Here is a 57,671-nt window from a genome sequence, read left to right as displayed (position 1 = left end):
TTATTAAAAGCAGATCGTCAATAGTCAATTAAATGTGGTGCGAAGCCTGATAATTTTCAAGGCAGCCTCAACATTATCCTCAGCTTCCGATGCCAGCCAGTTCACATCCGGCCACTTTCTCAACCAGGTCAACTGCCGTTTGGCCAGTTGCCGGGTCGCGGCCACGCCTTTTGCCACCATTTCATCGTAATCGCAACCGCCTGCCAGGTATTCCCAGGCCTGGCGGTAACCAACACAGCGCATGGATGGAAGCTCGGGAGTCAGGTCCCCTCTTGCCATCAGGCCCCGGACCTCGTCCAGAAAGCCCTGATCCAGCATCTTCAGGAACCGGAGACGTATTCTTTCATGGAGCACACGCCGCTCGCCTGGAGCGATCGCAAGCTGGGTAACAGTATACGGCAGCGCGCCCGGCTCGTCTGCCTGCCACTGGGTGAAATACGGGTAATCCTCGATACCTTCACGTTTTTCATTTCCAGCGCCGGCAGACGCCTGCCAGATCTCGGAGATCGGCCGGCCGGTGAGGCGGATCACCTCCAGCGCCCGCAGCAGCCGCTGCCGGTTGTTGGGGTGAATCAGCTCAGCCGCCTTCGGGTCCAGCGCCGCCAGATCCCCGTGCAGGGCAGCCCAGCCCCGCTGTAACGCCTCATCCTCCAGGGCCTGGCGAACCGCCGGATCGGCGGACGGCAGATTGGACATGCCATGGAGTAACGCCTTGAAGTACATCATAGTGCCGCCAACCAGAAGCGGAATACGACCTTTAGCGGTAATGGCCTGCATTTCGGCCAGGGCATCACGTCGGAAGTCGGCAGCGGAATAGGCCTCGGCCGGGTCACAGATATCGATCAGCCGGTGGGGCGCCTGCTCCAGCTCCTCGGCCGTGGGCTTGGCTGTCCCGATGTCCATACCACGGTAGATCATTGCCGAATCGACGCTGATGAGCTCGCAAGGCAGCTTTTGGGTCAGTTCGATGGCCAGATCGGTCTTGCCGGACGCGGTGGGTCCCATCAACAGGATCGCTGGTGGCGCAGCGCTGGTATCCGTCATAGTATCAACGCCCCCGCAGGAAGAGCTTGTCTAGCTCGGAGAGTGTCATCAGCGCCCAGGTCGGGCGACCATGGTTGCACTGGCCGCTACGTTCGGTGGCCTCCATGTCCCGCAGCAGCGCATTCATCTCCGGAATGGTGAGCTGGCGGTTGGCCCTCACCGAGCCGTGGCAGGCCATGGTGCCCAGCAGCTCGTGGGTCATCGCCTCCACCCGTTCGCTCTGGCCATGCTCAATCAGATCCGCCAGCACATCGCGCACCAGCTGTTCGGCATCCGCTCCCCGCAACAGCGCCGGAATCTGACGCACCGCAATGGTCTCCGGACCGATACGCTCCACCAGCAGCCCCAGCTTCTGGAGGTCGTCGCCATGGCTCTCCGCCAGCCCGGCCTCTTTCTGGCTTACCGCCAGTGACAGCGGCACCAGCAACGGCTGACTTTTCAGGTCCTGGGCGTCGAGCGCCAGCTTCATGCGTTCATAGGTGATGCGCTCGTGGGCCGCGTGCATGTCGACCACGACCATGCCCTGATGAGACTGTGCCAGGATGTAGATGCCGTGCAGCTGGGCAACGGCGTAACCCAGCGGGGGCTCCTCGCCTTCGCCCTGGGGCGGTGTGGGCGACGCCTGCAGGTGGCCGGGTACGGGCTGGGATGATTCTGCCTGTGTCACGCCGCCACCATCGTTCAGGGACTGGTAGAACGCCATCTGGTCCCGCGCCTCCCAGGTCGTTCCGCCCGACTCCGCAGGGCGTCCCTGGGCCGGCTGGGCAAACAGCGAACTGGTAGGCACGGTCGGTGCGGCATTGGCGGTCGCTGCGGCATGGATGGTCGCGGCACCGCCACTGCCGGGTTCGGCTTGCGGCTGCGGCGCGGCCGGCATCGACTGGGCCACGGCGCCGCGAAAGTGATCGTCCGGGCGCACGTCCGCCAGCGCCTTGTGCAGGGTTCGGAAGATGAAATCGTGGACCAGGCGACCGTCGCGGAACCGCACCTCGTGCTTGGTGGGATGGACGTTGACATCAACACTGGCCGGGTCGACCTCCAGATACAGCACGAAAGCGGGATGGCGGTTGTTGTAGAGCACATCGCGGTAGGCCTGGCGCACCGCGTGGGCCACCAGCCGGTCCCGGATCACCCGGCTGTTGACGAAAAAGTACTGCAGGTCAGCCTGGCTGCGGGAGAACGTTGGCAACGCCACCCAGCCCCAGAGTCTGAGACCGGTGGCTTCGGCATCGATCACCACCGCATTGTCAATGAACTTCTGACCACACAGGGCACCAATACGGCGCTCCCGGTCAAGCTGACTTTGCGCCGGACGCAGGCTCTGCACCACCTTCTGGTTGTGACGCAGGCTGAAGCCGGTATCAAACCGGCCCAGGGCCTGGCGACGGAGACACTCTTCCAGATGGTTGAACTCGGTCTTCTCGGTGCGCAGGAACTTGCGCCGTGCCGGGGTGTTGAAGAACAGATCACGCACTTCCACGGTGGTGCCCACCGGATGCGCCGCTGGTGAGATCCGCGCATCCATGTCCCGGCCTTCCACCTCCACCCGGGCGGCGGCGTCCTGCTCCGGCGTCCGCGAGGTCAGCGACAGCCGCGACACTGAACTGATACTGGCCAGGGCTTCGCCCCGGAAACCGAGGGAACCCACCGCCTCGAGATCGTCCAGGCTGGCAATCTTGCTGGTGGCGTGACGGCTGAGCGCCAGCGGCAGATCGGCCTCGGGAATACCGCCGCCATTGTCACGGACCCGAATCAGCTTGACGCCCCCCTGCTCGACATCCACGTCGATCGTGCCCGCACCGGCATCCAGGGCATTCTCAACCAGCTCCTTCAATACGGAAGCCGGCCGCTCGACCACCTCACCGGCGGCGATCTGGTTGGCCAGTCGGGGGGATAACAGCTTGATCGAAGACATCGGGGGCGCACTCTCCTGGCACGGCAAGGGTGACGGCAAGCAGACGGACTGACCAACAGGCCAGGGCTGCCTGCCCGGAAGATGGATGGCTCAACAACAACCATCAGAGTGCTGCGATGATAGCAGAAGGGCGGCAACCGACTCATCCGTGGTCACCACACTCTGCAAAGTTCCTCAGGATGCGGGAATGCGGATGGTCTGGCCGACCACCACCCGGTCATTGCTCAGACCGTTGTGACGCATCAGTTCACCAACGGTGGTCTGGTTGTCCCGGGCCACGGCCGACAGGGTATCACCGCGACGAATCCGGTAACTGCCACCCTCGTTGCCCTGACGCTTCTCCCAGGCCACCAGCGTGCCCGGCGGCGGGGTATGCTCAAAATAGTTGCGGATACCGCCCAGCACCGCCCGCGCCAGACGGTCGCGGTAACTGGAGCTGCCCAGGTTACGCTCCTCGTCCGGGTTGGAGATAAAGCCGGCCTCCACCAGAATCGAAGGGATATCCGGTGACTTCAGCACCACAAACGCCGCCTGCTCCACGCTCTGCTTGTGCAGGCGGGTGACATCATCCAGCTCCCGCAACACATAGTCGCCCACGCCGATGCTGGCATTGATGCTCGCCGTCATCGACAGGTCCAGCAGCACTCCGGCGAGGGTATCGTCCTTGCCATCCAGGGACACTCCACCAGAGCCGCCAATCAGGTCAGAACGATTTTCCGAACGCGCCAGCCAACGCGCGGTTTCACTGGTGGCGCCGCGCTGGGACAGGGCGAAAACCGACGCCCCGCGGGGTTGCGGCGTGCGGAAGGCATCGGCGTGCACCGACACAAACAGGTCTGCGTTGTGGCGTCGGGCCAGCAGGGTCCGGCTGCGCAGGTCGATGTAGTAGTCGCCGGTGCGGGTCAGGCGGGCGGTATACCCGGGCTGGGCCTCTATCATCTCCGCCAGTTTGCGGGCCAGGCGCAACACCACATCTTTCTCCCGGGTTCCACGGGGACCGATCGCACCCGGGTCCTCACCACCATGCCCCGCATCCACCACCACAATGATGTCACGCTTGCCGGAGGGGTCGTCGCTGAGTGTTGGCTGGGGCGGAGTCTGGCCACGGCCGGCGGACTCTCCCACCAGGTCGAGCACCAGCCGGTGCCCATACTGCTGATTGGGCTCCAGCACGAAACTGCGGGGCCGCACGGATTCCTTGAGATCCAGCACCACCCGCAGGTCCGAACCATTGCGGGGGGCACTGCGAATCCTCTGAATCGGGCTGCCGGACAGATCCAGCTCCGAAAGGCTGGTTTTCAGCTCGGCATCGCTGATGTCGATCACTACCCGGGCCGGGCCCGAGAGGGTAAAGATGTTGTGCTGCACCTGGGCCCCGGTATCCAGCACCAGCCGGGTGTGATCCGGTGCCGGCCACAGCCGTGCGCCTTCCACCTGGGTCGCGGCCTGGGCCATCGCCGCGGCAGTCAACAGGCAGATTGTCAGCGCCCCTCGCAATGCGCCCAACAGCACGGCCTTCCCCTGTGTTCTGATTCGCTTCTGCATCGGACAGTTCCTCAGTCTCCAGGTCGCCCCCGACCCTGCAGTTCACTGATGATGTACTCACCCCGCTCGGTGCCGGCCCTAAGGTGGGCCAGGCGCCCGGTACCGGAGGTCGACAGCTCGATTTCCAGGTCTGGCTCCGGCAGGATGCCCTGCCCCCGTTCCGGCCATTCGATCAGACAGATATCCTCGCCGAGAAAGTAATCCCGAATACCCATGTACTCGAGCTCTTCCGGATCGCCCAGGCGATAGAGGTCAAAATGGTAGGCCACCGGCTTTAGCTGTTCATAGGGCTCCACCAGCGTGTAGGTCGGACTCTTGACCGATCCGCCATGCCCCATCCCCCGTAACAGCCCCCGGCTGAGCGTGGTCTTGCCCATGCCCAGGTTACCTTCCAGGAACACGGTCAAGCCGTGACCACTGGCCAGGATTGCAGCCGCCAGATCACGGCCAAGCCGCTCGGTTTCGCCTTCGTCTGCCAGCTCGCGCCGGTAGGGCGAACTATCGCTTACTTCAGTCATTCAAGCATTCCGCTGTTAGGGCCTGCCGGTGCCACGACGCCTTCGGCCGTGCCCAGCAGTTCCGGTAACCGGTCAATCACATCCATCGGCAACAACCCCATAAAGCCGCGCTGCCGCGACGCCCGATCCGCCGCCGCCAGGTGCAGGGCTGCGGCCATCTCCGCCGACGCCCGGGGGTCGCCGGTCTGGGCCAGAAGCGCGGCGATGATACCGGACAGCACATCGCCCATTCCACCGGTGGCCAGGCCAGGGTTGCTGCCGTCAATCACCGTGGGCAGACCTTCGTCGCCAACAACGACGGTACCTGCGCCCTTGAGCAGCACGGTGCCGCCGAAAGTCTGCTGCAGACTCACTGCCGCCGCCAGTCGGTCCGCCTCCACCTCCGGCACAGACACTCCCAGCAGTCGCGCGGCTTCGCCGGGATGGGGCGTCAGCACATGGTTGCCGGCCCTGACCGGCACCCGGGTCGCCATCAGGTTAAGGGCGTCGGCATCGAGAATCTGCGGCACCTCACTGACCAGTACCTGCTGCAGCATCTGCTGCCCCCAACTGCCCTGCCCCAGCCCCGGGCCACACACCACCGCGGTGGCTCGTGCCAGCAACGGCGGCAGTTCAGAGCCATGGATCACACCCTGAACCATCAGCGACGGACACCGCGTCAACGCCGGAGCCACATGCTCAGGTCGCGTCGCCAAAGTGACCAGGCCGGCACCGGAACGGGCGGCCGCTTCTGCCGCCAACAGCGCTGCACCACCGAAACCGCGATCTCCGGCCACCACCAGCAGGTGGCCAAAGCGGCCTTTGTGAGCCGTCGCCGGTCGCCGCGGCAAGCTGACCGCCAGACTTTGCCAGTTCCGCCGCCAGGCCTGCGGCGCCTGTCCGCTCTGGGGTAGCAGCGCCTCAATATCAAGATCGTCAAATACCACACGGCCGGTATAGGCCGGCCCCTGAGCGGTGAACAGCCCGGCCTTGAGGCCAATAAAAGTGACGGTGAGGTCGGCCTTCACCGCTTCACCCGCCACCTGGCCGGTGGTCGCATCCAGGCCGGAAGGCAAGTCCACCGCCAACACCGGCGCAGCAATCGCATTGCAACGTGCAATCAGGTCAGCGAAATCGCCCCGCGGCGCGCCTCGCACGCCGGTACCAAGCATGGCGTCCACAATCAGGCCGGCACCGTCAAACAGATGGTCAGCCACGGTCGGCTCCAGATCCTGCCAGCGCTGTACCGGAACACCATCGCTCTCGGCCTTCTGCCAGGCCCGCCGGGCATCGCCCTGCAACCGCTGCGGATCAGCGACCGCCACGCAGACCACCGACCAGCCGTGGCGCACGGCACTGGCGGCAACCAGGTAACCATCGCCACCGTTATTGCCGGCGCCACACAGCACCAGCAATGATCCCGGCTCCGGCCAGACCTTGACCAGATGGCGGAAGGTAGCCGCGGCGGCGCGCTGCATCAGTTCGAAGCCGTCGACGTGACCACCCTCGATCACATAACGGTCAATTTCCCTCACCGCATCGGCGGAATAGAGGGTTTCTGGTAAGCTGTGGCTACCAGCATCATTCATCGCCGCAACCCCGGTAAAGAATCCAGTTTAAGTTAACAGGCCAGATGTCTGTAAAGAATAGCAAAACAGATAGAAAGGTCATAACTTAATCAATTTCAATTTGGTTAGATCCGCCTCCCCAGCCAACACCATGACTGACACCCTCGAGTCCCTGCCGGACCTTATCCGCCAATGGGCCCAGGAACTGGGCTTCGCCGACGTCGGTATCACCCTGCCCGATACCGGCCCTCACGGTGACCACCTGAAGCAGTGGCTGGCCGAGGGCCTGCACGGTGAAATGGCCTACATGGCCGATCATGGCGACAAACGCTACACCCCGGATTCCCTGATACCGGGCACCCTGCGGGTTATCTCCCTGCGCATGGACTACCTCAGCGCACCGGACAGCCCGAAAGATGTCCTCGCCAACCCGGAGAAAGCCTACATTTCCCGCTACACCCTGGGGCGGGACTACCACAAGCTGATCCGCAAACGCCTGGCCACCCTGGCCAAGCGGATCGACGAGGCCGTGGCCGGTTACGACTACCGGGCATTCGTCGACAGCGCCCCGGTTCTGGAAAGAGCGCTGGCGCAGCGGGCGGGCCTGGGGTGGCAAGGCAAGAACACCATGATCCTCAGCCGCAAGGCCGGGTCGTTCTTCTTTCTGGGAGAGATCTTCACCAGCGCCCCTCTGCCGGTGGACGAGCCGTACGACAAGGAACACTGCGGCCGCTGTCGCGCCTGTCTCGACAAGTGCCCGACCGATGCCTTCCCCAGCCCCTATCGCCTCGATGCCCGACGCTGCATCAGCTACCTCACTATTGAGCTCAAAGGCAGCATTCCCGAGGAGCTTCGACCACTGATGGGCAACCGGGTCTTCGGTTGCGACGACTGTCAGCTGGTGTGTCCGTGGAACCGGTTCAGCAAGGTCAGTGACGAGGACGACTTCCATCCCCGCCATCAGCTCGACAATACCGAACTGGCGGAGCTGTTTCTGTGGACCGAGGCGGAATTTCTCAAACGGACGGAAGGGTCGGCCATTCGCCGCACCGGCTATGAGGGCTGGCTGCGGAACCTGGCGGTCGGTCTGGGCAATGCCCCCTCAACCATTCCGGTTGTGGAGGCACTGAAGCAACGGGCGCATTTCCCGTCGGCGCTGGTGCAGGAGCATGTGCACTGGGCGCTGGCACGGCACGGCATCAATCCGGCCACCATTTCCGCGCCGACGCCCTGACTCAGGGCTCCATGCGGAAGAACTGCTCGCGGTAGTGCTGAAGTTCGGCGATGGAGTCGCGAATGTCGTCCAGAGCCAGATGGGAGCCTTTCTTGCGCACACCGGCCAGTACGTCAGGTCGCCAACGCCGCGCAAGTTCCTTGACGGTGCTGACGTCCAGGTTGCGGTAGTGGAAGAACCCCTCCAGTGCGGGCATGTACTTCACCAGGAAGCGACGATCCTGACCAATGCTGTTGCCGCACAACGGTGACTGGCCAGCCTCCAGATGCTGACGCAGGAACGCCAGGGTCTGCTGCTCGGCCTCCGCTTCCGATGTCTGACTGTCGCGAACCCGCTGGGTCAGGCCGTTCTCACCGTGGGTGCGGGTGCACCATTCGTCCATCGCATCCAGCACAGCATCGGGCTGATGGATGGCAATAACCGGGCCTTCAGCGAGGATGTTGAGATTGGCATCGGTGACAATAGTCGCGATTTCGATAATGCGTTCCTGCTCCGGATCGAGTCCGGTCATTTCCAGATCAATCCAAACCAGGCGATCGGCAGCGGCCATGGGGCGTCTCCAGTGGTCGATAGAGTGAGCGCCCGGCCAGACAGACGGGCGACGATTCGCGTATGATGTTACACCAATCCGCCCCCGACACTGGAATCCGACAGTCCCTTTTACGGCATAACTTCTTCATGGCTAAACGTCGACTCAACAAGCAACAGCAGTGGCGCATCCAGAAAATACAGTCTGAGCGGTCCGAGCGGGCCAAGCGCAAAGAGCGCAACATCGACCGCCAGCTCGATTCCGGCGAACTCGGCAGCGAGCAGGCCGGCCTGGTGATGGCCCACTATGGCCAGCAACTGGACATCGAGGCTCTGGAGGGCGAACGCAAGGGCGAGCTTTTCCGCTGCTTCGTGCGCGCCAACATCGACAGCCTGGTCACCGGTGACCGGGTGGTGTGGCGCCCCGGCGCCGACCAGAGCGGGGTGATCGTGGCCCGCGGCGAACGCCAGTCATTGCTGCAACGGCCCGACAAATACGGCCAGTTGAAGCCGGTGGCCGCCAACATCGACCACATCATCCTGGTGATCGCGCCACAGCCGGAACCCCATGACAATCTGATCGACCGTTACCTGGTTGCCGCGGAACTGACCGACATTCCGGCGGTGATCCTGCTGAACAAGGAAGACCTGATTGACGACCACAACCGTGACCACATCGAGCAGCTGCTGGCCCGCTATCAGCGCCTCGGTTACCGGGTAGAACGGACTTGCGCCCACGCCGGAGACGGCGCTCCGGCCCCCCAGGTCACCGAGCTGGTGACCCGGCGCACCAGCGTGTTCGTGGGTCAGTCCGGGGTCGGCAAATCGTCACTGATCCAGACCCTGTTGCCTGAGGAAGATATCCGCGTGGGCGCGGTTTCGCAGAGCACCGGCAAGGGCGTGCACACCACCACCACCGCAAAGCTGTTCCACCTGGACTGTGGCGGTGATCTGATCGACTCGCCGGGCATTCGCGAGTTCGGCCTGTGGCACATGTCGCCGGACGATATCGAGCAGGGGTTTCGGGAAATCCGCGAGGTGATTGGCCTGTGCCGGTTCCGCAACTGCCGTCATAAGGGCGACCCCGGCTGCGCCATCGACGAAGCGGCACGGGACGGCCGCATCAGCCCCGAGCGGCTGCACAGCTTCCACCGCATTCTGCAGGACATGGAAGAACAGGGAGGCTGAGCCGCCCCTGTTCTCCGCCATCTACCAGCTCAGTTCCTCGGCATCCGGTTCCGGCTTGGGCTGGAACCAGTCACCGCTTTCCAGCTTGTCCTGCGCCTGCTGACGCTCTGCCGCACTGGGTTCGGTCAGATCAATCAGGGGCTGACCGCCGGCGTTGTCGCGGATGTCTTTCTGGGCTTTCTTGTTGAGCACAATGATGGAGATGCGGCGATTCACCGGCGCTTTCGGGTTGCTCTGGTCAAACAGCACGGAATCACTCAACCCCACGACGCGGGCAATCTGATCAGACCCGACACCACCGGCCACCAACGCACGGCGGGCAGTATTGGCCCGCTCCGCCGACAGCTCCCAGTTGGTGTAACCGGGCCGGCCGCTGAATGGCGTGGCATCGGTATGGCCGGTGATACTGAGCTTGTTGGCCACCGCCCCCAAGGGCTTGGCGAGTTCGAACAGAATGTCCTGGGAATAGTACTTGAGCTGGGCCCGGCCGCTGTCGAACATCGGGCGCTGGGAACGGTCGACGATCTGGATCCGCAGCCCCTCATCGGTGATGTCGATCAGCAGCTGGTCCTTGAATTCCTGCAGCGTTTCACTCTGCTCGATCTGCTCCTGCAGATCCTGGAACAGCTGCTCCATCTGGCGTTGCTCCAGGGTATCCGCCAGCTCTTCGATGGTCTCATCCTCAATCACGATCTGCTGATCCGCGATGTCGGCCTGACTGGACTCCACCACCGAGGCGCTGCCCTCCAGGTCCACCGGATTGGGGGAGCCGCCCTCGGTGAAACCGACCGGATCACGGAAGTAACCCTCAACCGCCTCGATCTGCTCCGGCGTGGCGGTAGCCGTCAGCCAAAGCACCAGGAAGAACGCCATCATGGCGGTAGCGAAGTCGGCAAAGGCTACCTTCCAGGACCCCCCGTGATGGCCCCCGGACACCTTCTTCACCCGTTTGACGATGATCGGTCTTTCTTCCAAAACTGCACCTGCTGATCGTTAGACTGCACCGACACCAGGCCGGCGGCATTACCCGGGCCGGTCGCGCTACTTCGACCGGACGTGGTCGTTGAGCTCCTGGAACCCGGGTCGCTTGTGGGTCGGCAGGGCCTTGCGGCCGAACTCAATCGCCATCTGCGGCGCCTGACCAGACACCGTCGCCACCACCGAGGCCTTGACGCATTCGTAGGCCTTCACTTCGTACTTCACCGCATGCTCCAGGGCAATGGAGGTCGGCCCCACAAAGCCGTAGCCCATCCAGATCCCCAGGAAGGTCCCCACCAGCGCGGCTGCGACGCTGAGACCGATGCGTTCCGGACCTTCGGAGAGGAAGTTCATGGTGATCACGATACCCAGCACCGCCGCCACGATCCCCAGGCCAGGGAGCGCATCCGCAATCTTGTTGACGGCATGGGCCGGCTCTTCCAGCTCGTGCTGGCGGCTGTCGATCTCGTTGTCCATCATGCCTTCCAGCTCGTGAGGCGCCATATTGCCTGCAGAGATAATGCGCAGGTAATCGGTCACGAACGCCATCAGCTCCTTGGATTTGAGTACGGCGGGATAACGGCTGAAGATGGCACTGGAGTCCGGGTTGTCGATATCTTCTTCAATCGACATCACCCCCTGCTTGCGGGATTTGTCGAAGATGTCGTAGAGCATGCTGAGCAGGTCAAGGTAAAACGCTTTGTTGTAGGGCGAGCCGGTGATCAGCCGCATCACACCAACGAACACCTGCTTGATGATATTGACCGGGTTGGCAATGACAAAGGAACCAAACGCCGCCCCGAAAATGATCAGGACTTCCGTAGGCTGCCAAAGTACCGGCAGTTTACCGCCGTGGAGTACGTAGCCCCCGAGGACACAGGCCACGACGATGATTGAACCAAGGATTAATGCCATAGACTCTACCAACACCTTTATTACTGAATACCTGGATCGGAAACGCCGATCCCAATGGCAGCCGCTCCAATCATAGCAAGGGCATTCGCAAACGGCGAAAATAACAAACATTTTTCCCGGACTGTCCGCCGATGCGGAGTCTTTGCTAGAATCTGCCGCTGCCCTGGCACGAGTAGCGATTCATGTTCGACAAGTTATTTGTTTTAAGTCAATACCTTACTCCTCAACTGGCGGTCTCCCGACTGGCCGGAAAACTGGCGGACCATGACCGCTCCCCAGAGATCAAGAACCGCGTCATTCGCTGGTTCATCCAGCGCTACGGTGTCGACATGAGCGAGGCCCTGGAGCAGGACCCGAGCGCCTACGCCAGCTTCAACGAGTTCTTCACCCGCGAACTTCAGCCCGGCGCCCGTCCGGTGGTTGCCGACCAGCAGGTGATGACCAGCCCGGTGGACGGCGCTATCAGCCAGCTGGGCCGCATCGACGGCAATCGGGTGTTCCAGGCCAAGGGCCAGCACTTCAGCCTGCTGGAGCTGCTTGGCGGCGACAGCGAGCGCGCTGCTCCTTTCGCCGGGGGCGAGTTTGCCACCATTTATCTGGCTCCGAAGGACTACCACCGGGTCCACATGCCACTGGCCGGTACCTTGCGGGAGATGGTCCACATTCCCGGCAAGCTGTTTTCAGTGAATCCAGTCACTGCCGCCAACGTGCCCAACCTGTTCGCCCGTAATGAGCGGGTGGTCGCCATGTTCGATACCGAGTTCGGTCCGTTGGCCATGGTTCTGGTGGGCGCGATGATTGTTGGCAGCGTGGAAACCACCTGGGCCGGTGTGGTGGCCCCGGGCACGCCATCGGTCACCACCAGCCGCTACACCCAGCAGGACCCGATCCGCTTCGCCAAGGGCGACGAGATGGGCCGTTTCCGTCTGGGCTCAACGGTGGTGATGGTGATGCCGAAGGGTGCGGTGAGCTGGCAGCCGGAACTGGCCGCCGGAGATGTGGTTCGCATGGGACAGGCGTTCGGCAGCAAGGCCTGAACCGTCAATACCTAAGCTCGTTCAAGAGGGAATGCCACGACATCGTCGATGGCATCCCGCCCCTGCTTGAGCATCAGCAGCCGGTCCAGCCCCAGCGCCACGCCGGCGCAGTCCGGAAGGCCTGCGGACAACGCCGCCAGCAATTCTTCATCCACCGGCATGGCCGGTTTCCCCTGCGCCAGACGGGCGCGGTTATCAGCCTCAAAACGGGCACGCTGCTCGTCCGCATCGGTCAGCTCCCAGTAACCGTTGCACAGTTCCAGCCCGCCAATGTAGAGCTCAAAGCGGTGCGCCACCGCAACGCCGTCGACCTGTGAGATCCGCGCCAGCGCTGCCTGGCTGGCCGGGTACTGATGGATAAAGGTAGGCGATTCCTCCGCCAGCGCCACCTCTACCTGATGACTCATCACCAGTTCAAGCAGGGTGTCCCGATCCAGCGAAGCTGCCAGCGATTCCCCCACCCAGGCACCACAACGCTGCACCAGCACCTCATCAGCCACGGTAAACGGATCAATCCCGGCATGGCGCTGCATGGCATCCCGATAACTCAACACCCCGGGACGGGAACACCCCAGCCAGCCACACACCAGGTCGGCCACCTCCGCCATCAGCTGCTGATCGGTGAACCCGGGGCGATACCACTCCAGCAACGAAAACTCGGGGTTGTGACGATGGCCTCGCTCGCCGCTACGGAAGGCGCGGAAGACCTGAAAGATGGAACCACTGCCGGCCGCCAGCAGCCGTTTCATGTGGTATTCGGGGGACGTCTGCAGCCACCCCTGGTCACAGGAGTCGCCGGCAATCGGCGCAAACCGGGCGGCAATGCTGTCGAGGTTGAGATCGGTCACGCCGTGGCGACCGAGCACCGGGGTTTCCACCTCGAGGACACCCCGGCGAGCAAAGAAGTCCCGCAGGTAGGCCAGTTGAAGAGCCCGGGCCTGCAGGTCCGCCAACGAGGCGGTGGGTTGCCAGCGTTCGTTGGCGGTCATGGCAGGAAACTTAGCTGCTCTTTACGCGGTTGACGTACTCGCCGGTACGGGTATCCACCTTCAGCACTTCGCCAATGGTGATGAACAGCGGAACGTTAACCACGGCGCCGGTGGACAGGGTTGCCGGCTTGGAGCCGCCCTGGGCGGTGTCACCTTTCATACCGGGGTCGGTTTCAACGACTTCCAGCTCAACAAAGTTGGGCGGGGTCACCGACAGCGGGGCACCGTTATACAGGGTCACGGTGTAAATATCCTGTTCCTTCAGCCACTTCAGGGCATCAGCAACCGCTTTCTCATCCGCAGGATGCTGCTCGAAGGAACCGTCTGTGGCCATGAAGTGCCAGAACTCACCGTCGGTGTACAGGTACTCCATGTCCTGCTCAACGACGTCGGCGGCCTCCAGACTCTCACCGGACTTGAACGTACGCTCCCAGACCCGGTTGTTGTTGAGGTTCCGCAGTTTGACCCGGTTGAACGCCTGGCCCTTGCCCGGCTTGACGAATTCGTTGTCCAGGATCACACAGGGGTCGCCATCCAATAATACTTTGAGACCACTGCGAAATTCGTTGGTAGAATAGGAAGCCATGTTAATATCACCTGAAACTGATGTGTCGACTGAAACTCATGCATCGGCTGGCATATCTGAACAAGATGTATCGCCCGAAACGATGCTGTTGGGAATCGAAAGCTCGCTATGATACAGCGAACCCCCGTCCGTATAGAAGCCCGCCAACAAGATAACGATTCCGACCGCTGGCAACAGATCCTGGCAAACTCCATTACCACCCCGGAAGCGCTGCTGGGCGAACTGGGTCTGGATGCCGGACATTGGCTCAAGGGCGCCACCGCCGGTCACCGCCTGTTTCCGATCCGGGTACCGCACCCCTACCTGCAACGAATTCAGCCGGGCAATGCCGACGACCCGCTGCTGCGCCAGGTACTGCCGCTGGGCGCGGAAGCGGAAACCCGCCCCGGCTACCTGCTCGACCCGCTGGAGGAAGATCAGGCGACCGCCGGCACCGGGCTGATCCGCAAGTACCGCAGCCGGGCCCTGCTGATGGTTACCGGCCAGTGCGCCATCAACTGCCGTTACTGTTTCCGCCGCCACTTCCCCTACGACGACCATCGACTTGGACCGGCGGATCGCGAGCGCGCCATTGCTACGCTCGCCGACTCGCCGGAAATCAATGAGGTGATCTTCAGCGGGGGAGATCCGCTGGCGGTCAACGACCGACTCCTGGCCCGCTGGGTCCGCGATCTGGCCGAGATCCCACACCTGCGGCGCATCCGCATTCACAGCCGGCTACCGGTGGTGATTCCACAACGGGTGACCGAGGAACTGCTGGGCTGGCTCAGCGCCACCCGACTGCAGCCCGTGATGGTACTTCACATCAACCATGGCAATGAGATTGACGCGGCCACTCGCGACGCCCTGGCCAGACTGCGACAGGCCGGCGTCACCCTGCTGAACCAGAGCGTGATGCTGCGGGGCGTGAATGACGACGCAGACACCCTCGCAGAGCTCAGCGAAGCGCTGTTCGACGCGGGCGTGCTGCCCTACTACCTGCACGCCTTCGACCCGGTGCTCGGCGCCCACCATTTTGACGTGGATGATGATCAGGCCCGGGCCCTGGCACGCCAGCTGCTGGAGCGACTGCCTGGATTCCTGGTGCCAAGGCTGGTTCGGGAGGTGCCGGGACGAACCGCCAAAACGCCACTGAACCTGGACGCCGAATAAACCGCAGGTCCTTGCCGGCCACAATTGTCAATTTTTGTAAACCGGTGATTTGCTGGCTTTTCGTTCTGGCTCTGCTATTTTAGAGTGCAGAATAACCACAAATAACGAACTGTAATTCCGGCGTTTTTTCTGCTTACGATCTGACCAGCAATACGCCGCCAGTACATGGATAGTTCGGCGTCAACCCTACGGCATGAGCACTCGGACGAATGACCCTGAGACCTGACCTGACAGTCCCCGAGCAGAAGATCGCAAGCCTGTCTTTCTGCGATGCGTCCCCGAAAGCCTTCAAGGGGTGGGTAGCCAACTTGCCCATGGCCAATGTCGGCGAGTCATCGCGCCAGCTCTATCACGCCATTATCGAGCTGAACCAGCTGTTCGTGTCGCCTCAGGTGCGCCTGCAGTTACTGGAGCTGTTGCGCCCGAAGATTCGTTTCGTATGCGGCGAGCTGGCCCGGCATTATCTCGGCCACGCCGTATCACTGCCTGAAAAGCAGCGCAAGATTGCCAACCTGAACCAGGCCCTTCAACTGCACCTGGCCAATGGTTACAAGCTGTGCATTCTGGAATTCACATCCGATAACAGCACCTTCGAGAAAGCCAAGAAGGCCGTTGCCCTGTGCTGCCATCGGGCCATCTCCGAATTGGCCGCAACCGTAGTGCGAGCACACCAGCTTTATTGCCCCAGCCCGGCACGCAGCTGGCTCGAATGCCACCGCATCTTCCGTTTTGCCTCGCGCAACAAGATCGCCGAAGCGGCCATCGAGGACGACACCCTGCAGCATCGCCGCAGCAGCTCCGTGGCAGACAGCTACAAGCGCCTGTTGCTGCTCGGCTGCGCCCGCCCCAACCAGTTACGCCAGAACGAACTGACCCAGACCTACGATCTGTTCGAGAACTGGACCGAACTGGCCCTGTGCACCACCGATCAGGGCAGCGACAGCCTGTTTGTGGTGAACATGGAACAGGACAGTTCGCCGATTTACCGCAGCCTTGCGCCGAACACCGGTTCCGGTGACCTGCTGGGCTTTGATACCCGCAAGCTGTCTGAGAGCATTGCCGAGTACCTGTATCAGCATCTGGAACTGCACAACCGGGACTACGAACCCGAGTTCCGGCTCCCCCAGGGCATCAGCGATACGCTGCTGACCCACCTGAGCCAGGCCCTTGGCATTCTCACCAAACGCAGCTTCAACCGCATCGCCAGCGAGGGCTCGCTTGAACTCTGTGTTGGCTTGACGGCAGCACATTACTACATTGCCGGCGAGAAGAACTTCACCCAGTTTGTGGCCGGCAACGAGCAGGATGTTGATGACGACGAGAACGTCTTCATGAGCTCGTCGCGCCGCAAGAACGACGCCTGGTCCGGGGCGTTTGATGCCGGCCCCAATGAAGAACGGCTGTACTCCGCCGACACCCCCATCAACTTCCGCAGCAGCAGCGGCTCGGTCACCAGCAATCCCCAGCAGGACGCCAAACGGCCTCCCTGCCACAAGGCGGCCCTGGTCAACACCAGCCCCGGCGGTTATTGCGTGTCCTGGGGGGCCAACATTCCGCCTTCCATGCAGGCCGGGGAAATCCTTGGGGTACGGGAACAGACCAGCCAGCCTTGGAGTGTCGCCATCGTGCGCTGGATTCGACAGGTCCGAAACCAGGGCACCCAGATGGGCATTGAGCTGCTGGCACCCAGCGCCTCGCCCTGCGGCGTCAAACTGATCCAGAAGGTGGGCACCAGCAGTGAGTACCTACGCGGCCTGATGCTGCCGGAAATCAGCGTGATCAATCAGCCCGCGACGCTGATCACCCCCAGACTGCCGTTCCAGACCGGCAGCCGTATCCATCTGATCCACGATGGCCGGGAGGACCAGGGCCAGTTATCCAAACGGGTCGCCGCCACCGGCAGTGTCAGCCAGTTCGAACTCAAGCTCCAGCGCAGCACGACACCCGGTCCGTCCCGGCAAAGCCGTCCTGACGGCACCAGCGAAGACGAGTTCAACTCCCTGTGGCCATCGCTGTAGGCGTTCAGGGCCTGCTGCCTGCAACCGAATTGCAAGATGCGGACAAGCAGCCGACCAAGCCCTATCCGGGCATCGTCAAGGGTTGTTATTAAAGGGCATCCCCTTCATCATTCGGCTTATGTTAAGGTACCCAGGCACCTGGCCCGGCGCTGTGATCGCGAGACATCGCGACCATACCGACGGCGCTCTGCTCGCAACTCGCCCGGCAGGAAGCGGCCAGGCTTCGCCCGAATCACCGACACGCTTTCCTGCACCGTAACCGCGCCCAGTCGCGGGTACAGGGTATCGGCCACACTATACGGACACATCGAGACGCCAACAGCATGCAGAAAAAGAATTCCACGGTTCACCTGCTCATCCTTGATCCTTCCCAGAACGATGCCGAATCGCTGGTCAGCCTGCTCCGTAACGCCGGACGGGCAACCCGGGCCCATCGCATCACCTCTGAGGAAGACCTCGAGGAGGCGCTGAAATCCGGAACCTGGGATCTGTTGCTGGCCCGGGATGTGGACCAGGAGTTTACCGCCGAAGATGCCCTGAACCTGGTCCGCCGCATGGACAAGGATGTGCCCTTCATCCTGCTGACGTCTGACTTCAACCGGGAACGCTCGGTCCAGTTCCTCAAGGGCGGCGCCATGGATGTGGTCCCGGCGGACTGTAATGACCTGATGCTGCTGGCAGTGAAGCGCGAACTGGCAGCGCTGGACGAGCGCCGCCGTCGTCGTTCGCTGGAAGCACACCTGCGGGAAGCCGAGCAACGCTGCCAGCTGCTGCTGGAGAGCTCCAAGGACGCCATCGCCTACATCAACGATGGCATGCACATCTACGCCAACCAGTCGTACATGGAGTTCCTCGGTTACGACGACCTGGACGAGCTGATGTGCGTTCCCATCCTCGATACCCTGACGCCGGCAAGCCAGACCGAATACAAGGGCTTCATGAAGCAGTTCGCCGAAACCCGGCAGGACGGCATGACCCTCAACTGCGTCGCGCGCCGGAGCGACGACCACGAGCTCAACGTCACCATGTCGGTATCCTCCGCCACCTACGACAGCGAGCCCTGCACCCAGATTGTTATCCAGCCGGAACACAGCGACGCAGAGCTGGAAGAAAAGCTCCGCCAGATCAGCAGCCAGGATCTGCTCACCGGACTTTATAACCGCCAGCACTTCATGGATGAACTTGCCAATGCAATCGGTGAACAGACGCCAAACGGCGCCCTCGCCTATGTCTCACTGGACAACTTCACCGCCAACAAGAGCCTGGTGGGTATTGCCGGTGCCGATCTGCTGCTGAGTGATGTCGCTGACCTGGTGCGGGAACACGTTGGCGAAGACCAGTTGCTGGCGCGCCTGAGCGACGACGCCTTCGGCATCCTCGATCGCAGCTGTGACGAAAAGTCGATGATGGAAAGCTGCGAGCAATTGCGCAAGAAAATCGAAGACTACCTGTTTGAAGTCAACGGCCGCACCATCCAGATGACGGCCAGCATCGGTGTTGCAGCGATCACCGAGAACGCGCCCAAGGCAAACGATCTTCTGGGCCGTGGACTGGCGGCGTCGGCGGACGTGCGCAAACTGGAAGGCCATGAGAGCGGCAATGGCGTGGTGGCCTACAACCCGGCGGCGGAAGGCAAGGGTGAAATCACCGCGGCGGACGAAATTCAGAAAGCCCTGGATGAAGATCGCTTCCGGTTGCTGTTCCAGCCCATCATCAACCTCCGTGGCGAGGGTGAGGAGCACTACGAAGCCACCGTGCGGATGATTGACACTGAAGGCAACGACGTCTCCCCCTACGACATCCTGCCACCGGCTGGCCCGTCAGAGATGGCGGTCAAAATTGACCGTTGGGTGATCCTGCAGACCGTGAAACAGCTGGCGACGCACCGCACCCGCGGCCACGACACCCGGTTGTTCCTGAACGTCAGTGCCGAAACCCTGGTGGACAAGACCTTCAGTGCCTGGCTCAGCGTCGCCCTCAAGGCGGTTCGGCTGCCTGGCGATGCGCTGATTTTCCAGATGCGCGAGGGCGACACCACCAATCACATGAAACAGGCCAAGGAGTTCGTACGCTCACTGCACGAGCTGCACTGCAAGATCTCCCTGAGCCAGTTTGGCGGCGCTATCAACCCTTTCAACACCCTCAAGCACGTTGACGTGGATTACGTGAAGATTGACGGTTCGTTCACCGAAGAACTGCAGAAGAACGACGAGGCCAAGGAACAGCTCAAGGAAATGGTCCAGAGCCTGCAGAACGCCGGCAAGCTGACCATCATCCCGATGGTGGAAAATGCCACCGTGCTGGCCACCCTCTGGCAGGCCGGCGTCAACTACATCCAGGGCTACTACGTGCAGGCCCCGGTACCACAGATGAACTACGATTTCGGCGAGTAAGCCGGAGCGGTTCGAACAAAAAGGGCGCCGATTCGCGGGCGCCCTTTTTTTTGTCCTGCCGGTTCAGTGGTTCTCACTCTCCCGGAACCCGATCAGATACAGGATCGCATCCAGGCCCAGGGTCGAGATCGCATGGCGGGCGGATTCCTTGACCAGCGGCTTGGCACGGAATGCCACCCCCAGCCCGGCCTGACTCAGCATTGGCAGGTCGTTGGCACCATCCCCCACCGCGATCACCTGCTCGCGGGAAATGTGTTCCTTGTCGGCAATCTCCAGCAGCAACTCGGCCTTGCGCTTGCCATCAACGATCTGGCCAGACACCTCGCCAGTAACCTTGCCATCCACAATCTCCAGCTCGTTGGCATAGACATAGTCGATGCCCAGCTTTTGCTGCAGGTGACGGGCAAAGTAGGTGAAACCGCCCGACAGGATCGCTGTGCGATAGCCCAGGGACTTCAGCCTGGAAATCAGGTGTTCGGCGCCCTCGGTCAGTTTCAGGCGAGCGGCAATGCGCTCCAGCACCGACTCGTCCAGCCCCTTCAGCAGTGCCAGCCTCTCGGCAAAGCTCTGACTGAAATCCAGCTCGCCCTGCATGGCTCTCTCGGTGATCTCGGCGACCTGATCGCCAACGCCGGCCTCCAACGCCAGCTCATCAATCACCTCCGCCTCAATCAGCGTGGAGTCCATGTCAAACACCACCAGCCGACGGTTACGGCGGAAGATGGAGTCTTCCTGGAAGGCGATATCGACATTCATCTCAGCGGCGATGTGGAGGAAATCCCCCCGCAGCTGCTGAAGATCCGAGGGCGTGCCGCGCACCGAGAACTCGACACAGGCGATGCGGTTCTCCGTCGGGTCCAGCGACGGTCGCGCCGACAGACGGCTGATGTTGTCGATGTTGAGACCATGGCGCGCGGTGATCGCCGATACCTTGGCAATCTGTTCCGCCTTGATGTCCCGGGACAGCAGGGTGACGATGTAGCAGGCCCGGTTCCGGCCAGCAGCCCACTGCTGGTACTCCTCCACCGTGATCGGCGCGAAACGCACCTGCAGATCCAGGGCGTGAAGGCGGAACATCAGATCGCGAATCACCGGCGGCGCATTGGCCTCGTCCGGTATCTCCGCCAGGATGCCCCAGGTCAGATGGTCGTGGATGACCGCCTGGCCAATGTCGAGGATTCGGACATCGTACTGCCCCATGATGCCGGTGATCTCCGACGTCAGCCCGGGCTTGTCGCGCCCGGACACGTTAATCAGTACCAGTTCACTCACGGTCGCCCAACTCCTGTTGTTTCGCGGCTCGGATCACCTCAATACCATCTACCCGCTGCAGTCCGCGGGGCAGCTTGTGGCCGCGGCGCCCGCGCTCACCCAGGTAATGCTCCAGATCCGCAAACTGGAGCCCCATCTTGCGCTTGCCGGCACGGATCTCCAGTTGATCCGCCTCGCCGAACACCGCCAGCGCCACGACAAACTCTTCCCGGTTCTGAACCCTGGCCGAGGGGATACTGATGATCTTGTTGCCCTTACCCTTGGCCAGCTCCGGCAGCTCACTCAATGGGAACACCAGCATGCGCCCCTCATTGGAGATCGCCGCCAGGTACTGCGGGTCTTCGGTCACCGGTACGCAGACCGGCTGCATGATGCGAGCCCCCTTGGGCACCGTCACCACCGCCTTGCCATTGCGGTTCTTGCTGATCATGTCTCCGAGGGATGTGACAAAACCGTAGCCGGCGTCGGTCACCAGCAGCACCTTCTGCTCACTCTCCCCCATCAGCAGGCCGGCGTAGGTGGCACCGGAGATGGGGTTGATCCGACCGGTCAGGGGCTCACCCTGGCCCCGCGCCGATGGCAGACTGTGAGCCATCAGGGAATAGGCACGCCCGGTGGAATCAAGGAAGATCGCCTGCTGGTTGTTCCGCCCTTTCGCGGCCAGGGCAAAGCGGTCCCCGGACTTGTAGCTGAGCCCTTCCGGCTCGATATCGTGGCCCTTGGCGGCACGCACCCAGCCCTTTTCTGACAGCACAACCGTCACCGGGTCGTTGGAGACCAGGTCGGTTTCGCTGAAGGCCCGGGCCTCTTCGCGCTCGACAATGGGCGAACGACGGTCATCGCCGTACTTCTCGGCATCGGCTTCCAGCTCGCCCTTGATCAGATCCCGCAACCGCGACTCGGAGCCGAGGATGGCCTGCAGCTCGTCCCGTTCAGCGGCCAGCTCATCCTGCTCGCCGCGGATCTTCATTTCTTCCAGCTTGGCGAGGTGACGCAGTTTCAGCTCCAGGATGGCCTCGGCCTGGATATCGGTCAGACCAAACCGTTCCATCAGCACCGCTTTGGGCTTGTCTTCGGTGCGGATGATCTCGATGACCTCATCGATATTGAGGTAGGCAATCAACAGGCCGGCGAGTATGTGCAGTCGAGCCTGCACCTTGTCCAGACGGTGGTTGAGGCGGCGGCGAACGGTGGTCCGGCGATAGTCCAGCCACTCGGTCAGCAGCGTGCGCAGATCCTTGACGCCGGGGCGACCATCGTTGCCGATGACATTGACGTTGACCCGGTAGGTCTTCTCCAGATCGGTGCTGGCGAACAGGTGGGCCATCAGCCCTTCCAGATCAACCCGGTTGGAGCGGGGCACAATCACCAGACGGGTTGGGTTTTCATGATCCGACTCATCCCGTAGGTCCGCCACCATCGGCAGCTTTTTGGCCTGCATCTGCTGGGCAATCTGCTCCAGCACCTTGTTGCCGGAGACCTGGTGCGGCAGATCGGTGATCACCACTTCGCCACCTTCGTTGATCCAGCGAGCCCGCATACGCAGGGAACCACGACCGGTTTGGTACATCTGCAGCAGATCGCGGCGAGGGGTTATCACCTCAGCGCGGGTGGGAAAATCCGGCCCTTTGATGTGTTCACAGAGCTGTTCCACCGTCGCCTCAGGACTGTCCAGCAACCGGATACAGGCGGCCGTCACTTCCCGGGCGTTATGGGGTGGAATGTCCGTGGCCATCCCCACTGCAATGCCTGTGGTGCCATTAAGCAGTACATGAGGCAGCCGGGCCGGTAGGGTGGCGGGCTCCTCCATGGTGCCATCAAAGTTGGGCACCCAATCCACTGTGCCCTGCCCCAACTCTCCCAGCAGCACGTCCGAGAACGCGGTCAGCCGGGATTCGGTATAACGCATGGCGGCAAACGACTTGGGATCGTCCGGCGAGCCCCAGTTGCCCTGGCCGTCCACCAGCGGGTAGCGGTAGGAGAACGGCTGGGCCATCAGCACCATGGCCTCATAACAGGCGCTGTCGCCGTGAGGATGGAACTTACCCAGCACATCGCCCACGGTACGGGCAGACTTCTTGTACTTGGCCGTGGATTTCAGCCCCAGTTCCGACATGGCGTAGACGATGCGCCGCTGGACTGGCTTCAGGCCGTCACCGACATTGGGCAGCGCCCGGTCGAGAATGACGTACATGGAATAGTCGAGGTAAGCCTTCTCGGTGTATTCCTTGAGAGAGACCCGCTCGAATCCCTCATCCGTCGTCTGAAACTCTGGCATGGATGCCTCTTGCTGACTGTAATGAGTTCTGACCACCGCCGTGGCGGTTCCTCAGGTTGGTCGCTCATTATATGGAGCCGACCGCAGTTACACCAATCCCCGAGCAAAAAGTCGCCATCTCCTTGAAAATCAAGCCCAACATCAGCGTCTGATTGCCAATAGCGGAATTCACGAATGTTGGCTCCCGGGGGCAGACCGTATTCTGCCCGGCGGTCCTCAGCAAAAACCGTGGGCTACCTGTGTAAAAAACAGACCGGGCAGACACTATGACTCCAACCCTGAAAGCCTGTTTTCGCGCCATGCTGACCGCGTTCATCAACGGTTCCCTGGCGTTGGCATTGATGCTCCTGGTTGAGTTTGCCATCAGCGGAACCCTGCACATGACCGAGCCGTACCTGTGGGCCGGCCTGCTGATCTGGGCCATCATTTTTGTTGCCCAGTTCCTCCGGGAACGCCACCTCTGCCGTTCTGCTGACAGCTGACTTCGCCTTCCCGGCACCCTCTCCCTGATCTGCTAAACTCTCAATAGCAAACAACAGCACCGAACAGTCGCAACATCACCAACGCACGGCCATCGTGCGGAAAACACAGCCTCATTGCGTTCAGGGCAACCGTACCAGGGGATAATACCTCCCCCAAAAATGATCGTTTTGCCTTCTGCTGACGGCAAATCCGCGGCTGCAGGCACACCCCGATCAAGCCTGGCCCTGTGACGCCGACACTATTCAGGGAGCCCGATCATGAAACGGATGTCATCCCTCGGTCTACACCTCCAGATCGGCCTGCCCCTGACGTTGATGGCAATCGCCATTGCCATTACCTGCGCCCTCGGTGTCCACGGTATCCGCACCCTGATTGCCAACGCCGAACACTCCAGCGAACGGCTGTTGCCCGCCATCAGCCTTGCCCTGAACGGGGACCGGGACCTCTACCAGGCGCTGGTTGCGCAGATGGCGTATGTGAACGCCAGGGCCGATGGCCGCGACGTGAGCAGCCATCAGGACAGCTTCGACGAGAACAGCGCGCAAGCCCTGGAACGGCTGCAGCTGGCGGCAGATCGGCTCGACTCCCGCCAGGGCCACCAACTGATGCGAGGCTTCAAGGGCGCGTTTGAGCAATGGTTTGGCACTGCCCGGGAGACCATGACGCTGGCCGATCAGGGCCGGCTCGACGACGCCCAAACGCTGCTGCGCACCACCAGCAGCCAGCAGTTCGACACCCTGCGCAACTATTACGACGAGGTCGGCATGCTCGCCGACGAGCAGGCTTCAGCCACAACCACCGCCGCCATTGCCCAGGGCAATGCCAACAACACGCTCGCCCTCACGGTGACCGCCGTGGCCCTGCTGATCAGCGGCGGCCTGTCGGTACTCTTTGCCCGCTCAATCCTGGTGGCCGTGCGACGGCTGAGGCACCGCTTTGACGATATTGCCGAGGGCAAAGGTGATCTCACCCGCCGCATTCCGGTCGAGCGACAGGATGACCTGGGCAAGCTGGCCGTCAGCTTCAATCAGGTACTGGACAATCTCCAGTCGATGGTGCGATCCATAAGGAGCTGGCCGAACAACTCGGTCAGGACGCTCAGCACCTGTCCGGCCAGGTCTCCGACAATGACAGCAGCGTGGGCCAGCAGACCGACGCCATCAACCAGGTAGCAACGGCCATCAACCAGCTTCACAGCGCCATCCAGGAAGTGGCTGGCAACGCAGCCCACGCCACAGAAGCCACCCGGGAAGCCAAAGCCAGCGGCGACGAAGGCGCCAATCAGGTCCGCGCCTCCTCCGACCAGGTGCAACGACTGGTCAGCCAGATTGGCAATGCAGTGGAGGTCATACAACGTCTGGCAAAGGATTCGGACAACATCAGCTCGGTGCTGGATGTCATTCGTGGGATTGCCGAGCAGACCAACCTGCTGGCCCTCAATGCAGCGATCGAGGCGGCCCGGGCCGGGGAACAGGGCCGGGGCTTCGCCGTTGTCGCCGATGAGGTGCGCACCCTGGCCGGGCGCACCCAGTCCTCCACCGAAGACATCCAGAAGATGATCTCCACCCTGCAGAGCGGTGTCGCCGAAGTGGTTGAGGTTATGGAGACCAGCAGCCAGCAGGCAGCGGATACCGAGACACTGGCCAGTGCAGCGGAAGGCGCACTGGCTACCAACGTACGGGCGCTGGAACGGATCAGCGATATCAACCTGAGCGTGGCGTCCGCCACCGAGCAGCAGACCCTGGTGGTGGATGAGATCAATCGCAACGTCACGCAGGTGAGCGAACTGGCGGATGCCGGCGCCGGCCGGTCACGGGAGATCAGCCAGATCAGTCAGGACGTGGCCCAACACGCAAAAAACCTGAGCGAAGAGGTTCGTCGTTTCCGAATTTAGGGCGCCCCGGATTAACGGCAGATCAAGGAACGGGGAAGGAGCAACTGGCAGGATTGCCGCCCGGCACAGTGGCCGGGCGACCGGGAAGGCGACCCGTTACTGACGGATACCTTCAACAGAGATGATCATCTCGACGGTTTCAGACGCCGGCCCCAGATTCATCGGGATGCCAAAGTCCGACAGGCGCAGTTCGGTTTCAGCCTCAAAGCCCATGCGGTAGCCACCCCAGGGGTCCTCACCGTGACCGATCAGCTCGGCCTCCAGCGTAATTTCCTTGGTGACGCCACGCAGGGTCAGATCACCGATGATGTCGGCTTCATCGCCATCCTCATCCACCACAATGCGCTTGCTGGTGAAGGTCGCTTCCGGGAATTCATCGGCGTACAGGAAGTCTTCGCTGCGGATGTGCTTGTCACGCTCTGCGTGGTTGGAGTCCACACTGGCGGTGTCGATGGTCACGTTCACGGAGCTGTTGGCCGGATTGTCGGCGTCGAAGCTGAACTGACCGTCAAAGTCGTTGAAACGGCCGTACAGCCAGCTATAACCCAGGTGGGAGATCTTGAACATGACGAACTGGTGAGTGCCTTTTTCGTCAAAAGCGTAACTGCCAGAACCTTCATCCGCCTGAACCGTGGTCGCGGCCATCGTCACTGCAACAGCAGAAGCAAGCAACTGTTTTTTCATAACGTTCTCCTTGATGTCATGCCTAACAGGCATGGGGTTTAAATGTATGAGCTGGATCAGTTGCGCGGCGACAGGCCCAGCATTCGCCTCAGGGTTTCATCCTTGTCGAGAATGTGATGCTTCAGCGCGGCCAGACCGTGCACCGCCGCGAGAATGACGAGCGCCCAGGTCACCCAGTAATGCACATCGCCAGCAACGTCTTCCATGCCTTTGATTTGACCGGTTACGGAAGGCACCGAAAACCAGTTAAACACGTCGATGGAGGAACCATCGGCGGTGGAAATCAGGTAGCCGCTGACCAACGCCACAAAAATCAGCAGGTACAACAGATGGTGGGTGGCGTGAGCCGCCACCACTTCCCAGCGCTGATGGGTCGGCAGCGCCTTCGGATTGCTGTTCATCACTTTCCACACCAGGCGGAACAGCATGGCCAGCAGCACCAGCACCCCAATACTCTTATGAATGTGCGGCGCGGTGCGATACAGGTCATCGTAGTAGCTGAGATCCACCATGTAATAACCCAGCCCGAAAAGACCAAAGATCGCAATTGCGATCACCCAGTGAAGCAGGATGTGGACAGCCCCATATCGGCTGGAGGAATTGCGCAGCGGCATTGATAAAGTTCCTGTTTGATCAATCAAATACGTCAGTAATGAGAAGAATGATAGAGCCAGCCCAATGAAAAATAAAACGAAATTATTTGGCTTCCAGGTTCAAATTAATTGAACAAGTTAATTAGGGCGCACTCTCCTTTGCATGCCGCCGTCACCCTGAAGTTTCGTAAGATCGGAGCCAGCCCCGCAAGTTCCCCTACAAATCGGTAACGTTTTTGCGGCTAAGCTTTTGTCGTATGCGGGTTTTACTGATTGATGGAATTAATACACCTAATAGAATTGTCAACCATCAGCGACCACCCGACAGGAGATAAAATCATGGAAGTCGAATTTGACGAACACGTTGTTGTTCCCAGCAACAACTGAGATTTCGCCTGGCTGGCGTGGCACCCAGTGCCCACGCCAGGGCAGCGCTCTGCCCCTCCCCTGTTTTCCGGACCTGCTTCTGGCCAATATGCAAACTCTTGCCAAATCCACTGGCAAGCTCTGGTAAAGTCTGGCAATCTCTTCACGTTTTCGGTACTTCCCAGGGTCGCTATGAACTTACCTGCTGCCGCACTCGATATCCCCTGAGCACCTCCCCACGAAATGCACACGTACGCCCGTTTCGTGCCACGGCGCTCTGACGCTGACACCGACCGATCACTCCGTTTCAGACTCATCAGTACAGCACCATGTCCAAGTTTCTGCCCGACCAACTGGCCAGCACCGAAAACGATCTGATTGACTCTCTGCTGACCCAGGGCAGTGAGGGCTGGACAGCCAGCTATCAGGGACTGACCCTGAAGACTGCACTACAGCCGATTTTCAGCATTTCCCATAAACGGATCATCGGATACGAAGCCTTGGTGCGAGCCTTCGATAATGACGCTGCCAGCGTGCTGCCGATCCACCTGTTCCAGTTGCCGCGGGACGCCGCAGAGAATCTGTTTCTGGACCGGCTGTGCCGCCACCTGCATGTACAGAACTATTCCCAGTTGAGCGACAGCCTGAACTGGCTGTTTCTCAACGTCTCCCCCCGGGTCGTCGCCACCGGGCGGCAACACGACTCCTTCTTCGGCAATCTGTTACGCAAGACCGGACTACCCGCCCATAGGGTGGTGATGGAAATAGTGGAACAACCAACGGATGACGCCGAGCAGCTTCGGGAGACGGTGAGCTATTACCAGCAACTGGGATGCCTGACAGCGATCGACGACTTTGGCGCGGGACACTCCAACTTCGAGCGGATCTGGAACCTGTCACCGGACATCGTCAAACTCGACCGCACTTTGATCACCCGAGCCACGGACGATCGCAAGGCCCGACAGATTCTCAACGGTATCGTATCGCTGTTGCATCAGTCCGGCTGTCTGGTGTTGCTGGAAGGGGTGGAAACCCACGAGCAGGCCATGATTGCCATCGATGCGGGGGTCGATTTTGTCCAGGGCTACTATTTCAGCCATCCCAGCACGGAACTCCCCAGCATTGCCAGCAAGGCTCCGGATTTTGAAACCCTGCTGGCAGACTACAAGAGCCGCAAGCAACTGCAACTGGACCCGTCCCAGCAGATCGTCAGCTTCTTCAGCGACTATTTCCTGACCGCCATCACCCTGCTGAAACAGGGCAGCACCCTGGACAGGTCCTGCCAATCGCTACTTGAACACCCGGCGGTTTCCCGCTGCTACCTCATCGACACCAACGGCGTACAGCTGCAGGATACGGTGGTCGCCGCGGATTCCCGCTATCAGGTCGATCCCCGCTTCCAGCCGCTGGAGAACACCGAAAGCGCCGATTGGTTCCGCCAGAATTACCTCAAGGATGCCCTTGCCCAGCCCAACATCCTCCAGGTCACCAGCCCCTACCTTTCAGTCACCGGCGCCCATATGTGCGTCACCCTGTCGCTGGCGTACAACCATCATGGCCGGATTCAGGTGCTGTGCTGCGATCTGCTGGCCAACCGCATGGAACATCTGAGCTCCAGTCTTTAGCCCCCGTACTTACCAGGGCACCTGGTACACCAGTGCGATCACCACCACGGTCACCAACCCGACAAAGACGTTGAACGGCAGGCCAATGCGCACGAAATCCATGAACCGATAGCCGCCGGGGCCGAACACCATGGTGTTGGTCTGGTACCCCAGCGGTGTTGCAAAGCTGGCCGACGCCGCCATCATCACGGCAATCACAAACGGCTCCGACTCGACGCCGAGACTGGCCGTCATCGACAGCACAATAGGGATCATCAGCACTGCGGCAGCGTTGTTGGTAATCACCTCCGTGAGCACAGAAACCGCCAGATAGACCAGCAGAATGGTCAGCAACGGGTGGCCAGCACTGACAGAAAGGATCTGTGCAGCCACCAGCTCCGCCGCACCGGTTACCTGCAGCGCACCGCCGAGCGCAAAAGACGACGCGATGGTCAGTATCACCGGCACATCCACCGCCTTCTGGGCCTGTCCCACCGAGCAACAGCCGGTGGCAATCATCAGACCGGCACCCAGCAGCGCCGCATTGAGCATCGACAGCCAGCCCAGGGCGGCAGCACCCACCAGCACCACCAGGATGCCCCAGGACACATAGGCACGGTCATGACGAGGGGTTTCGGTCCCCAGGTCATTGATCAGCAGAAAATCCTTGTTGTAACGCTGGCGACTGATAAAGGCCGGTCGCGCCTCCAGCAAAAGAACATCCCCCGGGCGCAGACGGATATTTCCCAGGTTGCCCGACACCCGTTCACCGCCACGGGCCACCGCCAGCACCACCGCGCCGTAGCGATCCCGGAAGCGGGCGTCCCGGATGGTCAGGCCCAGCACATCGGATTGCGGTGACAGGGCCGCTTCCACCAGGCAGCGCTCAGCACGGTCTTTGCTGAGAGAGGGCTCATCGTCGTGAACGGACGGTACAATGCCATTGATCCGCAGCAGATCCGAGATCGCCTGGGTATCGCCAGCGAAAACCAGGCGGTCACCGCCACACAGCCGCTCTTCCGACGGTACCGCCGTCACCACGCTGCCATCCCGCTCAATTTCCACCAGATACAGCCGTTCAAGCTCCCGCAGCCCGGCCTCGCCAACACTCTTGCCCACCAGTGGCCCGTCAAACGCCACCGCCACCTCCAGGGTGAACTCACGCATCGAGCCGAACTTCTGCTGATCCTTGCGATCCGGCAGCATTCGCGGCAACACCAACAGCATCGCGGCCAGGCCAATCACCGCCACCGGCAGACCGACCGCGGTGATGGAGAACACCGAGAACCCGGCCTCGCCGGTCAGCTCCTGGTACTGACCGTTTACCACCAGGTTGGTGCTGGTGCCAATGAGCGTCAGGGTACCGCCGAGGATGGCGGAATAGCTCAGCGGCATCATCAGCTTGGAGGGGGAAATACCGATCTTGCGGGACCAGGCGTGCACCGCCGGAATCATGGTGGCCACCACCGGGGTGTTATTGAGAAAACCACTGAGCAGCGACACCGGCACCGCGATGCGGGCCTGGGCGGAACGTACGCTGCGGGGAGAGCGCAGCAGATGCTGGACCACCAGGTCGACGCCACCGGAATGATGAATACCGGCCGCCACCACGAACATTGCCACCACGGTGATCAGGCCAGTGTTACTGAACCCGGCCAGGGCCAGGTTGGCGTCAATGATCCCGCTGGCACTGAGCAGCACCATCACACCCAGCATGACCAGGTGCGGTGCCACACGTCCGGTCACCATGATTATCAACGCCAGGCCCGCAAGGCCCAGGGAAAACCAGCCCTGCCAGTCCATCCGATCGATCCAGTCTGGAAAAGGGCAAGGATAGCGAAGATGAAATTTGGGGAGAAAGAATAAAAGCTGCTTTTTAAAGCACCAAAAAGAATAAACCGGCAGGCCCGACGGTTACACCGTCAGGTCCGCCAGGTTGCCGTAGCTTTCCAGCCAGCTGCGCCGGTCCGAGGCGCGCTTCTTGCCGAGCAGCATGTCCATGCGCTCGTCCGTCTCATCGCCCTCTTCCAGCGTCAGCATCACCAGCCGGCGGGTATCCGGGGCCATGGTGGTCTCCCGCAGTTGCAGCGGGTTCATTTCACCCAGCCCCTTGAAGCGGGTAACCTGGATTTTGCCGCGGCGCTTCTCCGCCTCCAGGCGGTCGAGGATGCCCTGCTTCTCGTGTTCATCGAGGGCATAGAAGGTCTCCTTGCCCAGATCCACCCGATACAACGGCGGCATCGCCACAAACACGTGGCCGGCGGCCACCAGCGGACGGAAGTGCTTGACGAATAGCGCGCACAGCAGGGTGGCAATGTGAAGACCATCAGAATCCGCATCCGCGAGGATACAGATCTTGTTGTACCGCAGCCCATCAAGCTGGTCCGAGCTGGGATCAACGCCAATGGCCACGGCAATGTCGTGAACCTCCTGAGAGGCCAGGATCTCGCCGGAATCCACCTCCCAGGTATTGAGGATCTTACCCCGCAGCGGCATCACCGCCTGGAACTCCCGGTCGCGGGCCTGTTTGGCGGAGCCCCCGGCCGAGTCCCCCTCCACCAGGAACAGCTCGGAGCGGTTGGTATCAGCGCCGGAACAGTCCGCCAGTTTGCCAGGCAGTGCCGGTCCCGAAGTCACCTTCTTTCGGGCCACTTTCTTGCTGGCTCGCAGACGTCGCTGGGCGTTGCTGATGAACAGTTCCGCCAGTGCTTCGGCCACGTCGGTGTGCTGGTTGAGCCAGAGGCTGAACGCGTCCTTCACCACACCGGAGATAAACGCCGCCGCTTCCCGGGACGACAGCCGCTCCTTGGTCTGGCCGGAGAACTGCGGGTCCTGCATCTTGAACGACAGCACGTAGCTGCAGCGCTCCCAGATGTCTTCCGGCGACAGTTTCACCCCCCGCGGCAGCAGGTTGCGGAACTCACAGAATTCCCGCATGGCCTCCAGCAGGCCGGTCCGCAGGCCGTTGACGTGGGTCCCGCCCTGAGCGGTGGGAATCAGGTTAACGTAGCTCTCGGTCACCGCTTCGCCGCCTTCCGGCAGCCACTGCAACGCCCAGTCCACCTCTTCGGTGTTGCCGGAGAAGCTCCCGGTGAACGGGTCCAGCGGCACCGCCTCAATGTCCGCCAGGGCGGTGCGCAGGTAGTCTCGCAGGCCGTCTTCGTAGTACCACTCGTCTTTCTCGCCGGTGGCTTCCTGCAGAAAAGTGACCGTCAGACCGGGACACAGCACCGCCTTGGCCCGCAGGTTGTGACGCAAGCGACTGACTGAGAACTTAGGAGAATCAAAGTAGGAAGCGTCCGGTAGAAAGTGCAGCCGGGTACCGGTATTGCGCTTGCCAACGGTATCCACCACCGCCAGATCCGACGCTTTCTCGCCGTCGGCGAAGGTCATCCGGTGGACCTGGCCATCCCGTTTGATGGTCACTTCCAGGGTCTTGGAGAGGGCGTTCACCACAGACACACCGACCCCGTGCAAGCCACCGGAAAAGTTGTAGTTGCCCTGGGAAAACTTGCCGCCGGCGTGGAGCCGGGTCAGGATCAGCTCAACCCCGGGCAGCCCCTCTTCCTTGTGGATGTCGACCGGCATACCGCGACCGTCATCCTCAACACTGAGAGAACCATCGCTGTACAGGGTGACATCAATACGGCGGGCGTGCCCGGCGAGGGCCTCATCGACACTGTTATCGATCACTTCCTGGGCAAGGTGGTTCGGGCGACTGGTTTCGGTGTACATGCCAGGCCGCTTGCGAACCGGGTCAAGGCCACTCAGGACTTCAATGGCATCAGCGTTGTATTCTTTCTGGCTCATAGGTGAGGAACAACTCCGGAGGCGATTTTGCAACGGGTTGGCAGCTGTGGCCAACTGATGGGACGGCGGTACGCCACAAGCTCACCTAGCGTGTGCCTCGGCACCACCAGGACAGCATTTTCTGAGGCTACCTAGCTTAGGGATTTGCCGGCAAAGATCAACGGTTGTTTGTATCAGCGCTGCGCTGGCGAGTAATCTCCGGCAAGCCCTGGCCCTCGACTGTCAGGGTCTGCCAGCCCTCCGCCGTCACCGCCACCACCACACACGGGGTGGTCAGCACCTGAGCCACCATGGCATCGGCCCGGGGTTCAGAAATGGACATGGCCAGCAGCAGCCGGTCGCCGTTCAGCCCGGCCCCCTTGAGAGAGACCGAATAGCCGGCGGTCGGTTTCTGGCCCTGCGCCACCACGACCAACGGCTGTTGCTCCAGATCCTCTGTTGGCAGGCGGTCCAGATTCAGGCCCAGACCGGGCAGACTGGCCAGGCGTTTTAGATCCTCCCGGCTCTGCACCAGCACCGCACCGGGGGCGGTCAACCCGCAATGCAGCGATGCCGCCACCTCGTGGGCCGGAGACGCAGGTCTATCCACGTTATCGCCGGACAGCGCGCAACCACTGAGCAGCCCGGTCAGGGCCATCCCCAACGCGGCGGTGAAACTGGTTTTCATGGCCTTCCTCCCTGATAGTGTCTGGTGGCGGTATGCTGTGGACGAGGCACGCGGTAGCCCTTGAAGCCGTAGCGAGGCAGCCCCATTTCTGACAGGGTCGGTCGGCGGAAACCGGTGTTCATCACCACCCCGCTGACCGGCGCCTCGCCAAGCGCCACCGGCTCCGGCAAACCAATGACCGGATACTCGGCACAGGCCTCGCCGTTCTCACAGATCCGGCCATTATTGTCGATGTCCGTCCCCGCCACCAGCAGATACTCCCCGGGCGCGGCATCGGCGAACTCAAACCGGTACTGGCCGTTGCTGACCACCACCACGGCCTGCTGGGTCTCCACCTCATCGTCCGGGTCCACCAGCAGCACGTAGTGACGACCGGCGTCCCGCTGATCTTCCGGGTCAACACGGCGCACCGTAATCGGCACCGCCAGCTCCCGCTGCTGGCCGGCGGCGTCGTAGCTAAAGGCCAGCTCGGTGGCGTAGCTGGTGTCCTGATTCAGCTGATCAAGATCCACCGATACCTGCAGGGTCTCCGGTGGCGCCTGCCCCACGACGGGTTGCGGCGACAGCGACAGCCACCCGGGGACGCTGGCCACCGACTGCACCGTCACCGGCTGGCCGGCGGGATACACCGTCAGGTTCAGGGTCTGGGTCGCCCGGGCCTCACTGAACTGCAGCGACGACGGCTCCGCCGCCAGCACCACCGGGGTCGCGCCAGCCAGGGCCGCATCCACCGCTTTGACCGCGTTGATCAGCCCGGCGCCGTATTCCGTGCGGTTGCCAAGGGGATCGGTCAGTTCGCCGCTGGCCAGCATGGCAAAAAAGTCGTCCGGCGTAACGTCCAGCCCCTGGTCCTGGGCAGCCCCCTTCATCAGGGCATAGACACCGCTGACATGAGGCGCCGCCATGGAAGTCCCCTGCAGGCCGGCGTACATCGGTTCGAAACGCCCCTGGGAATCGTCGCCCCAGGCACTGATGATCAGATCGGCGTCACCATCCAGGTTGGCGTCACGGGTTGCATCCCCGCCCGGAGCGACCAGATCCACCGATCCACCAATATTGGAGTAGGACGCCCGCACCTTGGCCCCGTCCACTGCACCAACACCCACCACGCGCTCGAACGCGGCCGGATAGGTCAGCTGGTCGGTGCCCTCGTTACCGGCCGCAGCAACCACCAGTTTGCCGGCGTTGTGGGCCCGGTCAATGGCCTGGCGCAGGGTGTCGCTGGGCGCGGAGCCGCCCAGGCTCAGGTTGATGACATCGACATCGCTGCGGGTAGCGGCCCAGTTCAGCGCTGCCACCAGATCCGCGGTGCTTCCGGAGCCGTCACGGCCCAGCACCCGGACCGGATACAGGGTGGATTTTGGCGCGACTCCGACGATGCCCTGCTGGTTGTCCACTCCGGCCACGATGCCGGCGACGTGGGTGCCATGGAAGTTGCTGGCCTGGCTTCGGCCGTCGCCGGGATCTGCCGGGTTGACGTCGCGCTGCTGATTGTCCTCGGTATCGATGTCGAGCTCGCCAGAGACAAAGTCCAAGATCTCGCCGCTGAATCCGATAACGTTGGCAGCCAGGTCCGGATGCCAGTTGCCATAACTGGCGGGCTGGCTACTGAGAAGACCGGTGTCCATCACCGCCACCCCAACGCCCTGGCCACCATTGGGCGCGGACTGCCAGGCGACAGGCAGGCTGATCAGCGGGTAATGCCACTGCAGGCGGTAAAGGCTGTTGTTACCGGGATTCACCGCCAGGCTGCGATAACGGTAGTTGGGTTCCGCCAACCGGACCCCCGGCTGTTGCCGCAACGAGCGAATCCACGCCACGGTGTCCTCCCGCCGATCCATTGACTGGCTGCGCAAGGCCGCTGTTTGCGGCCGGGTAACCGCCCACACGCCAGGGGCCAGAGGGCGGTAGTCCGGGCCACCGGCTGCCGCCGAGCGAAGTGGCCCCGCGCCCTGCGCTGCGGTGGTGGCTGTGTCCATCACCACGATTGCCTCATCCTCAACCAGCGCCGGCTCGGGGAACGCCGCCGACGTTGCCTGGGAGCCTTCGGCAGACACCGTCAATACATAGCGAAACGGACCGCCACCGGCAGCACCAATGCGCACCACATGCTCAACCGTCTCGCCATCAGGCAGGGACACCTGATGGCTGAACGGCGGCGGCCCGAAGCAGTCATTGCCGCAGATATCGCCCCCCGATGGCGGCGATATGATCATCGCCACCTCCGGGTCCACCGGACTGGCGGCAAACACCTGCAACACCACCCGGTCACCGTCATTCAACCGAATTCGAAAGCTGTCAATGGTGTCCTGATTGTAGGAAAACACCGGGCCGTTCAGGCCGTCATCCGGATACACCCCTGCGGTGGCACTGAGGTAGCCGCCCACCGTACCGGTCTCGGGGAGCCATTGGGCCAGCGCCACGGGATCATTCTCTACAGCAGTACCGGTGCGGCTGTCATCAGCGGTATCGGAGTCCACCCGGGTGCGACTTTCAATGGTGATGGTGCCGGACAACGCCGGACCCGAGGGCGCGTCGCCTCCGCCATCACCGCCCTCACCGCCGTCGTCGCCACTGCTACTGCTGCCACCTCCACCACAGGCGAACAGCGCCAGAGAGGCTGCCAACACCGCCATTGCTTTTAATCTGCCGATCACTGCCCCGGAAACCATTGGCTATCCACCTCCAGCCGCAATACACCCTAATCAGAGTACGAGCGTACGGCAGAATCCGCCCATAAAAAAGCCGCCCGGAATGGGGCGGCAGAGCGCAAGGCGCCGGTTCCGTGGTCCGAACGTCCCGGAACCGGCCAGGGTTGAGAGCTCTCAGCGCCTCACAGAACGTAGAAGAACATGGGAATGAAGGCGACCAGAAGCAGCGTGGTGGCCATCACCAGCAGTGGCAGCAGCAGGCGCTCGTAGCGGTGCCAGAAGGAACCGGTGCGCTCGGCTGCGAGCACTTCGGTCTCCCCCACCACCTGCCGGGTCAACAGGTGATTGAGCGCCACCGGCGGACTCAGGTAGCCCAGCTCAAAGGCCACCAGGCAGACGATCCAGAAATGCAGTGGATCGATCCCCAGGTTGATGGCTGCCTGGGCGATGGTGGCAGAGACCAGGATCACCGCCCCGAACGGGTCCATCACCATGCCGATAAAGGTCAGCATGAACACCACCACCAGCATCACCAGCCAGGGGTTGTCCAGATGCTCAGGGAAGATGGCGTGAACGATCTCCGAACGCTCAAGAATCCCGCCCAGACAGATCGAAAATCCGATCAGCGCCAGCAGCGCGCCAATGTGCACCGCCGAGTCGCTGGCTGCCGCAGTACTGCGGGACCAGAAGGCACCACCGCGGGACTGGCCGTCATCACGGTTGTCCTTGTCCGCATCCAGCAACACCAGCGCCAGCATCACCAGCGGCAGAATCAGCGGCGCACTGTACTCGTTGAAACGCAGATCCAGCAGCAGCCAGACCGTCAGGATCACCAGACCGGCCACCACGGCATAGGGCAGCAACGGACGCAGCTGGGCCAGGGATTCCCGCAGGGCACCCGGCCGGGGCTTGGGCTTCCAGTTACCCTCGGTCTTGCAGACAACGAAAGAGAACAGACAGGCGGACATCAGGAACACCCAGAACCCCCAGCCATAGAGTTCCGAGGTGGTCACTTCCTTGTTAAGCGCAGCGACCACAACGATCAGAAGACAGGGGTTGAGCACCACACCCAGGCTGCCGGACATGGCGGTGGTTGCCAGCGACAGCTGACGCCCGGCGCCGGCACGGCGCAGTTCGTCATAGACCACCCCACCCACGGCCAGGATGAAGATGCCGGACGCCCCGGTGAATGCGGTGGGGAATGCGGTAGCAAAGATCATCACCGACGCCAGCAACGGCGCCGGCAACTGGAACGGCTTGATGACGTTGATCAGCAGCTCCGGCAGCCGGGTCTGCTTGAGTGCCATACCCACCAGCACGTAGAGACCGATGTTGATGAACATCGACGACAGGTTGCTCATCATGCCGAAATAGATCGCCAGACCCGAGCTGTAACCGTCCACGAAGAAGAAGTAACTCATGGCGATCAGCCCCATGGCACAGTAGAGCGGGATCACCAGCGGGGAGGAGGCATTGAGACCGCCAGCGCGCATGCGTTCCGGCACCCACAGCAGCCGCACGGCGTTGATCACCATAAACAGCCCGAACACCAGCGTCCAGGCCAGCTGCAGCGCTGCGACGTCTTCCGAGCCAGGTGTCGTGCTGAGCCGGCCGGCGTAGGATTGCAGGGACGCCACCATCAGACCGTTGGTCAGCAACTGGACACCCTGACTCAATCGCCACTCCGAGCGGTTACGGGGCAACCGCAGGGCAATGTGATCGGCGTCCAGGGCAGACACCGCCGCGGCCATCGCGAACATCGCGATGAACAGGTATTTCATCAGGTCGATGTTATCCAGCAGGAAATCCGCCAGCCCCTGCTCCACGGTCTTGAAGGCCGCCAGTGCCGGGGTGGCGTGCTTCTGGTTTTCCTCGAAGGCGGCAAACTTCTGCTCGCACAGTGCCAGGTTGCGCTGCAGGGATTCCCGCAGGGCAGAGGCATTGGGCGGCGAGCTGAACAGATCATCCGGATCGGGCTTGTAGGCGTCGAGCCGGCGCTGCACCTCGGTGTCCACATCCATGCTGAGATCGCACTCCGGCGCGGTGGCGTCCGGATTGAGCAGGTAGTAGTTGGGCCAGGTCTGCTCACCCACCCACAGCAACCGGCTGTGAAGCGAATTGCCCATCCCCAGCAGCAGGGTGAACAGCAGGAGCAGCAGCAGGACCATCCCATGCAGGCGATGCATGGGATACAACGTGGTGGTCCGGGCGGTCGACAGTACGCGGGAGATCATGGAGGTTCAGCCCTTTGGTCTTATTATCAAATACCGAACATTTATTCGCGGTTGCCGGCGGTGCACTCCGAGGCGGCCGGATTGCTGGCGCAGCGGATTTTACTCAGCAGGCTCATCATCTTGGGATGGTAGACCTGCTCGGCTCCGTTGACGCCGTCCCGCAGTTGCAGGCGGTTCTCACGGAACATTTCCTGATAGCCCTGCACATCGTTGGCGGGAATGTTGATCCACTTGTCCTCGGGAATGGCACTCTCCAGACGCGACACCAGATCCATGGCCTGGCCGTACATGCCCCACGCCACTTCCCGCGCCTGCTGGGCAGTGGCGTCATCCAGCACCTCATCACGGGCGATGATCTGGATGGTCAGCTGGGCCAGCGGGTAATCGACAATGCCACCGGTATCGCCGATGCCCTTGTACAGCTCCAGCGCCTCATAGGCGAAAGCGGGTGCGTAGGCGGTATCCACCGACCCGTTGTTGAACTTGCCGGCAAAGTTGGTGATGTCCGACGGCACCACCGTAGCCTTGACGTAGTTCACCATGTGGATGGCGTCCTTCTGGTAATCCAGTGTCGCCATCCGCTTGCCCGCCAGTTCACCGGCGGTATCGATGGAGCGGTCGTTGACGAACAGGTAACCGGCGCCCGCCGGTACAATCCCCAGAACCTCATAACCGTCCTGCTTCATCAGCGGCGCCGCCTTGGGCTGGGCCAGGGTCGCCAGCAGGGTGCGCAGGTCATCGTAGGTGGGGATCGCGCCCACCGCACTGACACTGCCGGTAAACCGGTTGAACGGACGAATCCGCAGGTCGGTTGCAGCAACCGCATCGCACTGACCGGAGGAGAAATCCCCGACCGCGACGCCTTCATCGGTGTAGGGACGCAGTTCAAAGTCGACACCGTGGCTCTTCATCTCGAGGGCGTAGTCCTTGACCATGTTAAAGACATCGCCATTGGCACCGATGACGTCAAACACGCACATCCGCACCGGCTCCTGGGCAGCAGCCAGCGGCGTTACCAGGGACAGGGTCAGGGCAGCAAGGGATTTACGGATCATGGGTGACCTCCGGGTCATTGTTATGCTTGTCGTAGAGATTCTCAGGCTGATTCAGCCGTGTGTTCGGTCCGGCCGTGGCCGGATTACAACAGTCCTTCCAGGTCCATCACTTCCGCCGGCGCCTGCTGGCTCTGCTCGCTCAGCTGGCCGAAGTAGCGCTGGGGGGTGCGGTAGCCATAGTTGGCCGTCCAGTGCTTGTCGGAGATGAACTGCACCACCTCACCGGCGACCGAATCCACCAGGCGGTATTCTTCCCGTACCTCAAAACCACTCTCGGAATCGGCAAAGCGTGCCAGCACCGTTTCCAGGACGTCCGGGCGACCGAAGGTCTCTGCCGCCACCGCCTCAAGAGCCATGGAAATGCGCATGCCATTGTCGACCCCCAACCGGGCACTGTCGGCGAAGACCTGCCACGGGTCTTGCGCGCCGGCAGGCTGAGTGTCGGGAATCAGCAGCCACACCAGTGCCCGCACCGCGTTGGGCAGACCGGCCCATTGCTGGTTGTCCAGACACTGGGCCGCACGCTCAGCCTGAGGTGCAATGTTTCGGGGAACACCGGCCATGGCGCCGGAGTTGGCATCGTTGACGATGGCCTGCATGCCAGTCAGCAGGCCCAACAGGAAGGTCAGTTCGTCCTGCTCGGTTGAGAAATCCGGGCAGGCGGGATTGTCCAGCGAGGGATCGTAGTCGTATGCCCGCATCGCCCGCAGGAAGGCCTCATAACGGCGAGCGGCAATCTCGGCATTGAGGCGCTTCATGGCTTCGCGGGCATCCTTGGCCGCCGGCACATCACCCTGATAGTCCGCCCGCAGGTAGCGCAACTCTTCTTCCCAGGCGCGCTGTTCGGAGCAGTTCGCCGCCAGCAGCATCAGCAGGGAACCGGTGCTGTCGGGCGCATCCGTCACCCGGGAGAACGAATACAGCAACGGGTCCACTCCCTCGCCGAGGCTGCAGGCCAGATGGGAGTCTTCCATCTGCAACACGTAAGGCGTCGCCTCGCCCTCGGAGTAGTTTGACAGCACAATACCGGTGGTGGAATAGATCGGATTGACCGAGCAGCCGGCCAGGACAGTGAGGGCGGCCAGCACCCCGCCACGGAGCCAGGCGCAGGAAAGACGACTGCCGCGGATGGTTTCGGTCAGATTGAGCAAGGAGGAAGTCATGGTTCGCCCCGTGTCTGCATTGTTCTTATAGGTTGATTTTCACAGTGCAGAGGATGCGACGAACCTTGTCCGACAGAAATGGCTCTAATGCCCAAAAATCATGCCGATGAGGCCAATGGCCCTTCACCAACGGGTTTGACATTCATCAATAAAACAATAAATAACAATCGGTTGAAGCATAAATCAGCAGTGGTACAAACGTACCAGATAAAAGTAAAACTCAGTGAGAGACCGCCAGGGTGAGCATCACCTGATCGGTCAGCTCCGCCAGGTCCATGCCACCGTCCGGGCGGTACCAGGTAATAGTCCAGCTCAGGGCGCCGGTCAGCAATCGGCGGACCACAAATGCATCGGCCTTGATCGTTCCCGCTTCCGCCAGCGTTGCCAGCACATCCAGCCACAACTGCTCGTAGATGTCCCGCAACGCCAGCACCTCGGCCTGAGCGCCATCAGACAGGCTGCGCCATTCGAACACCAGCACCGCCATGGCCTCACCGGTCTGCCCCAGCACCGACTCCAGCTCCGCCCGGATCAGTGCCCTCAGCTTGTCTTCATGACTATCCGCCGCCTCCACGGCAGCCCGCATCAGGGCGGTGTTGAGCTGGATGGTTTCCACCATCACCGCCTTGAGGATGTCTTCCTTGGAGCGGAAGTGATGAAACAGGCTGCCGGACTGAATACCGACCGCGGCCGCCAGATCACGCACCGTGGTGCGTTCGTAGCCTTTGTCACGGAACAGTTTAGCGGCTTCTTTCAGCAGGCGCCCACGGGCGCTGGCGGGGTCGGAAACAACGTTGTCGGCAATCAGGGTCTTGAGGATGGTGTCTTGGTTCACAGGCAATTCCGGTCGATTCGGGGCAGATCCCCTAGTTTACCCGGATTCGGCCTGTTTACAAACCAAGCGCTTGCTTGGTATCTTGCCAGCACAACAATCGACAAGGCTGCCTTCACGCCACCCCTGGCCGCTACAAACCAGAGCGTCGGGACGTTCGGCACCTCGTCACTCCACTGTCAGGAAAGGACAACAAGCCATGGCAGATCCAACCAATCCCGGCACCGTTCGCATCGGCTGCTCCGCCGCCTTCTGGGGCGATACCGAAACCGCCGCCCGACAGCTCGTCAGCAAGGGCAACATTGATTACCTGGTCTCCGACTATCTGGCTGAAATCACCATGTCGATCATGGCTGGTCAGAAGATGAAAGACCCGGGCGCAGGCTATGCCCGGGATTTCGTGCAGACGGTGATGGGCCCACTGCTGGCCGACATCAAGGCAAAAGGCATTCGCGTGCTCAGCAACGCTGGCGGGGTCAACCCGGTAGCCTGTCGCGATGCCCTGCAGGCGCTTTGCGACAAGGCCGGCATCGAGCTGAAGATTGCCCTGGTCCTGGGTGATGATCTGCTGCCCCAGAAGAAAGCCCTGGCCGACGCCGGCACCACCGAGCTGGCTACCGGCGCGCCGATGCCCGCGATGATGGTCAGTCTCAACGCCTACCTGGGTGCACCGGGCCTGGTGGCCGCACTGGCCCAGGGCGCGGACATCGTAATCACCGGTCGGGTGGCCGACAGCGCGCTAGTGCTGGCACCACTGGTGCACGAATTCGGCTGGCAGTGGGACGACTACGATCGGCTGGCCCAGGGTAGCCTGGTCGGCCACCTGCTGGAATGCGGTGCCCAGGCCACTGGTGGCAACTTTACCGACTGGCAACAGGTCGCCGACGGCTATGAAGACATGGGCTTCCCGATTGCCGAGGTGTCTGCCGACGGCAACGTGGTGATCACCAAACCCGACGACACCGGCGGCCAGGTTACCTACGGTACCGTTGCCGAGCAGTTGGTTTACGAAATCGGCGATCCCCGCGCCTACCTGTTGCCCGACGTTAGCTGCGATTTCACCCAGGTCCAGCTGGAGCAGCAGGGACCGGACCGGGTCCGGGTCACCGGAGCCCGGGGGCGCAAACCCACAGACAGCTACAAGGTGTCCGGTACCTGGCCCGACGGCTTCAAGTGCACCGTCACCTTCCTGCTGGCCGGTATCGATGCCCCCGCCAAGGCCGAGCGGGTCGCCAACGCCATCCTGGCCAAGACCGGCCGGATGTTCGAGCAACGGGACCTGCCCCCATACGCCGACACCCACGTTGAACTGCTCGGCACCGAGGCCACCTACGGCGCCCACGGTCAGGGCGGACAATGCCGCGAGGTGGTGGTGAAGATCAGCGTTGCCCATGCCAAGAAAGAGGCCCTGGTGCTGTTCTCCCGCGAAATTGCCCAGGCCGCGACCGGCATGGCGCCAGGGCTCACCGGAATCGTCGGAGGTCGGCCGACGGTCTGGCCGAAGATTCGGCTGTACTCCTGCCTGGTCGCCAAAACCTCCGTGACGGTCACCGTCGACCTGAACGGTGAGATCACCCCGATTGCTGTGGATACCGCTGGCGGCTTCGATCCCGCCACCTTGCCGGACGAGGATCTGGCCATCGCCGCCCCGGCCACCGATACCGAAGTCCGCCTGATCGATCTGGCCTGGGCCCGCAGTGGCGACAAAGGCGACCACAGCAACATCGGCGTGATCGCCCGCCGGGCCGAGTACGCGCCCTACATCGCCGCAGCCCTGACCGAACAGCGGGTCGCGGAGTGGATGGCACACACCCTGAACCCGGACACCGGCCGCGTGCTGCGCTGGGCACTGCCGGGCCTCAATGCCTTCAACTTCCTGCTGGAGCACAGTCTGGGCGGCGGCGGTGTTGCCAGCCTGCGAATCGATCCCCAGGGCAAGGCCTTTGCCCAGCAGCTACTTGAAATCCCGGTCCCCATTGCGTCCGCCGTTGTGAAAAAAGGAAGCCACTGATGAGCTATCAATCCGTACTTCGTCCCGGCCTGTTCGAAGGCCAGACCGTCATTGTTACCGGGGGCGGCTCCGGCATCGGTCGCTGCACGGCCCATGAACTCGCCTCTCTGGGCGCCCGGGTGGCGTTGGTCGGTCGCAAGGCCGAGAAGGTGGAGGCCGTGAAAGCGGAGATTGAAGAAGACGGCGGTATTGCCAGCGCCCACGTCTGCGATATCCGCGAGGAAGAGTCCGTCAGCGCCACGGTCAAAGCCATCATCCAGGAACACGGCGGCCTTCACGCAGTGGTCAACAACGCCGGTGGCCAGTTCCCCTCGCCGCTGACCGGCATCAACCAGAAAGGCTGGGAAACCGTCGTCCGCACCAATCTGACCGGGGGCTTCCTGATGGCCCGTGAGGCCTACACCCAGGCGCTGTCGAAGTCGGGCGGCGCCATCGTCAACATTGTTGCCGACATGTGGGGCGGCATGCCGGGCATGGGCCACTCCGGCGCCGCCCGTGCCGGCATGGTCAACTTCACCCAGACCGCCGCCTATGAATGGGGTCACTCCGGAGTCCGGGTCAACGCCGTGGCGCCGGGCTGGATCGCCTCCAGCGGCATGGACAATTACCCGGCGGCAATGCGGGACTGGATTCGCAACCTTGCCACTCACGTCCCGCTCAAACGCATGGGTACCGAGGCGGAGATCAGTGCCGCCATCTGCTTCCTGCTCAGCCCGGGGGCAGCCTTCATCAACGGCGACTGCCTGCGCATCGACGGCGGCGCCTCCCAGGGCTCACCGATCTGGCCACTGCCAGACGCCAACAACAACGAGCCTTTCAACGGTTTCCATCGCAGCAGCACGCCAAAAGTGCTCAGCGACGACTGAGGAGCAACCCGATGGAAGTACTGACCAGCACCCTCACCCCGGAGTCTGACGAGTTCCGCGACAACGCCGAGGTCATGGAAGGCCATATCCAGACCTGGCGTGAGGTGGAACAGAAAGTGCTCGACCTGGCCGAGTCAGCCCGGGAGAAATTCACCAAACGCGGCAAACTGCTGCCACGGGACCGCATCAACCGGCTGCTGGATCGGGGCACCCCGTTTCTGGAGCTGTGTTCCCTGGCCGGCTACAAGATGCACGATGACAAGGATGGCAGCATGGCCGGCGGCGGCATCATTGCCGGTATCGGCAGCGTCAGTGGCATTCGCTGCCTGGTGGTTGCCAGTAACAGCGCCATCAAGGGCGGCACCATTACCCCCGCCGGACTGGACAAGACCCTGCGGCTGCAACAGATCGCCATGGAGAACAAACTGCCGGTGGTGTCACTGTCCGAGAGCGGAGGCGCCAACCTCAACTACGCCACCGACATCTTTGTGCTCGGCGCCCGCGGCTTCGCCAACCAGGCGCGCATGTCCGCCGCCGGCATTCCCCAGGTAACCGTGGTCCACGGCAACGCCACCGCCGGCGGTGCCTACCAGCCCGGGCTGTCGGATTACGTGATCGCAGTGCGTAACAAGGCCAAGATGTTCCTCGCCGGGCCGCCGCTGCTGAAGGCCGCCACCGGGGAAGTCGCCACCGACGAAGAACTGGGTGGCGCCGAAATGCACGCCCAGGTCGCAGGCACTGCCGAATACCTGGCAGAGGACGATGCCGATGGCATTCGCTACGCCCGCAACATCCTCGCGTCCCTGCCCTGGAACGAACAGCTGCCCGCCCGCCAGGAGCCCAGCTGGGAGGAGCCCCAGCTTTCGCCGGAGGAGCTGATCGGCGTCGTACCGTCCGACGCCAAACGCCCCTACGATGTTCGCGAGATCATCGCCCGGATTGCCGACGGCTCCCGCTTCATGGACTTCAAGAACAACCTGGATGACCAGACCGTCTGCGGCACCATCCGCATTGAAGGCCACTCGGTGGGGGTGATCGGCAACAACGGCCCGATCACCCCGGACGGCGCCACCAAGGCGGCGCAGTTTATCCAGCTTTGCGACCAGGCCGGTACGCCACTGCTGTTCCTTCACAACACCACCGGCTTCATGGTGGGCACCCATGCCGAGCAGAACGGCATCATCAAACACGGCTCGAAGATGATCCAGGCCGTCGCCAACTGCCGGGTGCCCAAGATCGCCGTGGTGGTGGGTGGCTCTTACGGTGCCGGCAACTACGCCATGTGTGGCCGCGGCCTCGACCCTCGCTTCATTTTCGCCTGGCCCAACAGCCGCACAGCGGTCATGGGACCGGCCCAGGCCGGCAAGGTGATGCGGATTGTCGCCGAGGACAAACAGCGGCGCAGTGGCGTTGAGCCGGACGAAAAAACACTGTCGTTCCTCGAACAGGCCACCGCCAAGAAACTGGAGGAAGGCTCCACCGCCCTGTTTGGCACCGCCCGCCTGTGGGACGACGGCCTGATCGATCCCCGGGATACCCGGCGAGTGCTGGCACTGGCGCTGTCGGTGTGCCGAGAAGCAGAGGCCAGGCCGCTTCGCCCTAACAGCTTTGGTGTCGCCCGGCTTTAATATCGGCCAACCGGGCAACGGGCAATGAGCTGCCCGCAAGCGCCCAGTATCTCATTGACAACAAGATTGATAACCGAACACACGGAGAGAACCATGAAATTCACCGCCGAACACAACGCCCTGCGCAAGACCGTCCGCGATTTTGTCGAGAAAGAGATCAACCCCCACTGCGATGAGTGGGAGAAAGCCGGCGAATACCCCATCCATGACCTGTTCAAGAAGCTGGGCAACCTGGGCCTGCTAGGCATCCAGAAGCCGGAAGAATATGGCGGTATGGGGCTGGACTACAGCTACAACCTGGTGGCGGCTGAAGAATTCGGCCTGGCGCTGTGTGGTGGCGTGCCGCTGTCCATCGGTGTGCAAACCGATATGTGCACCCCGGCCCTGGCGCGCTTTGGTTCCGATGAACTGAAGCGGGACTACCTGGCCCCTGCCATCGCCGGCGACATGGTCGGCTGCATCGGCGTCAGCGAGGTCGGCGCCGGTTCCGACGTGGCGGGCCTCAAGACAACAGCCCGCAAGGACGGCGACGACTACGTCATCAACGGCTCCAAGATGTGGATCACCAATTCGCCACAGTCCGACTTCATCTGCCTGCTGGCCAACACCTCGGACGATTCGGTGCACAAGAACAAGTCGCTGATCATCGTGCCAATGAACTCCCCCGGCATCAGCTTCAGCACCCACCTGGACAAGCTCGGCATGCGGTCGTCGGAAACCGCGCAGGTATTCTTTGACGATGTCCGGGTGCCCCAACGTAACCGTATTGGCGCCGAGGGTACCGGCTTCATGATGCAGATGCTGCAGTTCCAGGAGGAACGCATGTGGGGCGCGGCCAACGTGATCAAGGCGCTGGAGAGCTGCATCGACAAAACCATTGAGTACTGCCGCGAGCGCAAGACCTTCGGTCAGCCGCTGATCGACAACCAGGTCATTCATTTCCGCCTGGCCGAGCTGCAAACCGAAGTCGAGGCCCTGCGCGCCCTCACCTACCAGGCCTGCGAGCTGCACATTGAAGGCAAGGACGTCACCCGCCTGGCCTCCATGGCCAAGCTCAAGGCCGGCCGTCTTGGCCGCGAAGTCACTGACAGCTGCCTGCAGTACTGGGGCGGCATGGGTTACATGTGGGACAACCCGGTGGCCCGGGCCTTCCGGGACGTTCGACTGGTGTCCATCGGCGGCGGTGCTGACGAAATCATGCTCGGCATTATCTGCAAAATGATGGGCACCCTGCCCGGCAAGAAAAAGTAACCGGCGCCAGGCCACGGGAGAACAGCCATGACAGACCTACCCCATTGCGAAACCCTGACCCTGGCTCGCCAGGGCTATGCCCTGCTGGTGACCCTGAACCGGCCCCAGGCCCGCAACGCCATGAGCTTGCAGATGGTGGCGGAGTTGGCCACCGTGTTTACCCAGATCAACGCTGACGATTCAATTCGCGCGGTGGTGCTGCGGGGCAGCGAAGGCCACTTTTGCGCCGGTGGCGACATCAAGGACATGGCGGGCGCCCGCAGCCAGCCGGCCGGTGACGGCGAGCAGGACCCGTTCTACCGCCTCAACCGCGCCTTCGGCCACATGATCCAGCAGGTCAACGAATCCGCCAAGGTGGTGATCGCCGTGCTGGAAGGGGCCGTGATGGGGGGAGGCTTCGGTCTCGCCTGCGTGTCAGATGTGGCCATCGCCGGTCCCAGCGTCCGGTTTGGGCTGCCGGAAACCAGCCTGGGGGTGATTCCGGCCCAGATTGCGCCATTTGTGGTGGAGCGCATCGGCCTGACCCAGACCCGACGCTTGGCCCTGCTGGGGCTGCGCATTGATGGCGAAGAGGCGGTACGACTGGGCCTGGTGCATCAGCTCTGCGCCAATGAGACAGCGCTCAACGCCGCCATCACCGAGGCTCTGAACCGGGTTCGCCACTGCGCTCCGGCGGCAACCGCCAACACCAAACAACTGCTGCACCGGGTCGGCAAGGAACCAATGCACAGCCTGCTGGACGACGCCGCCGAGCAGTTTGCGGCCGCGGTCCGCGGCAGCGAGGGCGCCGAAGGCACGATGGCGTTCATGCAGAAACGTCCACCCGCCTGGGCTGAAACCGGCCCGGACGACCAACACTGAGGACTCGCCATGCTGAAGAAACTGCTAGTCGCCAACCGCGGCGAAATTGCGGTGCGGGTCATCCGCACTGCCCGTGCCCTCGGCTACCGAACGGTGGCGGTGTACTCGGACGCCGACGCCCAGTCGCTGCACGTGAAAGCCGCTGACGAGGCTGTTCATATCGGCCCGGCCCCGGTGGCCGCCTCCTACCTCCGCGCCGATGCCATTCTGGAGGCCGCCCGCAAGACCGGCGCGGACTGCGTTCACCCCGGCTATGGTTTCCTGTCGGAGAACGCCGACTTTGCCAACGCCTGCACCGACGCCGGCCTGGTGTTCGTGGGCCCACCCGCTGCCGCCATTGAACTGATGGGCAGCAAGCGCCGCTCCAAGATCGCCATGCAGGCCGCCGGTGTACCGGTGGTGCCCGGCTTTGAGGGCGACAACGCCAGCGACGAGGAACTGATCGCCGCCGCCCGTGACATCGGCTACCCACTGATGATTAAGGCCTCTGCCGGTGGTGGTGGCCGGGGCATGCGGCTGGTGCATGAGGAATCAGAGCTGGCGGACAACATTGCCCGCGCCCGGTCAGAAGCCAAGCAGGCCTTTGGTGATGACGAGCTGATTCTGGAGAAAGCGGTTATCGAACCCCGCCACATCGAGATCCAGGTGTTTGCCGACGACCATGGCAATGCCGTCTACCTGGGCGAGCGGGACTGCTCCATCCAGCGCCGGCACCAAAAAGTGGTGGAAGAAGCGCCCTCACCGTTCGTGACTCCGGAACTGCGAGAGGCCATGGGGAAGGCGGCGGTACAGGCGGCCCTGGCCTGTCAGTATCGCGGTGCCGGCACCGTGGAGTTTCTGGTGGACCGGGAGCGCAACTTCTACTTCCTGGAGATGAACACCCGCCTGCAGGTGGAGCACCCGGTCACCGAACTGGTGACCGGCCAGGACCTGGTGGCGTGGCAACTGGCGGTCGCCGAAGGCGCCCCCCTGCCCCTGAGCCAGGACCAGATCACCCTGAACGGTCACGCCATTGAGGTGCGGCTGTACGCCGAAGACCCGGCCAACCAGTTCACCCCCCAGACCGGTCACCTGTCGCTGTTTGAGCCAGCCCGTGGCGAAGGCATCCGGGTGGACAGCGGCATCGGCAGCGGCGATACCGTCCCCCCCCACTATGACCCCATGCTCGCCAAGGTCATTGCCTGGGGACAGGATCGGGACCAGGCCCGTCGCCGGCTGGTTCGGGCGCTGGAAGACACCCGGGTGTTCGGCGTCACCACCAACCGCTACTTCCTGAGCCGGCTGATTGACCACGACGTATTCGGCGCCGGCGAAGCCACCACCGCGTTCCTGACGCAGCACTTCGCAGACGATCCGTCACTGAACACAGCGGAGCCGTCACTGAAACAACTGGCACTGGCGGCCGCCATCCTCAGCGACAACCCGGACCAGCAGGGCTGGAGCAACGCCCTGGCTACGGTAACACCGATGCGGCTGGCCACCGATGACGCCCACTACGAGTTACTGGTCCGGCGTCAGCAGGATCAGCTCACCGTCACCCTGGGCGACGACCAGTACCAGTTGAGCATCCTGACCGTCGCAAACGGCGAGCTAGGCTATATCGACAATGGGGTACGTCAACGTTGCCAATATCAGCGTTCGGGGGATCACCTATATTTGCAGGCGTTCGGGCAGTCGGCCCGATTCCGCGACCGTACCCATCAGCCGCCGGATGTGGATGCCCTGTCAGGCTCCGGACGCATCCTGGCCACCATGGACGGCGCCATTGTCGACGTCCCGGTAACGGAGGGACAAACCGTCCGCCAGGGGGATGTCGTGGTGATCCTGGAGGCCATGAAAATGGAGCATCCGGTCAAAGCCGATCGGGACGGCCAGGTGACCGGCATCCACACCCGCCAGGGCGACCAGGTCCGCCGACAGCAACTGCTGGTAGAGATCACCCCCACGGACAGTGACGACACACACGCATCGAAGGAACCCGAACAATGAGCCGACTGACCAACCGAACCGTTTTTATCACCGGGGGCAGCCGTGGCATCGGCCGCGCCATCGCCCTCGCCTGCGCCCGGGAAGGCGCCAACGTGGTGATTGCCGCCAAGTCCGACACCCCACACCCGAAGCTGCCGGGCACCATTCACTCGGTAGCCGAGGAAGTGCGTGAGGCCGGCGGCCAGGCCCTGCCACTGGTGCTGGATGTGCGGGACGACGCCATGGTCAAAGCCCGCATCGATGAGGCTGCGGAGCACTTTGGCGGTCTCGACATGCTGGTCAACAACGCTGGCGCGATCCGCCTGCAGGGCGTCGAGAAGCTCAAGCCCAGCCGTTACGACCTGATGCACCAGGTCAACGCCCGCGCGGTATTCACCTGCAGCCAGGCGGCGTTGCCGTGGCTGAAGCAGTCCGACCAGGCCCACATCCTCAGCCTGTCGCCGCCACTGAACCTGGCACCCAAGTGGTTTGCCCAGTATGGCCCCTACACCACCACCAAGTACGCCATGACCATGTTGACCCTGGGCATGGCCGAGGAATTCCGCAGCCATGGCATCGCCGTCAACGCGCTGTGGCCGAAAACCCTGATTGCCACCGCCGCCATCGAGTTCGAAGTGGGCGGCCCACAGATGATGGCCCAGGGCCGCAAGCCCGAGATCATGGCCGATGCGGCGCTCAGCATCCTGTGCCGCGGTGACCACTCGCTCACCGGCCAGGCGCTGATCGACGAGGACCTGCTGCGACAGGATGGCATCACTGACTTTGAGCATTACCGGTATGGCGACGGCAGCAAACCGTTGCTGCCGGACCTGTTCCTGGACTGACCCGGAAGCGTCGATCTTCCGGGCACATACCAATAACAACGTACCAACTGGATGATCGTATGACCGAACATACCGTTTCCGCACGTGACCTTGTCCGCAGTCTGCCTGGCATTCTGCGGCGCTTTCCCACCATTGCCCGGGGCTTCTACTACTACTCCGTCAAGGACGACCAGAAGCCCCTGACCCTGGGCACGCTGATTGAACGCAATGCCCGGCGTTACCGCAACCGGCCGGCCATTCTCAGCGATGACTTCCGCATCAGCTGGGGCGACTTCAATGAGTGGGCCAACCGCTATGCCCACTTCTTCCGCGTCCAGGGCCTGCAGAAAGGAGACGCCATTGCGGTGTTCCTGGAAAACCGCCCGGAACTGCTGGCGGTGGTTGCCGGCGCAGCCAAGATTGGCGTGGCCTGCGCCATGCTGAACACCTCCCAGAAAGGTAAGGTACTGGCTCACAGCATCAACCTGATCGAACCCAAGATGGTGGTGGTGGGCGAGGAACTCACCGACGCCTTCGACGGCGTCCGGGACGAGCTCCAGCTGGACCACCCGCAGCCGTTCCAGTTCCTCGCGGATGCCAACACCCTCAACGTGTTTGGCGATGCCCCTGAAGGCTACGCCAACCTGGCGGAGCAGGTGAGCAGCTTCCGTGGTGTCGACCCGGTGGTACTGGACCCGCCCACCCTGGGTGATACCGCCATCTACCTGTTTACCTCCGGCACCACCGGGCTGCCGAAGGCCGCTCCCGGTTCCCATCGCAAGTTCATCAAGGCCTATGGCGGCTTCGGGCTGATGTCCCTGAACATGGAGCCGGAGGATGTACTCTATTGCACCCTGCCCCTGTACCACGGCACCGCGCTGCTGGTGTGCTGGGGCTCGGTGCTGGCCGGTGGCTCGGCCATTGCCCTGCGGCGCAAGTTCTCCGCCAGCGCGTTCTGGGACGACATCCGCCGCTACCAGGCCACCACCTTCGGCTACGTCGGCGAGCTGTGCCGCTACCTGCTGAACCAGCCTGCCAGCGACCAGGACCGCTACCACACCCTCACCAAAATGATCGGCAACGGCCTGCGACCGTCCATCTGGAAACCGTTCAAGGAGCGCTTTGGTATCGACACCGTGGCCGAGCTGTACGCCTCCAGTGAGGGCAACATCGGCTTCAGCAACTTCTTCAACATGGACAACACCGTGGGCTTCTCCACCGCGCCCTACAAACTGGTGAAGTTCCACGAGGGTACCCGCGACCCGATCCGCAACGATCAGGGTTTCATGGAAGAAGTCGCACCCGGGGACCCCGGTCTACTGATCGGAGAAATCACCAGGAAGTGGTCGTTTGAGGGCTATACCCAGAAAGAAGCCACCGAGAAATCCATTCTCCGCGACGCCTTCAAGAAGGGTGACGAATGGTTCAACACCGGTGACGTGCTGAAGGAGATTGGCTTCCGCCACCTGCAATTCGTCGATCGCATGGGCGACACTTTCCGTTGGAAGGGCGAGAATGTTTCCACCACCGAGGTTGAAAACATCATTGACGGCTCCGGCATGGTGGAAGAAGCCATCGTCTACGGCGTCGAAATTCCCCACACCAACGGCAAAGCCGGCATGGTCACCCTGGTGCCCCAGAACGGCGGCGCGTCATTCGACATCCAGGCACTGTTCGCCTACCTCAACGACAACCTGCCGGCCTATGCGGTGCCCGTCTTCATCCGGGTGACCGACGGCATCGAGAAAACCGGCACCTTCAAGTACCGCAAGGTCGACATCCAGAAACTGGGCTACAGCACCGCCAAAGCGGAGGATGATGTGTACGTCTGGCTGCCGAGAACCCAAGAATACACCCTGGTGACTCCGGCACAGGAGCAGTACATCAGCGATGGCAAGGTCAGCTTCTGAGGGGGCCGGCTGAGCAACTGGGCACAGGTGACCGGACTACCCGGCCACCTGTGACTGAATCACCCGGTTGCCGCACTCGCCGGTGCGGTCGAACTCGTCGAGGTTGGCCAGCGTGGTCGAGACAATGTTTTCCAGGGCGTTGCGGGTAAAGAACGCCTGATGCGCGGTGATCACCACATTGGGGAAGGTCAGCAGGCGGCTGAAAACATCGTCCTGGATGACCTGGTCTGACAGGTCCTCAAAAAACAGATCGGCTTCCTCCTCGTAGACGTCCAGCCCGAGGTGACCGATCCGGCCGGATTTCAGTCCGGCGATCACCGCCCGGCTGTCAATCAGTGCACCCCGGCTGGTGTTGATCAGCATGACTCCCGGCTTCATCTGCGCGATCGCCGCTTCGTTGATCAGGTGACGGCTTTCCGGCGTCAACGGACAATGCAGGGACACCACATCCGACCTGGCCAGCAGTTCCTCCAGCTCCACGTAGCGCACCCCCAGGCTGAGGCACTCATCATGGGGATAGGGGTCCGTTGCCAGCACCGTCATACCAAACCCGGTGAGAATGCGGGCCAGCACCCGGCCAATCTTGCCGGTACCCACAATGCCCGCCGTGCGACCGTGAAAATCAAACCCCATCAGCCCCTGCAACGCAAAGTTGCCCTCCCGGACCCGGGCGTAGGCGCGATGGAGGTTGCGATTGAGCGACAACATCAACGCCACGGTATGCTCGGCCACCGCATAGGGTGAATAGGCCGGCACCCGCAGCACCGGAATACCCAGCCGCTCCGCCACCGCCAGATCCACGTTATTGAACCCGGCGGATCGCAACGCCACCACCCGGGTACCAGCCGCCGCCAACTGCTCCAGCACCGGCCCGGAAAGATCGTCGTTCACAAACGCACACACCGCCGGATACCCTGCCGCCAGGGAAGCCGTGGTGGCATTCAGATGCGGCTCCAAAAACGTCAGCTGATGATCTTCGTTGAGCTGCTCGAAGATCTCCTGCTCATAGGGCTTGGTGTTGAATACGGCGACTTTCATAGTGGTAACCCTGCTGGAAGAACCGGAATCTATGCTTTAACGATAGCATCTGAATTTGCTCACTTCGCCTCCCACTCCCGCCGATAGGGCCGGTCACAGAACGCCGCCAGATCCTTGCCATAGGTCTCCGCCCGGGAGCGCCCTATCCTGCGCAGCAACGGCAGGCGCTGACCCTGACGGGTGACCAGCACCAGATCATACCGCCGGGCCTCCAGCAGCGATGCGGCGGTGCAGAAGCCGGCAACGTCCGCCAGCGGTACCTCCAGCTGCGCGGCCGGATACAGGCTGCGAATGGACTGCCGGAAGACACCCTGTTGCAGATCGATCTCCAGCTTGTGGCAACCGAAGAGAGCGTGCCAGGCCAGCGTGGCGGCGGTCGCCCAGCCCAGAATGGCGCCGTTCTCCGCTGGCATGCCGAATACTGCCAGTGGAATCACCACCAGCATCAGCGGTACAGCCATCAACCAGGCCCAGCGACCAAACACCAGACGCCCCTGAGTCGGCGAGACGATCTTCCATTTGCTCATGCCATTATCCTCCCAGCAACGACAGGCCATACCCGATCAGCACGAACGCAGGAAACGCCAGCGCCAGCTTTAACAGCGGCCGCTGATCCCAGACCGGTACATAGTGACCCGGTGAGCCAGCCGCCTCGGGCATCGGAGAAGCCGTGCCGGAAACCGTCGCGCCGGGCCTCTTTGATTGAGCGGTGGTTGATTGAACGCCCGTTGGTTGCGGGCTCGGCGTCTCGGCAGCCTCAGCGTCCAGGGGCCGTGTCTCGGGCCAGCAGGTCACCCGATCCATCGCCCGAACCCCATAGACAGTCCGCAGAAAGCGAGCCAGAGCAGCGGTATCGTCCCAGCTGCCAATGGTGTAGCGATGGTCAACAATCTCCAACTGACAGCCCTGCTCCACCGAAGCAATCGGGGCAACCACTGCGGTTACGTCGGCCAGCAACCAGCGCTGCCGCTCCTTCCGCGGTGTTCGCCACCAGCCACGGCGCTCCACCAGCGCCTGTTCCGTGGCATCGAACACCAGGTGCTGCCGTACACCGGTCAGTATCAGCGTTGCCAGTGCCAGCACCCCGGCAACCACCGCATAGAACACACCTTCCCCACCCTCCAGCACCACCGCCATCACCGCGGACGGCAGCAAGCAGATCAGGCAGATGAGCCCGATCATCACCCGCAGGGTCTGACGGGCGCCAATAAAGTAATGCCAGCCCAGGCGATGCTGTTTCAGGTGCCAGCGGACGCCCCATGGCAAACCGGGGTAGTTTGATACCTCAACCATTTCTTCTCTTTATTCAGCAGGATACGGCCGCAGCATAGCACGGGTCAGAACGCTGGATGGAGATTGCGCGGCGGGATGGAAGCAAGGGTCCGCAGCGCTCGCAGACATGACGCACGCCTTATAAAGGCGGCCACCAGGAAGGCACGTCTTCCTGAACGTTGTCCCGGGCCTTCTGGAACAACGGCCCGACCCACGAGTCCGCCTGAAAGATCAGATAATGCGAGGTCCGCCCCTGGCCATCGCGAACCTGAACCATGCCGTAAATGGCCTCGGGATCGGGGCGTTGTTCACGAGGCAGATTCGGATGCAGGTGCGGCGCCAGTTGCTCATACAGCGCCTGCACATCGAACGTCCCAGGCGCCAGCGGAATCATCTTGGGGTGGGCCGCATAGGCCAGAAACGCATCACCATTGCGGGACACCGACAGCCGGTGTTCACCAGCGGGATAGGCAACACTGAGCGAAACCGGCACAGCCATTTCCGCCCAAACCGGCCCACCGACGAGCACAACACACCCCAGCAGCCACCGCCGAAAACCCCGAAACACCCTTGGTTCTTTACCCTGGATAGTTGATGCCATACGACCTCCCTGCTCCGGCCTTCCCGGGAACACAGGTTAAGAGACGGCCCGAGACAGTGTTGATGCATTATGCCATGGGATGAAACGGCGACAACGAAACGCCCATCACTATACGAACAGGCCATGATACCCAAAGCGACACCGTCATCGGGATACTATGGCAGTTGACACATTTCGCGCCGCGAAAACCAGCAGCAAAAGTGCTAAGCCCTTGCCAGGGCGGGGGTTTGCGTTTAGCGTTGGTGGGGGAATGTGTCGGGGTATTGCGTATGGTGACGTGTTTAAACACGTCATGTGACGTTGAATCAATGTTAGTTTTCGAAAATCAGCATCAGGAACCATGACAAGGAAGAGGTGAAAGAATGTTCAAAGTGAATAGCGGGTTTATTGGCGAGTTCAAAACCGGCGACAACATCAATTACAACCTGAACTGTCTTAAGGCTCTTTACGCGGCGCAAAATGCAGCCTCGCCGTCGGAAGCTCGACTTTTCTGCAAGCCAATAACCATCACGTTGGTCTCAATAATCGAGGCTCTTCTTCATGACCTCTTCTTTCGGATCAAAAGTCATACGAGTGAGGGCGTTCAAAATATCGCCACTCAGGTATTGGACGATGTGCGGAGTAAGACTCTGGACCAACTGCAAACCTATATTGCCTCGGCAAAAAAGCACGACTTGTTGGGGGCGTCTGGGTCTGACTTGTATGAAAAGCTAGACGAGCTACGCCAAGTGCGGAATCGTGTCCATATCCAAAACGTTAAAAAGCAACTTGACCTTGATGAGGGCAGAGTTTTTACCCCGAATAGACAAAAATCCACGGAAGAAATGCTAGAGCGAGTGATAAAGCACGTTTCCGATAAATACAAAAGACCAGAACATGTTCAGGGATTTGTAGATGACTTTGAGTTGCCGTGGGAAGAGCATTTGAAACCTGAGTCAAGCAAGTAACGATCTGCGCGCCGTCGTCGATAAACTAACCAGTGCAGGCACGGCGACGCCCTTTACATTGCGCCTTCGGCTACATTCCAAGGGCGCGCATGCTGCAAGCGTTAGGCGGGTTCGGATATGAAGGACATTGACGGAAATTTGGTTAATCTCGGAGACGTGGTCAAGGTCATCCATATACGGGACGAAATCATAAGCATCCTTGCCGACGACGAAAAACCGCATACTTTGGCGATGCTCAATAATGATTACAAGATTGATGAATTTGTTAACGACGACCAACAAATTAGCGTTAGCTACTGGGTGCAAGAGGACGGTGGCTGCCTGTACGGCGGCCTATACCTTTACCCCCATGAGTTCAGGCTGGTCCGCAAACGTTCGAGTCAATATGCCTAACAAGGCAATGTTGCCGGACAATTTCTCCGTGGCTTCGCCACTCCAAAATTGCCGCAAATTTTTGCGTTAGGTGAGACAGTCGTGAGAATCGAAGCAAGGCAGATGTTCCGGCCAAATGGATTGATCGACGACCTCGTTCTCTATGGCAAGCCAGAGGATTATTTGCTGTTTGCAGATCATGTCGGTAAGGCCGTGAGCTCAGAGGAGCCGAGTTCGATGGCTTCTGATTCGGACTTTGTAGTTGAGATTACTCGTGAAGACGCCAAGGCTGAATTATTCACCTCTCTCCAGAACAAGCAGAATGAGTACTTTTCTTTCGGGGACTGGAATAATCGAACCATATTAAGAATTTATGGTAGCGGCAGCGTTCTTTCTGCCTTGCAGTCGTTCCTGCGAGACCTTTCGGGGCGGCGGGATGGTTATAGCTATATCAGTGAATACTCAGAACGTTATAGCTACTCACGCAATTCGCCAGAATGGAGGCTTCACGTTGAGATCACCTGATCGGGTAACCGGGGGTATCTAGCCCCCAGTCCCCACAACACCCTGCATGCGGGACCGCACAGGGCGTTTCCCGAAAACGTTTAGAGCAAGTCGGCCGATTACCTCCTGCTTACCCCAATGATGGCTTCTGATTTTGCGCCAATGTTCCTTGGTCCGGTCGGATATGGAGTCATTGAGCTGCACAGGCTCCTCATTAATTTTCGAGTTCAGGCCTTCACCCTGTCCCACCCATTACGATGGGCATTTGGCTACTATGCCGTCTGCTGACTTCTGCTCAATCACCGGCGAGGTTACCTCCGCAGACGCTATCGGTGTCCATCTCGTTCGCTCGCAACCGCCGATGGCAACCCCCTCTGTCAGCCTAGTTGTCCAGTTGGCGGTTTCGCCTGAATTTAACCAATCAGGGGCGGCATGGGAGCATTCA

At 61.7% G+C, this 57,671-nt stretch carries 47 protein-coding genes; 21 read left to right on the top strand and 26 right to left on the bottom strand.

Features of this window, described 5'->3' with window-relative positions:
* Positions 1 to 24 precede the first annotated feature (24 nt).
* From miaA to MLD24_RS18110, 5 genes are all read right to left on the bottom strand, one after another.
* The gene (gene miaA, locus MLD24_RS18130; protein ID WP_248168502.1) at positions 25 to 1,044 is read right to left on the bottom strand and encodes a tRNA (adenosine(37)-N6)-dimethylallyltransferase MiaA; all 1,020 of its coding nucleotides are present in this window, start codon (positions 1,042 to 1,044) and stop codon (positions 25 to 27) included.
* A 4-nt stretch (positions 1,045 to 1,048) separates the two neighbouring features.
* On the bottom strand, positions 1,049 to 2,959 hold the full coding sequence (mutL, locus tag MLD24_RS18125; protein WP_248168500.1) for a DNA mismatch repair endonuclease MutL: 1,911 nt from the start codon (positions 2,957 to 2,959) through the stop codon (positions 1,049 to 1,051).
* Positions 2,960 to 3,133: 174 nt separating this feature from the next.
* Positions 3,134 to 4,504 (bottom strand): N-acetylmuramoyl-L-alanine amidase, encoded by a 1,371-nt coding sequence (locus tag MLD24_RS18120; RefSeq protein ID WP_425562321.1) that lies wholly within the window; start codon positions 4,502 to 4,504, stop codon positions 3,134 to 3,136.
* A gap of 11 nt (positions 4,505 to 4,515) precedes the next feature.
* Positions 4,516 to 5,022, bottom strand: a complete 507-nt coding sequence (gene tsaE, locus MLD24_RS18115; RefSeq protein ID WP_248168499.1) for a tRNA (adenosine(37)-N6)-threonylcarbamoyltransferase complex ATPase subunit type 1 TsaE — start codon at positions 5,020 to 5,022, stop codon at positions 4,516 to 4,518.
* A complete protein-coding gene (locus MLD24_RS18110; RefSeq protein WP_248168497.1) occupies positions 5,019 to 6,590 on the bottom strand; it encodes an NAD(P)H-hydrate dehydratase in 1,572 nt (523 codons plus the stop codon). Before MLD24_RS18110 ends, tsaE begins: the two co-directional genes overlap by 4 nt.
* A 130-nt stretch (positions 6,591 to 6,720) precedes the next feature.
* On the opposite strand from MLD24_RS18110, the gene queG reads away from it, so the two are divergent.
* Positions 6,721 to 7,803: a tRNA epoxyqueuosine(34) reductase QueG gene (queG, locus tag MLD24_RS18105; protein WP_248168495.1), complete on the top strand. Its 1,083-nt coding sequence runs from the start codon at positions 6,721 to 6,723 to the stop codon at positions 7,801 to 7,803.
* 1 nt (position 7,804) lies between these two features.
* Here queG and orn read toward each other — a convergent pair whose 3' ends face one another.
* Entirely contained in the window at positions 7,805 to 8,353 is a 549-nt protein-coding gene (gene orn, locus MLD24_RS18100; protein WP_248168493.1) for an oligoribonuclease, read from the bottom strand.
* Between the two features lie 128 nt (positions 8,354 to 8,481).
* On the opposite strand from orn, the gene rsgA reads away from it, so the two are divergent.
* The gene (gene rsgA / locus MLD24_RS18095) at positions 8,482 to 9,519 is read left to right on the top strand and encodes a small ribosomal subunit biogenesis GTPase RsgA (protein ID WP_248168491.1); all 1,038 of its coding nucleotides are present in this window, start codon (positions 8,482 to 8,484) and stop codon (positions 9,517 to 9,519) included.
* Between the two features lie 21 nt (positions 9,520 to 9,540).
* Here rsgA and motB read toward each other — a convergent pair whose 3' ends face one another.
* Both motB and motA read right to left on the bottom strand, forming a co-directional pair.
* Positions 9,541 to 10,494 carry a flagellar motor protein MotB gene (gene motB / locus MLD24_RS18090; RefSeq protein WP_248168490.1) on the bottom strand — a complete coding sequence of 318 codons (954 nt, stop codon included), beginning with the start codon at positions 10,492 to 10,494 and terminating at the stop codon, positions 9,541 to 9,543.
* A 66-nt stretch (positions 10,495 to 10,560) separates the two neighbouring features.
* A complete protein-coding gene (motA, locus tag MLD24_RS18085; protein WP_227175328.1) occupies positions 10,561 to 11,412 on the bottom strand; it encodes a flagellar motor stator protein MotA in 852 nt (283 codons plus the stop codon).
* A gap of 182 nt (positions 11,413 to 11,594) precedes the next feature.
* Between motA and asd the strand changes: the two genes are divergently transcribed.
* On the top strand, positions 11,595 to 12,449 hold the full coding sequence (asd, locus tag MLD24_RS18080) for an archaetidylserine decarboxylase (RefSeq protein WP_248168488.1): 855 nt from the start codon (positions 11,595 to 11,597) through the stop codon (positions 12,447 to 12,449).
* Positions 12,450 to 12,460: 11 nt separating this feature from the next.
* On the opposite strand, the gene epmA is transcribed toward asd, so the two are convergent.
* Together epmA and efp are read right to left on the bottom strand one after the other, a co-directional pair.
* Positions 12,461 to 13,438 (bottom strand): EF-P lysine aminoacylase EpmA, encoded by a 978-nt coding sequence (gene epmA / locus MLD24_RS18075; RefSeq protein WP_248168487.1) that lies wholly within the window; start codon positions 13,436 to 13,438, stop codon positions 12,461 to 12,463.
* 10 nt (positions 13,439 to 13,448) lie between these two features.
* On the bottom strand, positions 13,449 to 14,024 hold the full coding sequence (efp, locus tag MLD24_RS18070) for an elongation factor P (protein WP_227175325.1): 576 nt from the start codon (positions 14,022 to 14,024) through the stop codon (positions 13,449 to 13,451).
* A gap of 108 nt (positions 14,025 to 14,132) precedes the next feature.
* Here efp and epmB point away from each other — a divergent pair, with 108 nt between their 5' ends.
* The 3 genes from epmB (at position 14,133) to MLD24_RS18055 (ending at position 19,587) form a co-directional block, all read left to right on the top strand.
* Entirely contained in the window at positions 14,133 to 15,176 is a 1,044-nt protein-coding gene (epmB, locus tag MLD24_RS18065) for an EF-P beta-lysylation protein EpmB (protein WP_248168485.1), read from the top strand.
* Positions 15,177 to 15,385: 209 nt separating this feature from the next.
* Positions 15,386 to 17,194, top strand: a complete 1,809-nt coding sequence (locus MLD24_RS18060) for a GTPase (RefSeq protein ID WP_248168483.1) — start codon at positions 15,386 to 15,388, stop codon at positions 17,192 to 17,194.
* 323 nt (positions 17,195 to 17,517) lie between these two features.
* Positions 17,518 to 19,587 carry an EAL domain-containing response regulator gene (locus MLD24_RS18055; RefSeq protein ID WP_248168482.1) on the top strand — a complete coding sequence of 690 codons (2,070 nt, stop codon included), beginning with the start codon at positions 17,518 to 17,520 and terminating at the stop codon, positions 19,585 to 19,587.
* A 63-nt stretch (positions 19,588 to 19,650) separates the two neighbouring features.
* On the opposite strand, the gene serB is transcribed toward MLD24_RS18055, so the two are convergent.
* Entirely contained in the window at positions 19,651 to 20,859 is a 1,209-nt protein-coding gene (serB, locus tag MLD24_RS18050; RefSeq protein WP_248168481.1) for a phosphoserine phosphatase SerB, read from the bottom strand.
* Positions 20,852 to 23,137 carry a DNA topoisomerase IV subunit A gene (gene parC, locus MLD24_RS18045; RefSeq protein WP_248168479.1) on the bottom strand — a complete coding sequence of 762 codons (2,286 nt, stop codon included), beginning with the start codon at positions 23,135 to 23,137 and terminating at the stop codon, positions 20,852 to 20,854. Before parC ends, serB begins: the two co-directional genes overlap by 8 nt.
* A 266-nt stretch (positions 23,138 to 23,403) precedes the next feature.
* Here parC and MLD24_RS18040 point away from each other — a divergent pair, with 266 nt between their 5' ends.
* The 3 genes from MLD24_RS18040 to MLD24_RS18030 all read left to right on the top strand — a co-directional run bounded on the left by MLD24_RS18040 (position 23,404) and on the right by MLD24_RS18030 (position 25,514).
* The gene (locus tag MLD24_RS18040; RefSeq protein ID WP_227175318.1) at positions 23,404 to 23,619 is read left to right on the top strand and encodes a hypothetical protein; all 216 of its coding nucleotides are present in this window, start codon (positions 23,404 to 23,406) and stop codon (positions 23,617 to 23,619) included.
* A 258-nt stretch (positions 23,620 to 23,877) separates the two neighbouring features.
* Complete coding sequence (locus MLD24_RS18035) at positions 23,878 to 24,792, top strand: HAMP domain-containing protein (RefSeq protein WP_248168478.1); 915 nt, start codon at positions 23,878 to 23,880, stop codon at positions 24,790 to 24,792.
* The gene (locus tag MLD24_RS18030; protein WP_248168476.1) at positions 24,759 to 25,514 is read left to right on the top strand and encodes a methyl-accepting chemotaxis protein; all 756 of its coding nucleotides are present in this window, start codon (positions 24,759 to 24,761) and stop codon (positions 25,512 to 25,514) included. The genes MLD24_RS18035 and MLD24_RS18030 overlap by 34 nt, the downstream gene beginning before the upstream one ends.
* A gap of 96 nt (positions 25,515 to 25,610) precedes the next feature.
* Here the strand turns inward: MLD24_RS18030 and MLD24_RS18025 are convergent, their stop codons facing one another.
* Positions 25,611 to 26,198 carry a YceI family protein gene (locus MLD24_RS18025; protein WP_248168474.1) on the bottom strand — a complete coding sequence of 196 codons (588 nt, stop codon included), beginning with the start codon at positions 26,196 to 26,198 and terminating at the stop codon, positions 25,611 to 25,613.
* A 56-nt stretch (positions 26,199 to 26,254) separates the two neighbouring features.
* Positions 26,255 to 26,812, bottom strand: a complete 558-nt coding sequence (locus MLD24_RS18020) for a cytochrome b (RefSeq protein ID WP_227175315.1) — start codon at positions 26,810 to 26,812, stop codon at positions 26,255 to 26,257.
* A gap of 674 nt (positions 26,813 to 27,486) precedes the next feature.
* Between MLD24_RS18020 and MLD24_RS18015 the strand changes: the two genes are divergently transcribed.
* A complete protein-coding gene (locus MLD24_RS18015; RefSeq protein WP_227175314.1) occupies positions 27,487 to 28,782 on the top strand; it encodes an EAL domain-containing protein in 1,296 nt (431 codons plus the stop codon).
* A 9-nt stretch (positions 28,783 to 28,791) separates the two neighbouring features.
* Here the strand turns inward: MLD24_RS18015 and MLD24_RS18010 are convergent, their stop codons facing one another.
* The 8 genes from MLD24_RS18010 to MLD24_RS17975 form a co-directional block, all read right to left on the bottom strand.
* Positions 28,792 to 30,564, bottom strand: a complete 1,773-nt coding sequence (locus MLD24_RS18010) for an SLC13 family permease (RefSeq protein WP_248168472.1) — start codon at positions 30,562 to 30,564, stop codon at positions 28,792 to 28,794.
* Positions 30,565 to 30,675: 111 nt separating this feature from the next.
* Positions 30,676 to 32,571 (bottom strand): DNA topoisomerase IV subunit B, encoded by a 1,896-nt coding sequence (gene parE / locus MLD24_RS18005; protein WP_248168470.1) that lies wholly within the window; start codon positions 32,569 to 32,571, stop codon positions 30,676 to 30,678.
* 157 nt (positions 32,572 to 32,728) lie between these two features.
* The gene (locus MLD24_RS18000; RefSeq protein ID WP_248168468.1) at positions 32,729 to 33,238 is read right to left on the bottom strand and encodes a protease complex subunit PrcB family protein; all 510 of its coding nucleotides are present in this window, start codon (positions 33,236 to 33,238) and stop codon (positions 32,729 to 32,731) included.
* Positions 33,235 to 35,874 (bottom strand): S8 family peptidase, encoded by a 2,640-nt coding sequence (locus MLD24_RS17995; RefSeq protein WP_248168466.1) that lies wholly within the window; start codon positions 35,872 to 35,874, stop codon positions 33,235 to 33,237. The genes MLD24_RS18000 and MLD24_RS17995 overlap by 4 nt, the downstream gene beginning before the upstream one ends.
* A 197-nt stretch (positions 35,875 to 36,071) precedes the next feature.
* Positions 36,072 to 38,123 (bottom strand): TRAP transporter large permease subunit, encoded by a 2,052-nt coding sequence (locus tag MLD24_RS17990; protein WP_248168465.1) that lies wholly within the window; start codon positions 38,121 to 38,123, stop codon positions 36,072 to 36,074.
* A gap of 41 nt (positions 38,124 to 38,164) precedes the next feature.
* On the bottom strand, positions 38,165 to 39,178 hold the full coding sequence (locus MLD24_RS17985) for a putative solute-binding protein (protein ID WP_248168464.1): 1,014 nt from the start codon (positions 39,176 to 39,178) through the stop codon (positions 38,165 to 38,167).
* A gap of 83 nt (positions 39,179 to 39,261) precedes the next feature.
* Positions 39,262 to 40,341 carry a hypothetical protein gene (locus MLD24_RS17980; protein WP_248168463.1) on the bottom strand — a complete coding sequence of 360 codons (1,080 nt, stop codon included), beginning with the start codon at positions 40,339 to 40,341 and terminating at the stop codon, positions 39,262 to 39,264.
* Between the two features lie 220 nt (positions 40,342 to 40,561).
* Positions 40,562 to 41,176: a TetR/AcrR family transcriptional regulator gene (locus tag MLD24_RS17975; protein WP_248168462.1), complete on the bottom strand. Its 615-nt coding sequence runs from the start codon at positions 41,174 to 41,176 to the stop codon at positions 40,562 to 40,564.
* Positions 41,177 to 41,372: 196 nt separating this feature from the next.
* On the opposite strand from MLD24_RS17975, the gene MLD24_RS17970 reads away from it, so the two are divergent.
* The 8 genes from MLD24_RS17970 (at position 41,373) to MLD24_RS17935 (ending at position 52,492) form a co-directional block, all read left to right on the top strand.
* Positions 41,373 to 43,184, top strand: a complete 1,812-nt coding sequence (locus MLD24_RS17970) for an acyclic terpene utilization AtuA family protein (protein WP_248168460.1) — start codon at positions 41,373 to 41,375, stop codon at positions 43,182 to 43,184.
* Positions 43,184 to 44,050: an SDR family oxidoreductase gene (locus MLD24_RS17965; protein ID WP_248168459.1), complete on the top strand. Its 867-nt coding sequence runs from the start codon at positions 43,184 to 43,186 to the stop codon at positions 44,048 to 44,050. The genes MLD24_RS17970 and MLD24_RS17965 overlap by 1 nt, the downstream gene beginning before the upstream one ends.
* An 11-nt stretch (positions 44,051 to 44,061) precedes the next feature.
* Positions 44,062 to 45,678: an acyl-CoA carboxylase subunit beta gene (locus MLD24_RS17960; protein ID WP_227175303.1), complete on the top strand. Its 1,617-nt coding sequence runs from the start codon at positions 44,062 to 44,064 to the stop codon at positions 45,676 to 45,678.
* A 93-nt stretch (positions 45,679 to 45,771) separates the two neighbouring features.
* A complete protein-coding gene (gene atuD / locus MLD24_RS17955) occupies positions 45,772 to 46,929 on the top strand; it encodes an acyl-CoA dehydrogenase family protein (protein ID WP_248168457.1) in 1,158 nt (385 codons plus the stop codon).
* Positions 46,930 to 46,956: 27 nt separating this feature from the next.
* The gene (locus MLD24_RS17950; RefSeq protein WP_248168456.1) at positions 46,957 to 47,790 is read left to right on the top strand and encodes an enoyl-CoA hydratase/isomerase family protein; all 834 of its coding nucleotides are present in this window, start codon (positions 46,957 to 46,959) and stop codon (positions 47,788 to 47,790) included.
* Positions 47,791 to 47,799: 9 nt separating this feature from the next.
* On the top strand, positions 47,800 to 49,779 hold the full coding sequence (locus MLD24_RS17945) for an acetyl/propionyl/methylcrotonyl-CoA carboxylase subunit alpha (protein ID WP_248168454.1): 1,980 nt from the start codon (positions 47,800 to 47,802) through the stop codon (positions 49,777 to 49,779).
* Complete coding sequence (locus MLD24_RS17940) at positions 49,776 to 50,603, top strand: SDR family oxidoreductase (RefSeq protein WP_227175299.1); 828 nt, start codon at positions 49,776 to 49,778, stop codon at positions 50,601 to 50,603. Before MLD24_RS17945 ends, MLD24_RS17940 begins: the two co-directional genes overlap by 4 nt.
* 59 nt (positions 50,604 to 50,662) lie before the next feature.
* The gene (locus tag MLD24_RS17935; RefSeq protein WP_248168452.1) at positions 50,663 to 52,492 is read left to right on the top strand and encodes a long-chain-acyl-CoA synthetase; all 1,830 of its coding nucleotides are present in this window, start codon (positions 50,663 to 50,665) and stop codon (positions 52,490 to 52,492) included.
* A gap of 36 nt (positions 52,493 to 52,528) precedes the next feature.
* Here the strand turns inward: MLD24_RS17935 and MLD24_RS17930 are convergent, their stop codons facing one another.
* The 4 genes from MLD24_RS17930 to MLD24_RS17915 all read right to left on the bottom strand — a co-directional run bounded on the left by MLD24_RS17930 (position 52,529) and on the right by MLD24_RS17915 (position 55,295).
* Entirely contained in the window at positions 52,529 to 53,530 is a 1,002-nt protein-coding gene (locus tag MLD24_RS17930) for a 2-hydroxyacid dehydrogenase (protein WP_227175297.1), read from the bottom strand.
* A 59-nt stretch (positions 53,531 to 53,589) separates the two neighbouring features.
* Entirely contained in the window at positions 53,590 to 54,057 is a 468-nt protein-coding gene (locus MLD24_RS17925; RefSeq protein WP_248168451.1) for a hypothetical protein, read from the bottom strand.
* A 4-nt stretch (positions 54,058 to 54,061) separates the two neighbouring features.
* Positions 54,062 to 54,823, bottom strand: coding sequence for a hypothetical protein (locus MLD24_RS17920; protein ID WP_248168449.1), 762 nt, complete (start codon positions 54,821 to 54,823; stop codon positions 54,062 to 54,064).
* Between the two features lie 118 nt (positions 54,824 to 54,941).
* Positions 54,942 to 55,295 (bottom strand): hypothetical protein, encoded by a 354-nt coding sequence (locus tag MLD24_RS17915; protein WP_248168447.1) that lies wholly within the window; start codon positions 55,293 to 55,295, stop codon positions 54,942 to 54,944.
* A 470-nt stretch (positions 55,296 to 55,765) separates the two neighbouring features.
* Between MLD24_RS17915 and MLD24_RS17910 the strand changes: the two genes are divergently transcribed.
* The 3 genes from MLD24_RS17910 (at position 55,766) to MLD24_RS17900 (ending at position 57,247) form a co-directional block, all read left to right on the top strand.
* Complete coding sequence (locus MLD24_RS17910; RefSeq protein ID WP_248168445.1) at positions 55,766 to 56,350, top strand: hypothetical protein; 585 nt, start codon at positions 55,766 to 55,768, stop codon at positions 56,348 to 56,350.
* Positions 56,351 to 56,467: 117 nt separating this feature from the next.
* Positions 56,468 to 56,743, top strand: a complete 276-nt coding sequence (locus MLD24_RS17905; RefSeq protein WP_248168443.1) for a hypothetical protein — start codon at positions 56,468 to 56,470, stop codon at positions 56,741 to 56,743.
* A gap of 81 nt (positions 56,744 to 56,824) precedes the next feature.
* Positions 56,825 to 57,247, top strand: coding sequence for a hypothetical protein (locus tag MLD24_RS17900; protein WP_248168441.1), 423 nt, complete (start codon positions 56,825 to 56,827; stop codon positions 57,245 to 57,247).
* The last annotated feature ends 424 nt before the right edge of the window (positions 57,248 to 57,671 follow it).

The organism is Marinobacter xestospongiae, assembly GCF_023156385.1.
Taxonomy (GTDB): Bacteria; Pseudomonadota; Gammaproteobacteria; order Pseudomonadales; family Oleiphilaceae; genus Marinobacter; species Marinobacter xestospongiae.
This window is presented reverse-complemented; position numbering and strand designations above follow the sequence as displayed.

Bases quoted from the DNA above. Each gene is read 5' to 3' on its own strand.
- MLD24_RS18015 (WP_227175314.1), top strand. From the start codon at position 27,487: ATGTCCAAGTTTCTGCCCGACCAACTGGCCAGCACCGAAAACGATCTG.
- mutL (WP_248168500.1), bottom strand. From the start codon at position 2,959: ATGTCTTCGATCAAGCTGTTATCCCCCCGACTGGCCAACCAGATCGCC.
- MLD24_RS18000 (WP_248168468.1), bottom strand. From the start codon at position 33,238: ATGAAAACCAGTTTCACCGCCGCGTTGGGGATGGCCCTGACCGGGCTG.
- MLD24_RS18110 (WP_248168497.1), bottom strand. From the start codon at position 6,590: ATGAATGATGCTGGTAGCCACAGCTTACCAGAAACCCTCTATTCCGCC.
- MLD24_RS17925 (WP_248168451.1), bottom strand. From the start codon at position 54,057: ATGAGCAAATGGAAGATCGTCTCGCCGACTCAGGGGCGTCTGGTGTTT.
- MLD24_RS18120 (WP_425562321.1), bottom strand. From the start codon at position 4,504: ATGCAGAAGCGAATCAGAACACAGGGGAAGGCCGTGCTGTTGGGCGCA.
- MLD24_RS17965 (WP_248168459.1), top strand. From the start codon at position 43,184: ATGAGCTATCAATCCGTACTTCGTCCCGGCCTGTTCGAAGGCCAGACC.
- MLD24_RS17980 (WP_248168463.1), bottom strand. From the start codon at position 40,341: ATGACTTCCTCCTTGCTCAATCTGACCGAAACCATCCGCGGCAGTCGT.
- orn (WP_248168493.1), bottom strand. From the start codon at position 8,353: ATGGCCGCTGCCGATCGCCTGGTTTGGATTGATCTGGAAATGACCGGA.
- MLD24_RS17995 (WP_248168466.1), bottom strand. From the start codon at position 35,874: ATGGCGGTGTTGGCAGCCTCTCTGGCGCTGTTCGCCTGTGGTGGAGGT.
- MLD24_RS18060 (WP_248168483.1), top strand. From the start codon at position 15,386: ATGACCCTGAGACCTGACCTGACAGTCCCCGAGCAGAAGATCGCAAGC.
- atuD (WP_248168457.1), top strand. From the start codon at position 45,772: ATGAAATTCACCGCCGAACACAACGCCCTGCGCAAGACCGTCCGCGAT.
- MLD24_RS18055 (WP_248168482.1), top strand. From the start codon at position 17,518: ATGCAGAAAAAGAATTCCACGGTTCACCTGCTCATCCTTGATCCTTCC.
- rsgA (WP_248168491.1), top strand. From the start codon at position 8,482: ATGGCTAAACGTCGACTCAACAAGCAACAGCAGTGGCGCATCCAGAAA.
- MLD24_RS17970 (WP_248168460.1), top strand. From the start codon at position 41,373: ATGGCAGATCCAACCAATCCCGGCACCGTTCGCATCGGCTGCTCCGCC.
- MLD24_RS18025 (WP_248168474.1), bottom strand. From the start codon at position 26,198: ATGAAAAAACAGTTGCTTGCTTCTGCTGTTGCAGTGACGATGGCCGCG.
- MLD24_RS17945 (WP_248168454.1), top strand. From the start codon at position 47,800: ATGCTGAAGAAACTGCTAGTCGCCAACCGCGGCGAAATTGCGGTGCGG.
- MLD24_RS17920 (WP_248168449.1), bottom strand. From the start codon at position 54,823: ATGGTTGAGGTATCAAACTACCCCGGTTTGCCATGGGGCGTCCGCTGG.
- miaA (WP_248168502.1), bottom strand. From the start codon at position 1,044: ATGACGGATACCAGCGCTGCGCCACCAGCGATCCTGTTGATGGGACCC.
- MLD24_RS17930 (WP_227175297.1), bottom strand. From the start codon at position 53,530: ATGAAAGTCGCCGTATTCAACACCAAGCCCTATGAGCAGGAGATCTTC.
- MLD24_RS17950 (WP_248168456.1), top strand. From the start codon at position 46,957: ATGACAGACCTACCCCATTGCGAAACCCTGACCCTGGCTCGCCAGGGC.
- epmB (WP_248168485.1), top strand. From the start codon at position 14,133: ATGATACAGCGAACCCCCGTCCGTATAGAAGCCCGCCAACAAGATAAC.
- parE (WP_248168470.1), bottom strand. From the start codon at position 32,571: ATGAGCCAGAAAGAATACAACGCTGATGCCATTGAAGTCCTGAGTGGC.
- MLD24_RS17960 (WP_227175303.1), top strand. From the start codon at position 44,062: ATGGAAGTACTGACCAGCACCCTCACCCCGGAGTCTGACGAGTTCCGC.
- MLD24_RS17905 (WP_248168443.1), top strand. From the start codon at position 56,468: ATGAAGGACATTGACGGAAATTTGGTTAATCTCGGAGACGTGGTCAAG.
- queG (WP_248168495.1), top strand. From the start codon at position 6,721: ATGACTGACACCCTCGAGTCCCTGCCGGACCTTATCCGCCAATGGGCC.
- MLD24_RS18035 (WP_248168478.1), top strand. From the start codon at position 23,878: ATGAAACGGATGTCATCCCTCGGTCTACACCTCCAGATCGGCCTGCCC.
- MLD24_RS18040 (WP_227175318.1), top strand. From the start codon at position 23,404: ATGACTCCAACCCTGAAAGCCTGTTTTCGCGCCATGCTGACCGCGTTC.
- MLD24_RS18010 (WP_248168472.1), bottom strand. From the start codon at position 30,564: ATGGACTGGCAGGGCTGGTTTTCCCTGGGCCTTGCGGGCCTGGCGTTG.
- parC (WP_248168479.1), bottom strand. From the start codon at position 23,137: ATGCCAGAGTTTCAGACGACGGATGAGGGATTCGAGCGGGTCTCTCTC.
- MLD24_RS17985 (WP_248168464.1), bottom strand. From the start codon at position 39,178: ATGATCCGTAAATCCCTTGCTGCCCTGACCCTGTCCCTGGTAACGCCG.
- MLD24_RS17990 (WP_248168465.1), bottom strand. From the start codon at position 38,123: ATGATCTCCCGCGTACTGTCGACCGCCCGGACCACCACGTTGTATCCC.
- efp (WP_227175325.1), bottom strand. From the start codon at position 14,024: ATGGCTTCCTATTCTACCAACGAATTTCGCAGTGGTCTCAAAGTATTA.
- MLD24_RS17940 (WP_227175299.1), top strand. From the start codon at position 49,776: ATGAGCCGACTGACCAACCGAACCGTTTTTATCACCGGGGGCAGCCGT.
- MLD24_RS17935 (WP_248168452.1), top strand. From the start codon at position 50,663: ATGACCGAACATACCGTTTCCGCACGTGACCTTGTCCGCAGTCTGCCT.
- epmA (WP_248168487.1), bottom strand. From the start codon at position 13,438: ATGACCGCCAACGAACGCTGGCAACCCACCGCCTCGTTGGCGGACCTG.
- asd (WP_248168488.1), top strand. From the start codon at position 11,595: ATGTTCGACAAGTTATTTGTTTTAAGTCAATACCTTACTCCTCAACTG.
- MLD24_RS18020 (WP_227175315.1), bottom strand. From the start codon at position 26,812: ATGCCGCTGCGCAATTCCTCCAGCCGATATGGGGCTGTCCACATCCTG.
- tsaE (WP_248168499.1), bottom strand. From the start codon at position 5,022: ATGACTGAAGTAAGCGATAGTTCGCCCTACCGGCGCGAGCTGGCAGAC.
- MLD24_RS17910 (WP_248168445.1), top strand. From the start codon at position 55,766: ATGTTCAAAGTGAATAGCGGGTTTATTGGCGAGTTCAAAACCGGCGAC.
- motA (WP_227175328.1), bottom strand. From the start codon at position 11,412: ATGGCATTAATCCTTGGTTCAATCATCGTCGTGGCCTGTGTCCTCGGG.